Below are 56,423 nucleotides of genomic sequence, written 5' to 3'. Positions count from 1 at the left end.
TCGCGACTCCCACGCGCAGCGACTCGGCACCAAGATCTATGGCGGCCAGGCCATCAAGACTGGCCAGATCATCGTCCGCCAGCGCGGCACCCACATCACCCCCGGCGAGAACGTCGGTCGCGGCAAGGACGACACCCTGTTCGCGCTCGCCGACGGCACCGTCGAGTTCACCAAGGGCGCGAAGCACTACGTGCACGTCCGCACCGCCTAGCACCGCATCCCTCGGGACCCTTCGGGGTCCCTTCTTTGTTTCGGCATTGAAACGGCATCGCAGCCGTGTGTCCCCGCGCGCAAGGGCTGCGATAGGGTTGCATCCAGCAGTCCAGACCAAGCGATGGGAGGAAGCCATGTCCAGCAGCAAGCAGAGCGTCGTTCGCAGGAACTGGTGGTGGCAGGCCCTCGTCTCGTCCGGTCGACTCTGAGTCGCGTCACTGCCGCATAGCAACCGAGCAGGGACCCCCGGGTTGACCGGGGGTCCCTTTTTCCGTTCCAGCAAAGAAGCAAAGTCAGAAGGAGAGAACACCATGTCCACTCAGAACCCCGAGGTCAGGACCGTACGCCCCATCCCCAGTGGGGCTGGTCTCGACATCTCCTCCCTCATGCTTCTCGCCACGCTCCTCGCCGCCGCGTTCATCCTCAACATGACCCTGGGCAACGCCCTTGCAATCGTCGGCATCAAGCCCCAGTTCATCATCGCCGCCTACTGCCTCGCCATCGTCGCTACCAGGCCCAGCCATCCCCAGGCGGTCGTGCTCGGGCTGCTCTCGGCCGTCGTGTGCCAGGTCACGACCTCCATCCCCGGCCTCAACTTCGTGACGGAGTCGATGGGCGCGCTCGCCATGTCCTTGCTCGCGGGCAGCGCGCTTTCCAAGGGCAGGGAGATGCCCCTCATCGCAGCCTTCGTCGCCACGCTCGTCTCGGGACTGCTGTTTGCTACGCTGGGCAACGTGGTCATGGGGGCGAGCATGGCGACCACCCTCGTCAAGCTCCCCATCGTCGTGGGCACCGCCGCCTTCAACGCCGTCGTCGTCCAGCTCCTCGCTCCCGTCGTCACGCGCGCGTCGCACCGCCGGTAGCCGCGCGGAACCAGGCCATCCCAACAAGAGAAAGACTCACGAGACCATGGCAGAGAACAACAACGCACCCCGCACCTTCGTCAGCAGCGCGCAGGACAAGGCCGGCAAGCTCGACGTGGCCTCCCTCGTCCTCCTCGCCATCCTCATGGCGGCGGGCTTCGTGCTCAACATCACCGTGGGCAAGGCGCTCGCGATCACGGGCATCCAGCCGGAGTTCGTCATCTCCGCCTACTGCCTCGCCATCCTCATCCTGAGGCCCAGCCTTCCCCAGTCGGTGCTCATCGGCGTCCTGGCGGCCACCGTCATCCAGCTCACGACGTCCGTCCCCGGCCTCGAGTACCTCTGCGACATCCCTGGCGGTGTCATCATGTTCCTGTTCGCGCAGGCCGTGGCGCGACGTGGGTCCGCGGGCGTCCTTCCCCTCGTGGGTGCCTTCGTGACCACCACGGTCTCCGGCCTCATCTTCGCCACGGTCGCAACCGTCGTCGTGCTGGGTGCGGCGCCCTCGTCCGTCGTCGCCATGCTTCCCGTCGTGTTCGGCACCGCGCTTGCGAACTGCGTCATCGTGCAGGTACTGTATCTCCCGCTCAAGAAGGCGGCCAAGCGCTAGTCGCCCGACCGTCACCATCGCCCGAGCGCCCGCCAGCGCCCGGGCGCAGTCATGCAGGCGAAGCCGGCTCTGGAGGTAGCGTGTCTCAGCAAGGTCCCACAAATCCCCTCGTCAGCCTGGACAGGGTCTCGTTCACCTACGAGGGGGGAGGCTCCCCGGCGGTGGACGACCTCTGCCTGGACATCGTCCCGGGCGACTTCCTGGGCGTCATCGGGCCCTCCGGCGCGGGCAAGACCACCCTCTGCTCGGTCCTCTCCGGTGCCGTTCCGCATCACTTCGCCGGCGAGTTCAGGGGGGTGGCGACGGTCTGCGGGATGGACAGCTGCGAAGTGGGGCTCACCGACGTCTCGCGCAAGGTGGGCTCCGTCCTGCAGGACATCGACGCCCAGATGGTCGCCTCGAGCGTCGAGGACGAGATGCTCTATGGCCTCGAGAACTTCGGCGTGCCCCACGATCAGATTCCCGGCCGCATAGGCGAAGCGCTCGCCACCTGCGGCATCTCCGGGCTCCTCCACCGAGAGGTCGCCACGCTCTCGGGCGGCCAGAAGCAGAAGCTCGCCATCGCAGCCATCCTGGCCATACGTCCCTCGGTGATGGTGCTCGACGAGCCCACCGCGGCCCTTGACCCCGCCTCCTCCCTCATGGTGTTCCAGACCCTGCGCGAGCTCAACCGGCGCGAGGGCATCACCGTCGTGGTCGTCGAGCAGAAGGTGGCCCTGCTCTGCGAGTTCTGTCGTCACGTCGCCGTCCTCAGGGAGGGGAGGCTCGCCCTCCTCGGCTCGCCGCGCGAGGTCTTCTCCCACTCCGAGGAGCTCAGGAGCATGGGGGTCGACAGCCCGCGCGTCACGCGCGTGTCCAACCTCCTGAGGAGCCGCGGACTCGCTCGCGAGGGGGACGTGAGCCTCACGGTGGGCGAGGCGGCGGCGCTCGTCTCGCGCGTGGTGGGGGAGAGGGGCTCCCTGGCGCGGGCGGCCACTCGGCCTCCCCTGCGCCTTGAGGGGGGTCGCAGGCACGGCGAGCCCACGGCCCTCGAGCTCGCGAGCGACCCCATGCTCACGTTCGACCACGTCGGCTTCAGCTACCCGGGTGGGACGGCGTCCGTCGAGGACGTCTCGCTCGAGCTGCGCCCGGGGGAGCTCGTGGCCGTGGTGGGGCAGAACGGCGCCGGCAAGACGACCGTGACCAAGCTCATGAACGGCCTCCTCAAGCCCTCCTCCGGACGCGTCACCATCGCCGGGCTCGACACCTCCCGTGCCCGCACCAGCCAGATCGCGCAGCACGTCTCGACCCTCTTCCAGGACCCCGACCGCCAGATCTGCAAGGAGACGGTGGTCGAGGAGGTCGCCTTCAGCCTCCAGCTCCTCGGGACGTCCGACGCCGAGGCGCTCTCCCGCGCGCGCGACTGCGTCGAGCACTTCGGGCTTCCCGCCGAGGCCGCCCCGTTCTCGCTGGGACGTGGGCAGAGGCAGATCGTCGCCCTGGCCTCCGTCGTGGTCACCAACCCCGAGGTGCTCATCCTGGACGAACCCACGAGCGGGCTCGACTACCGCGAGTGCATGACCGTCATGGAGGCGGTCGAGGTGGCCCGCTCGAGGGGCTGCGCGGTGGCCATGGTCTGCCATGACATGGAGGTCGTCTCCGACTTCGCGACCCGGGTCGTGGTCATGGCGGACGGGCGGGTGCTCGCCGACGGCCTCCCGGGTGAGGTCTTCGCCGACGAGAGCCTGCTCGCGCGCGCGTGCGTCGCGGCCCCGCAGGTGACCCAGCTCGCCCGCAGGCTCTCGGCCGACGTCTCTCGCGGGTACGAGGGCGTCACCGAGGTCCATGACATCGTCGCCGTGACGGAAGGGCTGGTGGGCTAGATGTCGTCCGTGCTGGACTACTCCGAGGGCACGACCCTGCTGCATCGCGCGAACCCCGTGACCAAGGTTGTCCTCGCCGTCTGCGTCTGCGTGGCGACCTTCCTGGCGCAAGGCTACGGCATGCTCCTCGGGGTGCTGCTCTTCCTGGTCGCCCTGGGGGCCTACGCGGGCATCCTGAGGCGCACCCTCGCGCTCCTCGCCGGCTTCCTCTCGCTCGGCGCGCTCATGCTCCTCGTGCAGACCGTGGTGGTGCGCTCCGGCACCCCGCTCTTCCTCTGGGTCACCGACCAGGGCCTCGACCGCGGTGCGCACGTGGCCCTGCGCCTGGTCGCCTTCGCCCTCCCGCTGGTCATGATGCTCTCGCTCACGAGGCTCACCGACCTCGCCAATGCCACCGTCGAGGTTCTGCACGTGCCCTACCGCTATGCCTTCACCATCACCACGGCCCTGCGCTTCGTGCCGATCTTCTCCCAGCAGATGGCCAAGATCGTGGAGGCCCAGACCGCGCGCGGCGTGGACTTCGACACGCCCAACCCCCTCCGCAGGCTCCGCCTCATGCTCCCGCTCGCGGCCCCCCTGCTCATCTCCTCGGTCGCCCGCGCGGACGACACGGCGCTCGCCGCGGAGGAGAGGGGCTTCTACCTCAGGGGCAGGGAGTCCTCCTACAAGCGCTATCCCTTCTCGGCCGTGGACCTCGCCTGCCTGCTTCCCGGCGTGGCGCTCGTGGCGTTGGGTGCGCTCTTCTAGTGTCCCCACGTCCCGATGCTCTACCATGGCATGACCTTACGAAAGAGAGAACCATGCCCACCAACACCTTCACGGACCTCTGCCGCATCAACGTCAAGGGCGGCGACGGCGGTGCCGGCTGCATGTCGTTCCGCCGCGAGGCCTTCGTCCCCAAGGGAGGGCCCGACGGCGGCGACGGCGGCGACGGCGGGAGCGTCGTCCTCGTCACCGACCCGCAGCTCTCCTCGCTCATCGACTATCGCTACAAGCACCACTTCAAGGCCGAGAGGGGCACGCACGGCCAGGGCGCCCGCCGCCACGGCCGCGCGGGCGAGGACCTCGTCCTGCGCGTCCCCCTGGGCACCGTCGTGCGCGAGCTCGACCCCCAGACCATGGAGCCCGCCTACGAGATCGCCGACCTCACCCAGCCCAGCCAGCGCGTGGTCGTCGCTCCCGGCGGCGCGGGCGGCAGGGGCAACATACACTTCGTGACCTCGGTGCGCAGGGCGCCCGCCTTCGCCGAGAAGGGCGAGCCCGCGCTCGACCACTGGATCGAGCTCGAGATGAAGCTCATGGCGGACGCCGCCCTCGTGGGCATGCCGTCGGTGGGCAAGAGCTCCCTCATAGCCCGCCTCTCCGCCGCCCGCCCCAAGATCGCCGACTACCCCTTCACCACGCTGGTTCCCAACCTGGGGGTCGTGAGGGCGAAGACCGGTGCCTCCTTCGTCGTCGCCGACGTGCCGGGGCTCATCGAGGGGGCCTCCGAGGGCCGTGGCCTCGGCCACGAGTTCCTGCGCCACATCGAGCGCACGGCGCTCATCCTGCACGTCGTGGACCTCACGGGCGGCTACGAGGGACGCGACCCCCTCGAGGACTACCGCACCATCAACTCCGAGCTCGCCGCCTATGCGCAGGAGCTCGCGTCCCGGTCGCAGATCGTCCTCGCCAACAAGTGCGACATGCCGGGGACGGAGGACGCCCTCGGGCGCCTGAGGGAGGCGGCGGAGGCCGACGGCCACGCGTTCTTCGCCGTGTCGGCCGTGACGGGCGAGGGACTCGAGGACTTCACCACCGCGTGCGCGGCGGAGGTGGCCGAGCTCAGGAGCAGGATCGAGCCCACGGCCATCCTCCCCGACTTCAACGAGGCCGTGGAACGCGAGCGCCAGCGCCGCGACCGGGCGGTCCAGATTCGCATGGAGTCCCGCGGCATCTGGCGCGTCTCGGGCGGGCTGGTCGAGCGCATGGTGGTCCAAACCGACTGGGACAACGACGAGGCCATCGCATACCTCCAGCACCGCTTCGACCGCATGGGCCTCGACGCCAAGCTCGCGGCGGCGGGCTGCCAGGCCGGGGACGAGGTGCGCATACTGGGCTTCGCCTTCGACTACGAGGGAGAGGGCGCGCAGGACGCGTACGACGAGCTCGAAGAGGAGCTCGCGGCCTCGGACGAGGAGGGCGAGTAGGGGTGGCGGACCTTCCCACGCGCGTCGTCTTCAAGCTGGGCTCGTCTACCCTGGTCGCCGGTGACGGCAGCCCCGACCTGGGGCTCATCGCCTCCGTCTGCGACCAGGTGGCCGAACTCGTCGCGCGCGGCGTAGGGGTGGTCATCGTGTCATCCGGTGCCGTCGCCGCGGGCATGGGGCGACTCGCCGTCAAGGAGCGGCCCCGTGACATCCCCGGGCTCCAGGCCTGCGCCTCGGCCGGCCAGGCGGCACTCACGGAGGCCTACGCCGTCGAGCTCGCGCGCCATGGGGTCGCCTGTGGCCAGGTCCTCCTGACCCGCCGCGACGTGACCGACCGCGACGGCTACCTCAACGCGCGCAACACCCTCCAGCGCCTGCTCGAGCTGGGGGCGGTGCCCGTGGTGAACGAGAACGACACAGTGTCCGTGGCCGAGTTCGCCTTCGGGGACAACGACACCCTTGGCGCCATCGTGGCCACGCTCGTCTCGGCGGACCTCTACGTGATCCTCTCTGACGTGGACGGGCTCTACACCGCGAATCCCCAGGAGGACCCCGACGCGCGGCTGGTCCCCCTGGTGCGCGAGCTCACGCCGGAGATAGCCGCCATGGCGGGCGGCTCCACGAGCTCCGTGGGCACGGGCGGGATGGCCGCCAAGCTCCGGGCCGCCCGGGCCTCCATGGCGGCGGGAATCCCCCTCGTGATCTGCCGCGGACGCGAGGGCGGCGTGCTTCTGCGCGCGGCCTGCGAGGACGGCGTGGGGACGCGCTTCGAACCCGTGGAGGGCAGCCACGAGGGCGCTCGCAAGCTCTGGATCGGGCTTGCCGAGGTCGTGCGCGGGACCCTGGTCCTCGACGACGGCGCACGCAGGGCGGTCGTCGAGTCGGGGGCGTCCGTGCTCCCGGTCGGCGTGCTGAGGGCCGAGGGCGAGTTCGAGGCGGGTGACGTGGTCAACGTCGTCGGCGCGGACGGGGCGCTCGTCGGAAGGGGAGTGACCCGCTACTCGTCGGACGAGATGGCACGCGTGCACGGGCTCCGGCTCGACGTGATAGCCCGCTTCATGCCCGAGAAGGACGGCCAGCCCGCCATCCACCGCGACGAACTCCTCGTGCTCTAGGAGGGAAGCATGACGAAGCCACCCGTTCCCCGCAGCTCCGAGCCCCTCTCCTTCGACTACCTGCAGCCTGGGGAGGTGGAGCACATCGCCGAGGACGTCATCCGCAAGGGGGACCTGCCCATCCTGGGGCAGGACCCGGCGCGGACCTACCGCATCGGCATCATGGGAGGCACCTTCGACCCCATCCACAACGGCCACCTCGTGGCAGCCGAGCAGGCCTTCGACGACCTGGGTCTGGACGTGGTCGTCTTCATGCCCGCCGGTCGCCCCGCCTTCAAGCAGGACCGGTCGGTCACCTCGGGGGAGGACCGATACGCCATGACCCTGCTCGCCACCTCCGACAACCCCCACTTCGTGGCCAGCCGCTTCGAGGTCGACCGCGAAGGGATCACCTACACGGCAGACACCCTCGAGCGCATGCGCGCCATCTACCCGGACAACGTGGAGCTCCACTTCATCACCGGCGCCGACGCCATCGCAGAGATCGTCACCTGGCGTGACGCGGGGAGGATAGCCCACCTCGCCAAGCTCGTGGGCGCCACCCGTCCCGGCTACGACCTGAGCCGCGCCCAGAGCGCGATCGCCGAGTCGGGATTCGACTTCGACGTGACCTACCTCGAGGTCCCCGCGCTCGCCATATCGTCCAGCTACCTGCGCGAACGTGTGCGCGGCGGGCAGAGCCTGCGCTACCTCACCCCCGACCCCGTGACGGGTTACATCCACAAGCACAAGCTCTATGGGGTCAGGCCCACGCGCTACGGCTCCGTGGCGGGAGGCGACGACCTTGGGTACTGAGCCGCTCGGCACCTGCGCGGACTACGACGAGGGACAGGCGTCCTGCCTCGAGCGCCTCGAGGGCGACCTCCGCGCCCGCATGGCCGTGGCAAGGCCCCGCCGCCTGGAGCACTCGCTCTCGGTGGCTCGCTGCGCCGAGTCGCTGGCGCTCTCCTACGGGGTGGACCCCTTCCTGGCGCGCGCCGCGGGGACCCTGCACGACTGGGACAAGGTCCTCACCGACGAGGAGCTCCTCTCCGCGGCGAGGGACCTGGGCATCGACCTTGGGGTCGACCTGCACCTCGTCCTCCCGCTCCTGCACGGGCTCACGGCGGCCCGCGAGCTGCCCGGGCTCTATCCCGAGCTCCCCCCGGAGGTGTTCCGTGCCATAGGGCTCCACACCCTGGGCTCCGCGGAGATGAGCCCGCTCGACATGGTCATCTTCGTCGCGGACGGCATCGAGCCGCTCCGTCCCGCAAGTCCCGGCATACAGGCCACGCGAGACCTGGTCTCGTCTCGCGCCCCGCTTGGGGAGGTCTACTGGAGCGCGTTCGCCGGCGGGGTGGAATACGTCATCAAGACGCGCAGGTACCTGTATCCGGGTACCATCGAGGTATACAACGCACTGGCACTGGCGCACGAGCGCCGGGGCCGATGACCCAGAAGGGAAGGCAACGAATGCCCGCAACCCCGCTCGAGCTCGCCCGCATCGCCGCCACCGCCGCAGACGAGAGGAAGGCCAGCGACATCGTCCTCCTGGACCTCTCGTCCGTGTCCGACGTCTGCGACTACTTCCTCGTGTGCAGCGCGTCAAGCAAGCCCCAGGTCGACGCCGTGGTCGACCACATCGAGGAAAAGCTCCAGGTGAACTGTCACGCCAAGCCCCTCTCGGTCGAGGGAAAGGCCTCCGGCAGCTGGGTGCTCCTCGACTTCGGCTCCCTCGTGGTCCACGTGTTCAGGCCCGAGACCCGCGACTTCTATCGCCTCGAGCGCCTGTGGGGTGACGCGCCCCGCGTCACGCTGGGCCTCGAGGGCGAGGCCGCGACGGAGGGGACGTCCGAGGCGGCCGACGCGGTCGCGCCGTCGGGCGAGTAGGGGAGGGGTCGGCCCCGCTACGCCCCTCCGCCGTTCATAGGCAGCGTGTCCGAATCCCTGCCCTCGAGCCTGAGATCCCTGCCATAGGCGATGGCTGACTTGCCGAAGCGCCTCCTGACCTCGTCCGTGGCAAGCGAAAGGGCCCTCAGGTCGCGCTCGTCGCCCTTCTCGTCCGTGAAGAGCGAGAGCTGCTCCGCGGCCCCCTCGCCGAAGTCGCTCGCGCCGACGCCGACGAGCCTTATCCCGAGTCCCGGGGACCAGAGCCCGGAGAGGAGCCCGCGCGCGCAGGCGGCAAGCCTCCTCTCGTCGTCCGTGGGCCTTGGCAGCGCCCTCTGCGCCGTTCGTGCGTGGAGGTAGTCGAACTTCAGCTTGAGGGTGACCGTCGAGGCGCGGAGCCCCCGCTTGCGCAGCCGCTCTCCCACGAGGGCAGAGACCTGGCCTATGGCGGCATCCACCTCCTCCCTCGTGAGAAGGTCGTGCGAGAAGGTCCGCTCGTTCGAGACGGACTTGGCCTCCTCGGGCCGCGCCGTCTCTCTGACGGGGCTTCCCTCCATCCCCCTCGCCCTTCTCACGAGCTGGGGGCCCACGCTTCCCAGGGCGCGCCGCATCTCTGCCTCGTCGCGCAGGGCGAGGTCGCCGAGCGTCCTCACGTCGAGCTCCTGGAGCCTGCGCTCGGTCGCGGGGCCTATCCCGCTCATGGCCCTCACGGGAAGCGGTGCGAGGAAGGCGGCCTCCGCGCCGGGCGGCACGACGGTGAGCCCGCGCGGCTTCTGGCGCTCGGAGGCGATCTTCGCCACGGTCTTGCTCGTTCCCAGGCCGATCGAACAGGTGATGCCCAGCTTTCGCACGCGCAGCTGGATGCGGCGGCAGATGTCGAGGGGGCTCTCGCGCGACCATCGCCCTGGGGTCACGTCGAAGAACGCCTCGTCGATCGACACCTGCTCCACGAGGGGGGTCTCGTCCTGGACGATTCCCATGACCGCCCGCGAGAGCTCGCGATAGCGGTCGAAGCGGCCCGGGGTCCAGATCGCGCCGGGGCAGAGCCGGCGCGCCTGCCAGGACGGCATGGCCGAGTGGACGCCGAAGCGACGGGCCTCGTAGGATGCCGTCGAGACGACGCCCCTGCGCTCGGGGGAGCCCCCGACGATGACGGGGAGCCCCCTCCAGTCGGGATGGTCGAGCTGCTCCACGGAGGCGAAGAACGCGTCGAGGTCCAGCAGCCCCACGGCAGGCCCCTGCCAGGGGAGGCCCAAGGATCGGTCCTGCTCCCTCCCGCTTCCCTCCGCCATGCGCCGGCCTCCCCTAGAAGGTGACCGTGAAGGTGGTTCCGGACGCCTCGTCGCTCTCGGCGGCTATGCCGCCGCCGCATGCCTCGGCGACCCCCTTCGCGATGGCGAGGCCCAGCCCGAAGCCGCCCTCGTCCCCGTTGGTCCTGCTCCGCGCCCGCTCGCTGCGGTAGAAGCGGTCGAAGATGTGGGGGAGGTCCTCCCTGGCTATGGGGGCTCCCTGGTTGTTCACGCTGAGCTGCACATGCCTTGAGCTGCGTCGCAGTCGCACGCGCACGACGCTCTGGGTACGGGCGTACTTGCAGGCGTTGTCTATCAGGATCTTGGCCAGGCGCTCGAGCCACTCGGGGTCGCCCTTGACCTTGAGGCCCGGCTCTATCGAGGTCTCGATGGAGCAGCCGCGCTCGAAGGCGACGGGGTCGAACTCGAGCGCCGCGGACTCCACGAGGTTCGAGAAGTCCACCTCCTCCGAGGAGAGCGCCGAGCCCAGCCCGTCCGTGCCCTCCTCCGCCTTGGCGAGCTCGAGCAGGTCGTTCACGAGGTTCTTCATGTGCTGCGCCTCGTCGACGGTGCTCTCGACCCACCGCGCGTCGTCCTCGGGGATGCGGTCGTCCCGGGCAAGGATCTGCGAGTTGGCCAGAATGACGGAGAGCGGCGTCTTGAGCTCGTGCGACGCGTCGGCCACGAAGCGCCTCTGTTGCTCCCATGCCCTCGCTATGGGCGAAATGGCCCAGTTCGAGAGGAAGGACGCCACGGCGAAGAGGATAGAGAGGCTTGCCGCCATGACCACGATGGCGTTGAGCAGGAGGCTCGTGAGGGCGCGGTCGGCGATGGTGGTGTCCACGATGGCGATGCGGATGTTCCCCTGGTCGGTGACGGCGCTCTTCCACACGACGTGGAGGTCCCCGATGCGCTCGCTCGTCACACCCTGGGTCAGGGCGTCGTCGATGACGCGGGCGAGGACGGGGCCGCTGATGTATGCCGGCGACTCGCTCGTCTGGAGGATGACGCCCTTCTCGGACACCTCGACCACGACCGTGAGCATGCCGCCCACGCGCGCACCCTCCGAGCCTATGACGGGCAGGGGGCTGAGGCTCCCCTCGAGCCCACGGTTGAGGGACTCCTTCACGAGGTTGGCCTGGGTCGTGAAGGAGGAGTAGTACATGAGACCAAGGACGCTCGCGAGGACGGTCCCCACGAGCGTCATCACGATCACCATGAACTTGCGCTTGAGCCTCTCGAGCACGGCTCCCACCTACTCCCTGGGCAGGTCAAACTCCTCGAGTCGATATCCCAGCATGCGCAGGGTGGTGATTTGGACCTTCGAGTGGATGTGGCCCAGCTTCTTGCGCAGGAACGAGATGTAGGCCTCGACGGAGTTCTCCGACGCCTCGCCGTCGGTGCCCCAGACGCGCACCAGCAGGTCCTGCTTCGAGACGACGCGGGCGGTGGAGCCCATCAGCATCTTCAGGACCTCGAACTCCTTGCCCGAGAGGTGGACGGAGTTGTCGTTACAGCTGAGGTCATGGGTCGCGAGGTCCAGCGTGAGGTCCGCGAAGCTGACCTCGTCGATTACGACGTCGCCCTGGCGACGGGTGAGCGCGCGCAGGCGGGCGAGGAGCTCGGCGTCCTCGAAGGGCTTGGTCATGTAGTCGTCCGCGCCGGCGTCCAGGGCCTCGACCTTGTCGGAGGTCGAGGTGCGGGCGGTGAGCATGAGGACGGGCACGGAGTTCCCCTCGTGGCGCAGCTCGTGGACGATCTGGACCCCGTCCTTGCCAGGGAGCATGACGTCCATGACGACCGCGTCGTACATGCCGCTGAGCGCGGACGAGAGGCCGGCGTTCCCGTCGTACGCGGCCTCGGCGTTGAAGCCGCCGCCCTTCAGGATCTGGACGATGGCGTCGGCTAGGTTGCGCTCGTCTTCCACAACCAGAATGTTCATGGGATTCTCCATCTTTCGGGCACAGAGGCTATTGTTCGTTTTGGGGGACAAATACCATCCGATGGTACGTTAAGGACCTTAAGGGCCACTTAACGCAGGCCCAGAACGAAACACAATCGCCTGGGAGCGGGGTGCAGTTCACAAAAACTGCACCTTGCGCCCCTTGGGCGCTGTCGTATCATATTGCCTGCTTTTGTGTGGCTATGCGGTGCATTCATTCAACTACCACGGCGCCGCTCGTCTGAAGGAGTTCTACTTTGGCAGTCAAGATTCGTCTCACTCGTCACGGTGCCAAGAAGCACCCGTTCTATCGCGTCGTCGTCGCCGACGGCCGCATGCCCCGCGACGGCCGTTACATCGAGCTCGTTGGTCGCTACAACCCTCTGACCTCCCCCAAGACCATCGACCTCGACCTCGAGAAGATCGACGAGTGGGTTGCCAAGGGTGCCCAGCCCACCAACGCCGTCTCCCACCTCATCGACGTCGCCCGCTCCGGCGAGCCTGCGCCCGAGAAGAAGCAGAAGCTCTCCAAGAAGGCCGCCGCCAAGGCTGCCGCCGCAGCCACCGAGGCCGAGTAGGCATCGTGTCCGAGGAAGTCAGCGAAGTCGTCGAGTCCGAGGACGTCCCGGGGCAGGTCGCTTCCGACAGGGTCGCCGACCTCGTCGAGTACATCGTCTGCGGGCTCGTGACCAACGAGGACGCGGTGTCCCTCGACGTGACCGACAGCGAGGGCTCGGCCCTCATCGAGGTCAGCTGCGCCGAGGAGGACGCAGGCCGCATCATCGGCAGGAGGGGACGCACCATCAAGGCCATCCGCACGCTCGCCCGCGCGCTCGGCTCCAGGGTGGGCACCTCCGTCGAGGTCGAGGTTCTGGGATAGGCCTTGCACCCGCGCTACAGGGCCATAGCCCGTGTGGAGAAGACGCACGGCAAGAGGGGGGAGGTCGTGACGGTTTCCGTTCACGGCCTTCCTCCTCTGCTGCGCGAGGGGCTCGAGACCTTCGTCGTGCCTCCGGCGCTCAAGGGCCCGCGCGAGGTCCGCGTGCTCTCCGCCGACGAGGGTCGCCGCGGCCAGCTCGTCTCCCTCGAGGGGGTGGGCGACATCGACTCCGCCTCCAGGCTCGTGGGCAAGCTCCTCCTCGCCCGTGTGGGGGACCTCCCCGAGGGCTATGCCCTCCACGACGCGGACGCGCTCGTCGGGCGGCCCGTCCGCGACGTCAGATGGGGTCGCCTGGGCTCCGTCGTCGAGCTCATGAGGGGGCCGGCCAACGACGTGTGGGTCATCGACGGCGGGCCGCATGGGGAGGTCCTGCTCCCGGTGGTGGATTCCGTCGTCAGCGAGCTCCCGCCCGAGGGGGAGATATTGGTCGACGCGCCCGAAGGCCTGCTGGGGGAGGTGGGGAATTGAGGTTCGAGACGCTCTCGGTCTTCCCGGACCTGTTCGCCCCCTACCTCGAGACCTCCATCATGGGGCGCGCCCAGGCGAGGGGCATCTTCGAGTTCGAGTCGTATGACCTGCGCGATTGGACGCACGACCGCCATCGCACGGTAGACGACGCGCCGTTCGGTGGCGGCCAGGGCATGCTCATGAAGCCTGCCCCGATCTTCGAGGCGGTCCGCGACATCAGCAAGAGGCACCCGGCCCGCCCTCACGTGGTCTTCTTCACCCCCTGCGGCAGGCGCTACGACGAGTCGGTCGCCGAGCGCCTCTCGCACGAGGAGAGGGTGCTTCTGGTCTGCGGGCGCTACGAGGGGATGGACGAGCGGGCCTACGAGCTCGCGGACGAGCGCATCTCTCTGGGCGACTACGTCCTCACCGGCGGCGAGCTCGCGGCGCTCGTCGTGATCGACTCGGTCGTGAGGCTCCTTCCCGGTGCGCTGGGCGACGAGATGAGCGCCCGGGACGAGTCCTTCTCTGACGGACTGCTCGAGTACGCCCAGTACACCCGCCCGTCGGAGTATGAGGGCAGGGGGGTGCCCGAGGTCCTCCTCTCGGGAGACCACGCTGCCGTCGCCGCCTGGAGGCGCAGGAACGCGGTCGAGCGCACGGCCCTCTGGAGGCCCGACCTGCTTGACGGGGCCGAGCTCACCGAAGAGGAGCGCGCCCTCGCCCGCGCCGTCATCGAGTCCTCTGGGGAAGGAGGAGCCAAATGAGCGACGACACGCCGCATCGCATGCCCTTCGCCCTCGAGCTAGTGCTCTGCGTCGTCGTGGGCCTGGGCATCGCGTTCCTCGTCCGCAGCTACGTGGCGGAGTACTACCTGGTGCCCTCGGGCTCCATGCTCGAGACCATCCACGAGGGGGACTGCCTCCTGGGAGAGAAGCTGAGCCTGCGCGCGAGCGCGCCCAAGGCGGGCGACGTCGTCACCTTCGACGACCCCGACGATGCGGGCACGACCCTCATCAAGCGCGTGGTTGCCGTGGGAGGGCAGACGGTCGAGCTTCGCGACGGGGTCGTCTACGTGGACGGCCGCGCCCTCGACGAACCCTACGTGATGGGCAAGCCGAGCTACCCCCTCCAGCAGCACTCGCGGCTGCTGGACGCGGACATCAGCTACCCCTACGTCGTCCCCGAGGGCAGCATATGGGTCATGGGGGACAACCGCACCAATTCGCTCGACTCGCGCTACTTCGGCGCGGTGAGCGTGGAAAGCGTCACCTCGAGGGGCCTCTTCATCTACTGGCCCCTCACGGACGCGCGCTGGCTCTAGGGTCGGCAGCGCACGACATCGATGGGAGAGGCAAAAGGCATGAGCGAGAAGGCGTTGACCTTCCAGGACATGATCCTGGCTCTTGAGCACTACTGGGCGGAGAAGGGCTGCACGGTCATGCAGCCGTACGACAGCGAGGTTGGCGCGGGCACCTTCCACACCGCGACCGCGCTGCGCTCGCTGGGCCCCGGCTCCTGGAGGACCTGCTATCCCCAGCCCTGCCGCCGTCCCGCCGACGGGCGCTACGGCGAGAACCCCAACCGCATGCAGCACTACTACCAGTTCCAGGTGCTCATGAAGCCCTCTCCCGCAGATTCCCAGGAGCTCTACCTGGGGTCGCTGAGCGCGATCGGCCTCGACCCCAGCAGGCATGACGTCCGCTTCGTCGAGGACGACTGGGAGAGCCCGACCCTGGGTGCCTGGGGCCTGGGATGGGAGGTCTGGCTCAATGGCATGGAGGTGACCCAGTTCACCTACTTCCAGCAGGTTGGAGGCATCGAGGTTGATCCCGTCCCGGTCGAGATAACCTATGGCCTCGAGCGCATCGCCATGTACGCCCAGGGCGTCAACTCGGTGTACGACCTGGTGTGGAGCTACCTCCCCGACGGCACCCCCATGACCTACGGCGACGTCTTCCTCGAGAATGAGCGCGAGTTCAGCGCGTACAACTTCGAGGTCGCCAACGTCGAGATGATGCGCCAGAAGTTCGATGACTACGAGGCCGAGTGCCACTCCTGCCTCGAGGCGAGGCTCCCGCTTCCCGCATACGACTGCGTGATGAAGTGCAGCCATGCCTTCAACCTCCTCGACAGCCGTGGCGCGCTCTCGGCCGTCGAGCGCGCAAACTACATCCTGCGCGTCCGCACCGTCGCCAAGGCCTGCTGCGAGGCCTACCTCGAAGAGGTCGCCGGAAAGGACGCAAATGCACAGAAGGGGGAGGTGGCCTAGATGGCACAGACGCGTGACTTCCTGCTCGAGATCGGCTGCGAGGAGATGCCCTCCGCGCCCCTCATCAACGCGACCCGCCAGCTCGGGGTGCTCGTGAGCAAGGGGCTCGACGAGGCGGGGCTCGCCCATGGCGAGGTCCGTCCCTGCTCCACCCCGCGCAGGCTCAGCGTGATCGTCCGCGACGTCGCCGCCCAGACCGAGGAGGTCCACGAGGTCAAGCGCGGTCCGGCGGCCAACATCGCCTTCGACTCCGACGGCGCTCCCACGAAGGCGGCGCAGGGCTTCGCGCGCAAGCTGGGGCTTGCCGCCGAGCAGCTCGCGCGGCGCGTGGACGCGGACGGCCGCGAGTACGTCTTTGCCGAGAAGAGCATCCCCTCCCGCCCCGCGTCGCCCATCCTCTCGGAGCTCTCCGAGCGCGTCATCGGCTCCCTCGAGTGGCCCAACTACCGTAGCCAGCGCTGGGGCAGCGAGCACGCGAGCTTCGTGAGGCCCATCCGTTGGATCTGCTGCCTCTTTGGAGAGGACGTCGTCCCCGTGAGCTACGCCGACGTGACGAGCTCGAACACCACGCGCGGGCACAGGGTCCTGGGTCCCGGCGAGCACGTCGTGCCAAACCCCGCCCAGTACGAGTCCGTCCTCGAGTCTGCCGGCGTCCTCCTCGAGGAGCGCAGGCGCGCGGTCATCATGGAGGGCGTGCGCCGGGTCGAGGAGGAGCGCGGCGGGGCCCACGTCGACACGCCCAGGAAGGTCCTCGACGAGGTCGTCAACCTCTGCGAGTGGCCCACCGTGCTCGTGGGCACCTTCGACGAGGAGTTCCTCCGCGTCCCCCACGAGATCATCTGCGAGTCCATGCTCACGAACCAGCGCTACTTCCCGATCTACGACGTCGCGGGCGAGCTCACCCGCGAGTTCGTCGTCGTCTCCAACACGGCGCCCGAGAACTCCGGGCGCGTCGTGGACGGCAACGAGCGCGTGGTCCGCGCCAGGCTGGACGACGCGAAGTTCTTCTACGAGGAGGACCTGAAGCGCCCGCTCGAGGACTACGTGGAGCGACTCTCCAGCGTCGTCTTCCAGGAGAGGCTGGGAACCGTGCTCCAGAAGGTCGGCCGCATGGAGGCGCTGGCCCCCGAGGTCGCCCGCGAGGCCGGTCTGGACGACAGGCGCGCCGCGCTCGCCGGGCGCGCCGCGCGCCTGGCCAAAGCCGACCTCGTCACGCAGGCCGTGGTCGAGTTCACGAGCCAGCAGGGTGTCATGGGCGGCTACTACGCCCAGGCGGCGGGGGAGGACGCTGAGGTGGCGGACGCCGTCCGCGAGCACTACCGTCCACGCTTCGCCGGGGACGAGCTCCCCTCGGGCGAGGTCGGCAAGGCCGTCGCCGTGGCGGACAAGCTCGACACCATCTGTGGCATCTTCGCCATAGACGAGCCACCCACCGGCTCCTCCGACCCCTTCGCGGTGCGGCGCGCCGCCATCGGCGTCATCGCGCTCCTCCGCACGCTCCCCGAGGTGTCGCTGCGCCGCCTCATCGGTCTCTCCCTTGACGCATACCTGGCGCAGGGGCTCGACTTCGACGCCTCGTCGGTCGCCGGCAAGGTGGCGGACTTCTTCGCAGGTCGCCTTGCCACCATCGCCCGCGACGACGGCGTCTCGGTCGACGTCATCGAGGCCATCTCGTCCGTGGGCGTCATCGACCCCGCCGAGTTCCTCGCCCGTGCGCATGCCCTCGAGGACGCCCGCGCCAAGCAGCCCGAGCTCTTCGACGACCTCGCCACCGCCTACGCCCGCGCCGCCCACCTCGGCGACGCCAGCCTCGGGAGCGAGGTGGACCGCTCCCTCCTCGGGGAGGCGGAGCTGCGCCTCCTCTCTGCCTGCGAGGATGGTGGGCGAAATGTGGAGGAGTGCCTCTCGCGGAAGGACTTCGAGGGCGCCTGCAAGGCTCTCGCCGAGCTAAGGGAGCCAATCGACCGATTCTTTGATGACGTCCTCGTCATGGACGAGGACACTCTGGTAAGAGAGAATAGGCTGCGCCTTCTCAACCGCTTCGCCGGCGTCTTCTCCGACGTGGCCAACGTCGGCGCACTCTCTCGCAGGAAGTAGGCAAGGCCCCGCCCCGGCGGAGGTCGAGGCGGGGTGCTAGAGGGCCCCATAGACAGGGAGGCAGGCCCATGGCCGAAGACAGATTCGACGACCCGCTGGTGTTCGAGGACGTCACGCCCATCGTGTTCGTCATATCGGACGCGCGTGGCAAGACCGCCGCGGGCGTGGTCGAGGCGGCGGCAGACCAGTTTGGTGACGACGCCGTCATCATCAAGACGCTCGGCAACGTGAACTCCGCAGAGATGGTGAGCGACTACCTCAACAGGAACCTCGACGAGGACGTGCCCATCGCGGTGTTCCACACGATCGTGGACCGCAACCTCCGCCGCGACATCCGTCGCGAGCTCGACAAGAGGGGTATCCCCTCCATCGACCTCCTGGGTCCCGCGATCACCGTCATCTCCACCCTGACGGGGGAGGAGCCGCACTATCAGGCGGGCCGTCGTTCCAGGACCGAGGTTCACGAGGCGTAGCAAAAACTGGTCCCTAGTATAGGGCAAAGCATGCTCGTCTAATTGTCCAATCTACGGAAGGCTGATTTGCCCCGATGATTGGACGAGGTGTACCTTGCATGTTTTGGTCGATAAAATAAGTCAGAGTTAGTGAGGGCACCTGCCGTTTGCACGCGCAGGTGTTCTTTTGGAAGGGGCCGGGACCTCTCGCGCCCAAGGAAGACCTTGAAGGAGTGCTATGGCTGAGAAGCATGTGTATCGCTTCGGCACGGACGAGAACGGCAACAACGTCACCGAAGTCGCCGGCAACACCGTCGAAGAGGCGAAGTGGATCACGGGCGGCAAGGGCGCCAACCTCGCCGAGATGGCCAACATCGGCCTGCCCGTCCCTCCGGGATTCTCGATCACCTGCCAGACCTGCGTCGCCTACTCTGAGAACAACGTCTGGCCCGAGGGCGTCCTGGACGAGATTGACGAGTATCGTCGCGACCTCGAGAAGCGCATGGGCAAGAAGCTGGGCGACAAGGAGGACCCGCTGCTGGTCTCCGTCCGCTCCGGCGCGCCCTTCTCCATGCCCGGCATGATGGACACCGTCCTGAACCTGGGCCTCAACGACGACTCCGTCGAGGGCCTCATCAAGCAGACCCAGAACGAGCGCTTCGCGTGGGATTCCTACCGCCGCTTCGTGCAGATGTTCTCCAACGTCGTCATGGGCGTCGACGGCCAGCTCTTCGAGGACGCCATCAGCGCCAAGAAGGCCGAGAAGGGCGTCAAGCTCGACACCGACCTCGACGCGGCCGACCTCAAGGACCTCACCGAGACCTTCAAGGCGATCTTCGCCAAGAACGTAGACTCGCAGGCCCACCCCGAGGTCGCCCCTGACGGCGTCGCCTCCTTCCCCCAGGACCCCTATCTGCAGCTGCGCCTTGCGGAACAGGCCGTCTTCGGCTCCTGGAACACCGAGCGCGCCATCCTCTACCGCAAGCAGAACAAGATCGACGACAGCCTGGGCACCGCGGTCAACGTCCAGGTCATGGTCTTCGGCAACAAGGGCGAGACCTCTGCCACCGGCGTGGCCTTCACCCGCAACCCCGCCGACGGCACCAACGAGCGCTACGGCGACTTCCTGGTCAACGCCCAGGGCGAGGACGTCGTGGCGGGCATCCGCAACACCGAGCCCATCGCCGACCTGGTCAAGATTCCCGCGCTCAAGGAGGCCGGCGAGCAGCTCTTCCACGTGTTCGAGATCCTCGAGGACCACTACGCGGACATGATGGACATCGAGTTCACCATCGAGCAGGGCAAGCTCTGGATGCTCCAGACCCGCGTCGGCAAGCGCACCGCGCTCTCTGCCCTCAAGGTCGCCATGCAGATGGTCGACGAGGGCCGCATCACCAAGGAGCAGGCGCTCCTGCGCGTCGCGCCCGACCAGCTCGACCAGCTCCTGCACCCCCAGTTCGACCCCAAGGCGAAGGTCGACGTCGTCGCCAAGGGCATGAACGCCAGCCCCGGTGCTGCCGTGGGTGCAGTCGTCTTCTCCTCTGACGCCGCCGTCCACTATGCCAACATTGAGAAGCCCTGCATCCTGGTGCGCTGGGAGACCACTCCCGACGACCTCAAGGGCATGGTCGCCGCCGAGGGCATCCTCACCTCGCATGGCGGAAAGACCTCCCACGCGGCCGTCATCGCCCGTGGCATGGGCGCTCCCTGCGTCTGCGGCGCTGAGGCGCTGAAGATCGACGCCAAGGCCAAGGAGGTCGCGATCTCCGGCACCGACATCGTGCTGCACGAGGGCGACATCATCTCCATCAACGGCACCACGGGCGACATCATCGTCGGCGCCGTGCCCCTGACCCGTCCCGAGCTCACTGGCGACCTCGAGACCATCCTCGAGTGGGCCGACGAGGTCCGTCGCGACGCGTCTCGCGGCCGCATCTTCGGCGTGCGCACCAACGCCGACAACCCCGAGGACGCCCAGCTCTCCGTCGACTTCGGCGCCGAGGGCATCGGCCTCGACCGCACCGAGCACATGTTCCTGGGCGATCGCAAGCAGATCATCCAGTCCTTCATCCTCGCTGACACGGACGGCCAGAAGCAGCAGGCCCTCGGCCAGCTCCTCAAGGTCCAGACCGGCGACTTCGAGGGCATGTTCAAGGCCATGGACGGCAAGGCCGTCATCGTCCGTCTGCTCGACCCGCCCCTGCACGAGTTCCTCGACGACCCCCGCGAGCTCGCCGTCGAGATTGCGCACGCCGAGGGCCGCGGCGAGAACGAGGTCCAGCTCAAGGCCATGCGCGCCCGCCTCTCCCGCCTGGACTCCTTCCAGGAGGCCAACCCCATGCTCGGCCTGCGCGGCTGCCGCCTCGGCATCGTGTACCCCGAGCTCAACGACATGCAGGTCCGTGCCATCGCCGGCGCCGCCGCCAAGCTCAAGAAGCAGGGCCTGAACCCCAAGCCCGAGATCATGGTTCCCCTGATCTCCAGCGTCGAGGAGCTCAAGCTCGTCCGCGGCCAGATCGAGTCCGTTGTCAAGGCGGTCTCCGAGGCCGAGGGCGTCGAGCTCAGCATCCCCATCGGCTGCATGATCGAGCTCCCGCGTGCCGCCGTCACCGCCGACGAGATCGGCCAGTACGCCGACTTCTTCAGCTTCGGCACCAACGACCTCACGCAGACCACCTTCGGCTTCTCGCGCGACGACGTCGAGAGCGCCTTCATCCCCCAGTACCTCAACAAGAAGATCCTGCGCTCCAACCCCTTCGAGACCCTCGATACGGGCGTCGCGAAGCTGGTCGAGATGGGCGTCAAGGGTGGCCACAAGGCCAACGAGACCATCATCTGCGGCGTCTGCGGCGAGACCGGCGGCGATCCCGAGTCCATCCAGATGTACTACGACCTCGGCCTCGACTACGTGTCCTGCTCGCCCTACCGCGTGCCCATCGCACGCCTTGCCGGCGCCCAGGCCAAGATCAAGTCGAATGGCGGTCCCGCCAAGCTCGCCTAGGAGCAAGCGTGGCGTCACAGTCCTGACGTGAGGGAGGGGGCCGACGTGCCCCCTCCCTCGTCGTTTGCGGGCGGGCAGAGCAAGGAGGCTTTCCCATGGGAGCTGTCATACGTCGCAGGGACCTGGAGGCTCGCGAGCACGAGTTGCTGAGTCCCCATGCGAGCTTCAGCGACGAGAGCCTCGGCAGGGCACGTCCCGAAGAGGCGGACCCCCTCAGGACCTGCTACCAATGCGACCGCGACAGGGTCCTGCACAGCAAGAGCTTCAGGCGCCTGGCCAACAAGACGCAGGCGTTCCTGGCGCCCGAGGGCGACCACTACCGCACGCGCCTCACGCACACTCTCGAGGTCGCCCAGATAGCGCGCGACATAGCCCGGCCACTCGGATTGAACGAGGACCTCACCGAGGCCATCGCCCTGGGACACGACCTCGGCCACACCCCCTTCGGACACACGGGCGAACGCGCCCTCTCTCGTGCCATGGCACTCCATCGCGGCATCGATCCCGAGAGCGCGGAGGGAAGGGCGCTCTTCGAGCACAACGTGCAGAGCGTTCGAATATTGGAGAGGCTCGAGAAGGGCGGCAGGGGACTCAACCTCTCGAGGGAGGTCCTTGACGGCATCCGCTGCCACAAGGGCGGCCTTCGCGCCGCGACGCTCGAAGGGCGGGTGGTCGCCCGTGCAGACCGCATTGCCTACGTGTGCCATGACATAGACGACGCCGAGCGCGCGGGACTGCTCTCGGAGGACATGCTCCCCGTGCGGTACCGCGACTGCCTGGGACACTGCTCCTCCGAGAGGATCGAGACCATGGTGCGCGACGTCGTGACGACCAGTGCCGGTGCAGACGACATACTCATGTCCGAGCCCGTGTGGCAGGCCATGATGGGCCTTCGCGAGTACCTCTTTGAGAACCTCTACACGCGCGGCGACGCTAAGTACGAGGAACCCAAGGCGAACCGCATGATCGGAGAGCTGTTCGACTACTTCATCGCTCACCTGGACGAGGTGCCCGCCGAGTACAGGGGGCTCGAGCCCGACCGACCGGACGTCGAGGTCGCCGACTTCGTGGCAGGCATGACCGACCGCTATGCCGTCCGCATATACGAGGAGCTCAAGGTTCCTCATGCCTGGAGGGCGCCTGAGCTCCATAGGGACCTGTAAACGGTGGGCGCATGGTACGATGCCCTGGACGCGGAATCTGCGGGGGAGGCGGGCATGGTCCAGGCGAGCGTGGATACATTCGAGACCACCCGTGCGAGGCTCCTTTCGGTCGCGCGGGACGCCTTCCTGCGCAATGGATTCCTGGGCGTCTCCCTGCGTTCCATCGCGGCGCTGGCACAGGTCACGACCGGTGCGATCTATGGCCACTTCTCCAGCAAGGAAGACCTCTTCGACCGCGTGGTGGCACCATCCGGCGACGGCCTCTTCTCCCTCTACCAGGCTCTCATCGACGAGTTTCTCGCGTTTCCTCCCGAGATGCGCTCCTTCGACGCCATGCTCGACTTTGAGCTCGAGGCGCGTACCCGCATCGTCGACTTCATCTACGACTATCCCGAGGACTTCCTCATCATCGCCAGGGGGTCCGCGGGCACGCGCTGGGAGGGCTACCTCGATCGCTTCGTAGAGGCGGAGAAGTCCAGCACCGTGAAGTACGAGGCGGCAGCGGGCGGCCAGCTGGAGGGGATTGACGGGATGCTGCTCGAGGTGCTTGCGCGCTACCTCGTCCAAGGCCTCTTCGAGCCCCTCCTGCGTGGGCTCTGCCGCGAGGACGCACAGGCCTTCGCAAGGAGGTTCGGACTCTTCTTCCATCACGGCTTCCAGGCTCTCATGGAACCTGGCCAGACGGCCTGACCTAGTCCCAATCGGACTTTTTTCGCCTGCTTCCCCCCTTGTCTCCCAATGAAATAACGTTGTTATAACCTAGAGATAGTCTTGGTTAACTTAAGTTGGGAGGAAGCATGGAAGAAAGGGATGCTCGGGACACCGACACCGCCACGGCGATCGCGTCGGCGAACCCCCTGGCTCGTCTCCTCGATTGGGCGGGTCCCGGCGGCAGGGCGCTCTACGCGCTCTCCGTCGTGCTCGCCGTCGTGGGGGTGGCGGGCAGCGTGCTGCCGTACTTCGCGGCAGGCCAGATGGTCGTGGGCGTTCTGGAGGGGGAGCGCGACCTGTCCTTCTACCTGGGCTGGTGCTCTCTCGCCGCGGCAAGCTACGCGGCGTACGTGGTCTTTCACTACGCCTCCACCTCCATATCCCACGTGGCGACCTTCAAGACCATCTCGTCCATCCGCAGGCGCCTCGCGTCGAAGCTCGCGCACGTCCCCATGGGCTACGTCCTGGACACCCCCTCTGGGAAGCTCAAGAACGTCATGGTCGAGAAGGCCGATGGAATAGAGACCACCCTTGCCCATGTCGTGCCCGAGATGACGAGCGACCTGCTCGTCCCAGTGGTGGTAGTGGTCTACCTCTTCACGCTCGACTGGCGTCTCGCCCTCGTCTCCCTCGCGACCATCCCCGTGGGTGCTTTCGTGTACGGCCAGATGATGAGGGACTACGAGCAGTGGTACGGCAACACGGTGGCCACGGGTAACGAGATGTCGTCCGCCGCGGTGGAGTACGTCAACGGCATCGAGGTCATCAAGGCCTTCGGGCGTTCCGCCAGTTCCTACGAGAAGTTCTCGAAGGCCGTGTGGGCCTATGCCCACTCCTTCATAGACTGGATGGCGCACTGCCAGATCTGGTCGGACATGGGTCTGGCCATCATGCCCGCGACCCTCGTCGGCGTGCTGCCCGCAGGCTGCCTCCTCGTTTCGTCGGGACAGGTCAGCACCTCCACGTTCGTGCTGTCCGCCGTCCTCTCCGTGGGCATCTTCCCCCCGCTCTATGCTGCCATGAGCTTCATGGACGCGCTGGCGCAGGTGGGTACCACGGTCTCGCAGATAGCCGAGGTCCTCGACCAGCGCGACCAGCAGAGGGCCACGGCCCCCTGCGCACGGCTCGACGCGAGGGGGGCCGTCGGAATCGAGCTGAGGGGCGTGCGCTTCTCGTACGGCCGCAGCGAGGTGCTCCACGGCGTCGACCTCACGGTCCCTGCGGGCCAGGTCTGCGCGCTCGTGGGACCCAGCGGCTCGGGCAAGTCTACCATCGCCCGCCTCATGGCAGGCTTCTGGGATGCCGACGAGGGACAGGTCAGCCTCGGGGGCGTGCCGCTCGCCGAGCTCTCCGCAGACCAGCTCGCCCATGAGGTCGCCTACGTGTCCCAGGACAACTACCTCTTCGACGCAAGCGTCATGGACAACATCCGCATGGGACGGCCTGACGCCACTGACGACGAGGTCGTCGAGGCCGCGCGCAGCTGCGGCTGCCACGACTTCATCATGGGTCTCGACCAGGGCTACCAGACCATGGTGGGCGGCGGGGGAGGCCACCTGTCGGGTGGCGAGCGCCAGCGCATCTCTATCGCGCGCGCCATGCTGCACGACAGCCCGGTGGTCATCCTGGACGAGGCCACTGCCTACACCGATCCCGAGAGCGAGGCCCAGGTCGAGGAGGCTGTCTCCAGGCTCGTCGCGGGGCGCACGCTCGTCGTCGTCGCGCATCGCCTGTCCACCATCACCGACGCTGACCAGATCGTGGTCGTGAGCGATGGGCGCATCGAGGCGACGGGCACCCACCAGGGGCTCATGGGGTCCTGCGGGCTCTACCGCTCAATGTATCAGGCCCACATCGGAGCCCGTGACATCGCCGTCACCAGCTCGAGGGGGGAGTAGTCCCATGATCTCGACCATTCTCAAGTACTTTCGCTTCGGGGGAAGCCATGCCGGGCGCCTGCGGCGGGGCATGGCGTGGTCTCTCGCCAACTCCGTCTTCGAATCTCTGCAGATATTGGCCCTCGCCCTGGTGCTGTCGGCTGCGGCGACGCAGTCCCTCGGACCGTCTGTCGCCGTCTCGTCCTTCGTCGTCATGCTCGTCTCCATCGCGGGCAGCGCCGTCTGTGCCCATTTCAAGAGCGAGAACTTCTGCGACGGCAACTTCTCGATGTGTGCCGAGAAGCGCGCGGAGATAGGCGACCACATGCGCTACCTGCCCATGGGCTACTTCAACGCCAACAGCCTGGGCGAGATTGCCAGCACGATGACGAACACCCTCGACGACGTGCAGAACGTGGGCGGCCTCGTCTATACCAACGTCATCGCCGGCGTGACCCTCTCCGTCGTCATGGCCCTCATGCTCGCGGTCATGGACCCCCTCTGCGGGCTGGTCGCCATCGCTACCATCCTCGTGGTCCTGGCCGTCAACGCCATCATGCAGCGCGCGTCGCGAGCTGTGTCTGACAGGCGCGTGAGGAGCCAGCGCGCCATCGTGGGCGCGGTCCTCGAGTACGTCCAGGGCATCTCGGTCGTGCGCGCCTTCTCGCTCCTGGACGGGGCCGAGAGCAGGATCGACGGCGCGATAGCCGACTGCGAGCGCGCGAACCTCGCTCTGGAGCTGAGCTTCATCGTCTTCATGGTGCTCGAGACCGTGGCGTGCAAGGCGGCGAGCATCCTTCTGTGTCTCCTCTCCGTGGGCCTCTGGATCTCTGGCGCCATGGAGACGGGGACCTGCCTCACCATGATCGTCGCGTCGTTCATCGTCTTCGCCAAGCTCGAGCTGGCGGGCTCCTATGCCAGCCTCCTGCGCCAGATCGACGTGAGCATGGACAAGGTCACGGGCCTGCTCGCCACTCCGCCGATGGACGAGGGGGCGGGTCTGAGCTCGGGCGACGGCGTTGGCATCGAGCTCGACGACGTATCGTTCTCGTACGGGGAGCGTACCGTCGTCGACCACGTGTCCCTCTCCATACCCGAGGGGACGTCCTGTGCCATCGTGGGCCCAAGCGGCAGCGGCAAGACGACCCTCTCGCAGCTCATGGCCCGCTTCTGGGACGTCGGGTCGGGCAGGGTCCTCGTGGGTGGGCGCGACGTGCGCGACTGGGAGGTCGACGCGCTGCTCTCCAACTTCTCCATGGTCTTCCAGGGCGTCTACCTCTTCGACGACACCATCGAGAACAACATCAAGTTCGGTCGTCCCGAGGCCACGCACGAGGAGGTCGTGGAGGCCGCGCGGCGCGCCTGTTGCGACGACTTCGTCGAGAGGCTCGCGGAGGGCTACGGGACCCGCATAGGGGAGGGCGGCGCGACCCTGTCGGGCGGCGAGCGCCAGCGCCTGTCCATCGCCCGGGCCATCCTGAAGGACGCCCCCATCGTGGTCCTGGACGAGGCCACGGCAAACGTCGATCCCGAGAACGAGCTCGAGCTCCAGCGCGCCATTGCCGAGCTGAAGAGGGGGAAGACCGTCATCATGATCGCGCACCGGCTCAAGACCGTGCGCGACGCCGACCAGATCGTGGTCCTGGATGCCGGACGCGTGGTGCAGCGGGGCACGCACGAGAGCCTCATGCGGGAGGAGGGCATATACCGCGACTTCGTCGGCATGCGCGAGCGTGCCATCGGATGGAAGATAGCACGGGGCTAGACATGCCGGGCGTTGTGGTGAGTTTATGCCCCGGGGGGCGAGGGCCCCGAGACGTCCTTGCCCCCCTGCGAGGCATGGCATATAATCGCACACCGTGTGTAAAGCTATGTGCCGCTGCTAAGGCCACGGCACCTCTAGAGACGAGGAAGAACATGGACTACATCCGCGCAATCGAGCGCCAGCAGATCCGCGAGGACATCCCTCAGGTGCTGGTCGGCGACAACGTCAAGGTGCACTACCGCATCAAGGAGGGCGACCGCGAGCGCGAGCAGGTCTTCCAGGGTGACGTCATCCGCCTGAGCGGCTCTGGCGCACGCGAGACCTTCACCGTTCGCAAGATCAGCTTCGGCATCGGCGTCGAGCGCACCTTCCCCCTCCACAGCCCCAAGATCGCCAAGCTCGAGGTCGTCCGTCACGGCGACGTCCACCGCGCGAAGCTCTACTACCTCCGCGACCGCGTGGGCAAGGCCGCGCGCATCCGCGAGAAGCGCTAGTCCGTCTGGATTTGCCTCTTCGGGCCGTTCCGTTTCCTCGGGGCGGCCCTTTTTCTTAGACCAGGCCTCGACCAGGGGAGACGACCATGCCAGCCTCAAGCCATGCAGCCAGCGCCCGGGAGGTGACGGCGCTCCTGAACGATGCCGACGCCTCGGAGCTCGAGGCCCTTGTCGCGCGCTATGGCGAGGACCCGCGCAAGCAGGTGCGGCACGCGGTCGCCTCGGCCCTCAGGCGCAGGGACGCGGCCCTCAGGGAGCGCGAGCGCGTGGAGGAGATGTACCGCCTCCAGCGCGAGCTGGGGGGCGACGGCATGGTCCTGGGCGTGGACGAGGTGGGCAGGGGCTCCATCGCCGGCCCCCTCACCGTCGCCGCGGTGGCGCTTCCCGCGTCCCCCATGGTCTGGGGCATCAACGACTCGAAGCAGCTCTCTCCCGCGCGCCGGGAGGCGCTTGCCGCGCGCATCGCGGAGGTCGCCCTGGCCATCGGGATCGCCCACGTGGAGCCTGCGTCGATCGACGCCGTAGGGATGTCCGCCGCGCTGCGCATGGCCATGGCGCAGGCCATAGGGGATGCCGGGGTCGGGCCCGACTGCGTGCTCATAGACGGCAACCCGGTCCACGTGCATCCCCGCGAGAAGACCCTCGTCAAGGGGGACGCGCGCGTCGCCTGCATCGCCGCGGCGTCCATCGTCGCCAAGGTCACGCGTGACGGCCTCATGGTCGCCTACGACCGCGTGTATCCCGGATACCACCTTGCCCGGTGCAAGGGCTACGGCTCTGCGGAGCACATCGCGGCCATAAGGGAGAAGGGCCTCTCTCCCATACACCGCGTCTCGTTCTGTGGAAACTTCCTGGAGACGCCCCCTCTCTTCTGACACCGCCTGTCGTTCTGGCGCCCACCTGCCATGCAGGCCTTCCTGCCGCCATCAGCGCACCCAGCCCGCGCTCGTTGACTTTCCTATCTGTCACGCAGCTGCCCGCAAGCTGCCGACGAGCTTCCCGCGAGCCTCCTCGGGGATGCTTGCCCTCCCATTGGACGAGCGGAGGGAGACGCACATGGACGACCAGAGGGGCTTCAGGCAGGTCTTCGGGGCGGGGGTGCCGGACGGCGAGTTCCCCCTGGACGACGAGCTGTGCCCGGGCCTTTCGGATTCCGACGGCTGCCTGGACGAGGCAATCGACCCGCATGACCTGGGAGTGCTGGGCGAGCGCCTGGCGGCGGCCTACCTGCAGAGGCGGGGCTTCGAGCTCCTCGAGGCGAACTACCGCTGCCGCTTCGGCGAGGCGGACCTCATCGCCCAGATCGACGACGAGACCGTGCTCGTCGAGGTCAAGACGAGGCAGGTCCCCGCCGGCATGGAGGAGGGCATTCCCGAGCTCGCGGTGGACTTCCAGAAGCGCCAGCGCTACCGCAACATCGCGCTGAGCTACATGCTCCAGAATGGCGACGTTCGCTACATCCGCTTCGACGTGATCGCCATAAACGTGACGGGCACGCGCTGCGCCCACCTGCGACACCTCGTGGCCGCGTACGCATGGGACGAATGATGGCCGGGGACTCGCTCAAGGTGAGGAGCGCCTGCATCCGCGGCATCGAGGCGCAGCCCGTCACGGTGGAGGTGTCGCTCTCGGGTGGCATCCCGGGCTTCACGATGGTCGGCATGCCCGACTCGGCGGTGCTCGACTCGCGCTCGAGGGTGCGCTGTGCGCTCAGGGCCTGCGACTACAGCATGCCCCGGCTCCACATCACCGTGAACCTCGCCCCGGGGGAGATGAGGAAGACGGGCACGGGCCTCGACCTGCCCATAGCGGTGGCGATCCTCGCGGCTACCCGCCAGATACCCAGTACCGGGCTCGAGGGCTGCCTCTTCGTGGGAGAGCTCGGCCTGGACGGCTGCGTCCGCCCGGTGAGGGGGCTCGCGGCCTACCAGGGGCTCGCCCAGGGGCTCGGGCTGGAGCTCGTCTTCTCCTCCTTGGGGCCCGAGCCCGCCGACCTCAGGGCGGGGATGAGGGGAATTAGGACCCTGGGCGAGTTGAGGTCGGGCGTGGCGCGGCTCTCGCCCGCGCCGACACCGCCTCCCGTGGTGGCGCCCGAGGCGCCGGGCGCGCCCGGGCCGGACTTCGCGGACGTGTACGACCAGGAGGAGGCCAAGCGTGCGATCGTCGTCTCTGCCGCAGGCGGCCACGGCATGCTCATGGTGGGCCCTCCCGGCGCGGGAAAGTCCATGCTCGCCCGTCGCGTCCCGGGGATACTTCCCCGGCTCACGCCCCAGGAGCGCAAGGAGGCGCTCCTCCTCACCTCGGTGGCCGGCCAGGACGTGGAGGGCATCTGCAGGGGAGAGAGGCCCTTCCGCGCACCGCACCACTCCATCTCGCTCGCGGGGCTCGTGGGAGGCGGGAGGCCCGTCATCCCCGGGGAGATCTCGCTCGCCCATCACGGGGTCCTCTTCCTGGACGAGCTCCCCGAGTTCGCCTCCAACGTGCTGCAGTCGCTCCGCCAGCCCATGGAGGAGGGGGTCGTCCGGCTCGTGCGGGTGGACGGCGTCTACAGCTTCCCCTGCGACTTCCTGCTCATGGCGGCGGCGAACCCCTGTCCCTGCGGCCATCTGGGAGACCCCGGCCATGTCTGCAGCTGCCCGCCCGGAAGGGTGGAGCGCTACCAGTCGAAGATAGGTGGCCCCCTCATGGACAGGATCGACCTCCACGTGGACGTGAGGCGCCCGGAGTCACGGAAGCTGATTCGCTGCGCCGAGGGGCTGAGCAGCGAGAGCATGAGGGAGCAGGTCCTGCGCGCCCGCGCCTTCAGGAGGGACCGCGAGGCGAGGATGCCGTCCGGGCCCGGCCAGACGCTCGTGGGCGCGCTCTCGTTCGAGCCGCGCGCCCAGGCCGCCCTCGAGGGCATGGCCTCCAGGCTCAACCTGGGAGGTCGTTCGATTGTCAAGCTGGCTCGGGTCGCGAGGACCATGGCGGACCTGGCCGAGCGCGCCTCCGTCTCGCGCGAGGACGTGCTCGAGGCGAGTGCCTACCGCTGTCACCTTGGATGATGGGAGGACGCATGGAAGAACGCTGGGAGATTGCACGGGACGACGAGGGGTACCCTCCCGCCTTGCTTGACCTGCCAGACCCGCCCCAGAGGCTCTACGGGCTGGGGGACGCCGCCGCGCTGTCCAGGCCGTGCCTGTCGGTGATCGGGGCCAGGCGGGCCACGCCCTACGGCCTCGCCGCCGCTCGCCTGGCCGGCCGCGTCGCGGCGCAGAGCGACGTCGTGGTGGTGTCCGGCGGCGCCATGGGCTGCGACGCCGCGGCGGCGCGCGCCGCCCTCGACGCGGGAGGCCCCACGGTGGTGGTCTCGGGCTGCGGGGCGGACCTCGTCTATCCCAGCAGCTCGTCGGACGTGTTCGCGCGCGCCCCCAGGGAGGGTGGGGCCGTGGTCTCGCTCGAGCCCTGGGGCTCTCCGCCGCGGCGCTACGCCTTCCCCAAGAGGAACCGCGTCATCGCGGGGCTGTCTCGCTGCGTCTTCATCGCGGAGGCGGGGGAGAGGTCGGGGACGCTGGGCACCGCACTCGTGGCCGACCAGATAGGCAGGGACCTCTATGCCGTGCCGGGCAGCATCTTCTCCCCCGAGTCCGCCGGGGCCAACCAGCTCATCTCGGAGGGGGCGGGCATCATATGCTCCGAGCGGGACCTCGAGCTGCGCATATCCATGGACTACGGCGCGCTCAGGCTCGTGGGCGAGGAGCCGTCCCGCATCGAGGGCAGGCTCCTGTCCGCCCTGGTGGGGGAGCCCCTGCGTGCCGACGACCTCGCGCGCCATCTCGGGGAGCCGGTGACGGGCGTGCTCTGTGCCCTGGCGGAATACGAGTCGCGCGGCGTCGTGGAGCGCCTGAGGGACGGACGCTACAGCCTCTCGTCCGAGGCCTACCTCACGCAGGCTAGAATGGACGGATGATCGGGCTGCCGGCGGGTGCCGGCGAGGGGGGGTCGTGCGGTGGCAGACAGGGTCACGGTGGTCGGAGGGGGCCTGGCGGGAAGCGAGTGCGCGCTGCAGCTCGCACGGAGGGGGGTCGAGGTGACCCTCTGCGAGCAGCGTCCGCTCGCGAGCTCGCCGGCGCACCATGGCGACGGCTTCGCCGAGCTCGTCTGCTCCAACTCCCTCAAGTCCCTGCGCCACGACAGCGCCGCGGGCCTCCTCAAGGAGGAGCTCGACTCCATGGGCTCCGTCCTCCTGGGGCTCGCGCGCAGGGCGCAGGTCCCCGCCGGCGGCGCCCTCGCCGTGGACCGAGAGCGCTTCTCCGCCCTCGTGACGGAGGCGATCGAGTCCTCCCCCCTCATCACGGTGAGCAGGGGAGAGGTGCGCGACATCCCCGATGGGCCCTCCGTCATCGCCGCAGGCCCCCTCTGCTCCGACGCGCTCTTCCAGAGGCTCTGCGACGTGTTGGGCGGCGAGCACCTCTCGTTCTACGACGCGGCGGCACCCGTGGTGGACGCCGAGTCGCTCGACCGGGACAAGGTCTTCTCGCAGTCCCGCTACGAGGAGGAGGGGAGGGGCGACTACCTCAACTGCCCCATGGGCCGCGAGGAGTACGAGGCCTTCTGGGAGGAGCTCGTCGCGGCGCGGCGCGTGCTCTCGCACGACTTCGAGCAGAGCGACCTCTTCAACGCCTGCCAGCCGGTCGAGGAGGTGGCGAGGACGGGCAGGGACTCGCTGCGCTTCGGGGCGCTCAAGCCGGTGGGACTCACGGACCCCTCGACGGGCAGGAGGCCCTGGGCCGCGGTGCAGCTCAGGGCGGAGAACGCCGAGGGGACCGCCTACAACCTCGTCGGCTTCCAGACCAACTTGACCTGGGGCGAGCAGAAGAGGGTCTTCCGCATGATCCCCGGGCTCGAGGGGGCGGAGTTCTTCCGCTATGGCGTGATGCACCGCAACTCCTTCGTCGACAGCCCGCGCGTGCTGGACGGCAGCTTTGCCATCCCGGGGACCAGCTGCAGGCTCGCGGGACAGATCACGGGTACCGAGGGCTACACGGAGGCGATCGCCTCGGGGCTCCTCGCCGCGCTCAACAGCTTCGCCGACCTCAGGGGCTACGAACGCGTGGGCCTTCCGCGCACGGGTGCCCTGGGCTCGCTCGTGAGCTACGCCACCGACCCCAAGACGGAGCCCTACCAGCCCATGCACGTCAACTTCGGCCTGGTTCCTCCCCTTGGGGGCGGCCGCATGAAGAAGAGGGAGCGCTACCAGGCATATGCGGACCGCGCCCGGCGCGACCTCGACGCCTACCTCGCGACGAGGCCCGAGCTCTTCGCGGGGGCGCTCTCGTAGTGGGCGGCCCCGTCCCAGCCCGACAGACGGGAGGCGCCCCGCCGCCGCGGGCGGCCGAGGATCCGGCGGCGTCGCGCGACGCCGCCCAGGACCGCTTCGAACGGCTCGTGGGCGACTTCGTGTCGCAGCTGCGAGAGCTTAGGAACCTCTCGCCCCAGACCGCGCGGGGCTACGCGAGCGACCTCGGCTCCTTCGCCTCGTGGTGCCGCAGGGAGGGGGTCGACCCCCTCCGCGTGACCCATCGCGAGCTCCGCTCCTACATGGCCGAGCTCGCCCAGGCGCGCTATGCGGGCAGGACCGTCGCCCGCAGGCTCTCGGCCATCCGCGGCCTCTACCGCTGGCTCCTCAGGGAGGGCGAGGTGGAGCAGGACGTGGCCGCCGCCCTCGCGAGCCCAAGGCTCGCGCGCACGTTGCCCAAGACCATGTCCGACGAGGAGGTCTCACGCCTGCTCGACGTCTGCGAGGACGACGAGCTGGGCATGAGGGACCGTGCGTTCCTCGAGCTCCTCTATGCCACCGGCGCCCGCATATCCGAGGTGTCGGCGCTCGACCTGGGGGACGTGGACCTCGGGCAGGGACAGGCCAGGCTCTTCGGCAAGGGCTCGAAGGAGCGCATCGTCCCCGTCCACCGGCTCGCCGTGTCGCGGCTCGAGGAGTATCTCGAACGCTCCCGTCCGCTGCTTGCGGCAAGGGGGCGGGGGGCGGCGGGAAAGGCGCTCTTCCTCTCGACCCGGGGCAGGCGCATGAGCGCCGACGCCCTGCGCACGACCTTTGAGCGCAGGGTCGCGCAGGCGGGGCTCGACGCCGGCCTCACCCCGCACGCGATGCGCCACAGCTTCGCGACCGAGCTCCTCAACGGCGGCGCGGACCTGAGGAGCGTGCAGGAGCTCCTGGGGCACAGCAGCCTCTCCACGACCCAGATCTACACGCACCTCTCGGCCCAGAGGCTCAAGGATGCCGCGAGGCAGGCCCATCCCAGGGGGGAGTAGCCTCGTCCGGTCCCGCGGGACCCCGGTGGGCATCGTGTGTGCGAGCGCGCATTCCTGCTGGCATCCTCATGCCAGAGCTGGTACTATGACTTGCTGTCGTGTGCTCGCACGACATCCATATCACACGCGTGACGACTCGCAGGCCACGGTGCCCGGGACAACAGCCAAGTCCAGGGTGGCCCCAGCGGGGATGACCTCACGCGGAGGCCAAACCAATGGAGGTTAGACATGGCTGTCAAGATCAACATCCGCACCCTGCTCGAGGCCGGCTGCCACTACGGTCACCAGACGCGCCGCTGGAACCCCAAGATGAAGCCCTACATCTTCGGCGAGCGCAACGGCATCTACATCCTCGACCTCAAGCAGACCGTCATGGACGCCGACAAGGCGTACACCTTCCTCAAGGACACCGCCGCAAAGGGCGGCCGCGTCCTCTTCGTCGGCACCAAGAAGCAGGCCCAGGAGCCCATCGCGGCCCAGGCTGAGCGCTGCGGCATGCCCTTCATCAACCAGCGCTGGCTCGGCGGCATGCTCACCAACTTCGTGACCATGCGCTCCCGCATCGACCGCATGGAGGAGCTCGAGGCCATGGTGGAGGACGGCCGCATGGCCGCCCGCGGCAAGAAGGAGCAGGCCGTCCTGACCAAGGAGCTCGAGAAGCTCCAGCGCAACCTGGGTGGCGTCCGTGACATGAAGGCCCTGCCCCAGGCGCTCTTCGTGGTCGACACCAAGCGCGAGGAGATCGCGATCCGCGAGGCCAACCGCCTGCACATCCCCGTGGTCGGCCTGCTCGACACCAACTCCGACCCCGACGTGATCGACTATGGCATCCCCGCCAACGACGACGCCATCCGCTCCGTCAACCTCATGTGCGAGCTCGTGGCCGACGCCGTCCTGGCCGGCTCCGGCAAGGAGCAGATCTCGGTCGAGGAGATGGCCTCCGGCGAGACCACCCCTGCCGTCGAGGTCGAGGCCCCCGCGGCCGAGTAGCACTTCCCTTTCCGCAGACTCACATCCCCAAAGGAGGGGCACAACATGGCACAGATCACCGCCGCTATGGTCAAGCAGCTGCGCGAGATGACCGACTCCCCCATGATGGAGTGCAAGAAGGCCCTCGTCGAGGCCGATGGCGATATCGAGAAGGCCGTCGACGTCCTGCGCAAGATGGGCGTCGCCAAGGCCGTCAAGCGCGCCGGCCGCGACACCAACGAGGGCACCGTCGCCACCTACATCTCTGAGGACGGCAAGCTCGGCGCCATCCTCGAGCTCACCTGCGAGACCGACTTCGTGGGCACCAACCCCAAGTTCACCGGCTTCGCCGCCGACCTCGCCAAGGTCGTCGCAGAGAACGACCCCGCCGACGTCGAGGCGCTCAAGGCCTGCAAGATGGGTGACGCCACCGTCGCCGACGAGCTGACCGAGATGATCCACGTCATCGGCGAGAACATGAAGGTGGCCCGCTTCAAGCGTGTCTCCGTCGAGTCCGGCGCCCTTGCCAGCTACATCCACCTGGGAGGCAAGCTGGGCGACATCGTCTCCTTCGGCTTCGCCAACGACGCCACCGCCACTGCCGACGAGTTCAAGAGCTTCGCCCACGACGTCGCGATGCAGGTCGCTGCCTCCGCTCCCGTCGCCGCGCGCCGCGAGGACGTCCCTGCAGACGTCGTCGAGCACGAGAAGGCCATCTACATGGCCCAGGCGGCCGAGTCCGGCAAGCCCGAGTTCATCCAGGAGAAGATGGCCGTCGGCAAGCTCGAGAAGTTCTACAAGGAGTGCGTCCTCACCGAGCAGGAGTTCATCAAGGACTCCTCCACGACCATCGCCGAGCTCGCCAAGGGCGTCAGCAAGGCCGTGAGCGACGACGTGCAGATCCTGGGCTTCGAGCGCTTCGCCTTCGGCGAGGAGTAGGCCGGGAGACCTCCTGCCAGGACAGACGCGAACCTTGGGACCCGTGCCTCGGCGCGGGTCCCTTTTCTCATAAAGGTTCCCGCCGTTTCGCCGTCCCCGGCAGCCTGCGCCGCAGGTAGGGTCTTCCCCTCTGTTAGAATCAGTGGGGTCAGACGTCCGTCGGGCCCTAGCGATTGCCTGTCTCTGGAGGTCACATCTTGGATAACTACAAGTACAAGCGCGTGCTTCTCAAGCTCTCGGGCGAGGCGCTCATGGGCTCCAAGGACTTCGGCATCGACCCCGAGGTCCCACGGCTCATCGCCAAGGCGATCAAGCCGGCCTATGACGCCGGCGTCCAGATCGCCATCGTCGTCGGTGGCGGCAACATCTTCCGCGGGCTCTCGGGTGCGGCGGCGGGCATGGACCGAGCCCAGGGCGACAACATGGGCATGCTCGCCACCGTCATCAACTCCCTCGCGCTCCAGGACACCTTCGAGCACAGCGGCATGATGTGCCGCGTCATGAGCGCCATCGAGATGCACCAGGTCTCCGAGACCTACATCCGCCGCCGTGCGATCCGCCACCTCGAGAAGGGGCGCATCACCATCTTCGCCGCCGGCACCGGCAACCCCTACTTCACCACCGACACCGCCGCGGCGCTGCGCGCCTGCGAGATCGGCGCCGAGGTCCTCATGAAGGCGACCAAGGTGGACGGCATCTACGACAGCGATCCCGTCAAGAACCCCGACGCGAAGCGCTTCGAGAGCATCAGCTACATGGAGGTCCTCAACCGCGGCCTGCAGGTCATGGACGCCACGGCAACCGCCCTCTGTCATGACAACCACATGCCTATCATGGTCTTCGACCTGCTGGGAGACGACGTGTTCGACCGCGCGCTCCGCGGCGAGAGCGTCGGTACGACCGTAGTAGACGAATAGGAGAGCCACACATGAGCGAGTACACCGACTTTGCCAGGAAGAACATGGACAAGTGCCTCGACGTCCTGAGGGGCAACTTCGCCAAGGTGCGCACCGGACGCGCGAACGCGCACGTCCTCGACGGTATCAAGGTCGACTACTACGGCCAGGCGACCCCCATCACGCAGCTCGCCGGCGTCAAGGTCCCCGAGGCCTCCATGCTCGTGGTCGAGCCCTGGGACAAGACCGCCCTCAAGTCCATCGAGAAGGCCATCGAGGCCTCCGACCTCGGCATCACCCCCTCCAACGACGGCATCTCCATCCGCCTGCCCTTCCCCAAGCCCACCGAGGAGCGCCGCCGCGAGCTCGTGAAGGACTGCAACAAGTACGCGGAGGAGGCAAAGATCGCCATCCGCAACGTGCGTCGCGACGCAAACACCCGCGCGGAGAGGGACGAGGAGCTCTCGGAGGACGACGTCGCGCGCGAGAAGAAGTCCATCCAGAAGGTGACTGACGGCTTCGTGGAGAAGGTCGAGGAGATGCTCAAGTCCAAGACCGCCGAGGTCATGGAGATCTAGCTTGAACATAGACCAGCAGAAGCTCGAGGAATACTACGCGGAGTCCCCGGAGGATGTCTCGCTGAGGGACGTCGACCTCTCGAGGGTGCCGCGCCACGTCTCAATCATCATGGACGGCAACGGCCGCTGGGCCCAGGCGCGCGGCCTCAGCCGCCCCGAGGGGCACGTGGCCGGCGTCGACTCCCTGCGCGAGGCCGTCACCACGAGCGTGAGGCTCGGCGTCGACGTGCTCTCGTGCTATGCCTTCTCCACGGAGAACTGGAAGAGGCCGCAGAGCGAGGTCGACCTCCTCATGCACCTCTTCGCGACGACGCTCGTCAGGGAGCTGCCGCTCTTCCACCAAGAGAACGTGCGCCTGCGCTTCTTCGGCGACCTCTCCCCCCTGCCCAAGGAGACCTTCGACGTCTTCCAACAGGGCCTCGATGAGACTGCGGACCACACGGGCATGACCTTCGCCCTGGCCGTCAACTACGGCTCGCGCGCCGAGATCGCCCGCGCCGCGCGAGAGGTCGCCCAGGAGGTGGAGCGGGGGAGCCTGCGCGCCGACGACGTGGACGAGGGGCTTCTCGCCTCGAGGCTCTACACCGAGGGCCTGCCCGACCCCGACCTCCTGATCAGGACCTCCGGCGAGCTCAGGCTCTCAAACTACCTGCTCTGGCAGCTCGCCTACACCGAGTTCTACGTGACCGACCTCTACTGGCCCGACTTCGACCGCTGGGAGTACCTCCGTGCCGTCAGGGCCTTCCAGTCGCGCAAGCGTCGCTTCGGGGGTGTGGAGGCCAAGTGAGCGGGGAAGAGGAACGGCGTCCCTCCTCGGATTCCCCCCAGGAGACGGCGCCTGGCACGACCGGCATAGAGCGGGCGATCAGCTGGCTCGAGCGCAAGCGTCGCTCGAAGGAGGACGCGCGCGTCGCCGGCGAGCTGAGGGGGCAGCTGGCCAGGGGGTGGACCGAGAAGGCCCTGACCCGCACCACCACCGGTGCCATCTACTTCGTCGTGATCGTGGCCGTCCTCTTCTGGGGGCGCGTCCCCACGACGGCGCTGGTCGCCTCGATGGCCTGGCTCTGCTGCTCGGAGTTCTTCCGCATGGCGCGCATGGGCGGGCGCATGCCCAACGAGGTCTTTGGCCTCACGGCGTCCGTGCTCTTCCCGCCCGCGGCGCTCCTGCTCGGCACCGAGGGGCTCTTCCTGGTCCTGGTCCTGCTCCTCGTCGCCTGCGCCTTCTGGTACGTCGCGACGCCGCGCGCCAACATATCCGACGTGGCTCTCACAGCCTTCGGGCCGGTCTATACCTCGCTCACGTTCTCCTGCGTCGTGCTCATCCGCAGCACGGACCCCGGCTCCTCGGGGGGCCTCCTCACCTTCGGCGTCATGGGCTCCGTCTGGCTCAACGACGCCATGGCGTACTTCGTGGGGACGCGCTTTGGCAGGCACAAGCTAGCGCCGAGGATCTCCCCGCACAAGAGCTTCGAGGGCTTCTGGGGCGGCCTCGCCTCGAGCGTCCTCGTCTGGTGCCTCCTCGCTCTGCTCGGCGTGAGGGGCGTGACCTACCCCTTCGCCCTTGCCGGCGGCCTCCTGGTCGGCACCATCGCCGTAGTGGGAGACCTCTTCGAGTCGCGCATCAAGCGAGGCGTGGGCGTCAAGGACTCGGGCGACTTCATGCCCGGGCACGGCGGCCTCCTCGACCGCTCTGACTCCATGCTCTTCGGCTGCGTGACGGCCTACCTCGTCCTTCGTATGGGAGGAATCCTGTGAACATATTCGAGGACACGGCCCCGAGCTCCCCTCGGCGCTGGCCTCTGCGCGTCGCCGTCATGGGCGCCTCGGGATCCATCGGGACCCAGACCCTCGACGTGTGCCGCAAGCATCCCGACAAGCTGCGCGTGACCGCGCTCTCAGTCCACTCGTCCTGCGACCTGGCCGTCCGCGCCGCCCGCGAGTTCGGTGTCTCGCACGTGTACGTGAGCGACGAGGGCCACGCCCATGACGCGTCGCTCGAGGGCCTGCCCCGGGGCTGCGAGCTCCGCGTGGGCGGCCGCTCCCTCGAGGAGGTCGCCTGGCTCGACGACGTGGACGTGGTGGTGAACGCCCTCGTGGGCTTCGCCGGCATCCGCCTGGGGCACGAGTCGCTCAGGGCGCACAAGATCCTGACCTACGCGAACAAGGAGTCCCTCGTCGTGGGGGGCGACCTCCTCATGCCGCTCGCCCAGCCCGGCCGTCTCCTTCCCATAGACTCCGAGCACAGCGCCATCTACCAGTGCCTCGTGGGGGAGCACAGGTGCGACGTCCACAAGGTCTGGCTCACCTGCTCGGGCGGCCCCTTCTTCGGCATGGGCCGCGACGAGCTGGCCAAGGTCATGGCGGCGGACGCCCTCAGGCACCCCACCTGGTCCATGGGGCCCAAGATCACCATCGACTCGGCCACTCTGATGAACAAGGGCCTCGAGGTCCTGGAGGCCCACCACCTCTTCGACGTCGACGTGGACGACGTCAACGTCCTGGTCCACCGCCAGAGCACGATCCATTCCATGGTCGAGTTCTCGGATGGCGTCGTGAAGGCCCAGCTCGGCCCCTCCGACATGCGCATTCCCATACAGTACGCCCTCAGCTACCCCGAGCGCTGGGAGACGCCCTCGGACCGCGTGGAGTACCGCGACCTTCCCGACCTCAGCTTCTCCCGTCCCGACGAGGGGGCCTTCGGCTGCCTGGGCCTCGCCCGTCGCGCGGGACGCGCGGGAGGCACGCTCCCCTGCGTCATGAACGCGGCCAACGAGGTCGCCAACCTCGCCTTCCGCAGGGACGAGTGCGGCTTCCTCGACATCGAGCGCGTGGTCCGCGAGGTCATGGACGCTGGCAGCGTCCAGCCCGTCCAGAGCGTCGAGCAGCTCGAGGAGGTCGACCGCGCGTCCCGCGCGTCCGCGCACCGCGTCCTGGAGGGCTTGCGATGAGCGCCGTCGTCGGGATCCTCTCGTCCGCGTTTTGGGGCGTCCTCGTGCTCTCGCTCCTCGTGTTCGTCCACGAGGGGGGGCACTTCTTCGCCGCGCGCGCCTGCGGCATGCGCGTGACGGAGTTCTTCCTCGGCATGCCCAGCCGCTGGAGGCTCTCGTGGCGTTCGCCTCGCATCGGCTGCGAGTTCGGCGTGACCCCGCTCCTGCTGGGCGGCTACACGAGGATCTGCGGCATGGAGCCCCTGGAAGACGAGCTCCTGGCCCCCTGCCTCTCCCTGGTGCAGCGGCGGGGCAGGGTCAGCGCGAGGGAGGTGGCGGAGGAGCTGGCCATCGAGGAGGACCGCGCCTACGCCCTCCTGGGATCGCTCGCGGACCTCGCCGCCATCGCCCCCCTCTATGACCCGGAGCTGGGCGAGAGGCCCGGCCAGGCGGACTGGCCGCAGAGCTTCCAGACCCAGCGCCGCGACGCCATGCTCCTCACCCAGTTCGACCGCGGGCACGACTTCGAGGCGGTGGGCACGACGGGTGAGGGAGAGGCGCGTCCCGTCGACGACGCGGAGGCCTTCCTCGCAAGCGAGCTCTCCCGCACCTATCACGGCAAGGGGCTTCTCGCCCGCCTGGCCACGCTCGTCGCAGGCCCCCTCGTCAACCTTCTGCTGGCCTTCCTCGTCATCACCGTCGCCCTCTCGCTCGTGGGGGTCGAGGGCGTGGTGGACTCCAACCAGATCGCAGGGGTCACCGCGGGCTCCGCCGCCGAGGCCGTGGGCCTCAGGGGAGGCGACGCGATCGTGGACGTGGCGGGGACTCCCGTGAGCGACTGGAAGTCCCTCTCCGCCGCCTTGGACGCCGCCTTGGGAGTGAAGGAGGACTTCAGCCTGAGCTACCTGCGCGACGGGAGGACCTCCACCGTCAGGGTCGAGGTCGGGGAGGGGCTGGGCAGCCTCGGTGTCCTCGCCCAGACCCAGCGCGTCAGGCTCGGGGTGGGCCAGTCCGCCCTGGCGGCCCTCTCGTACGGGCGCGCGGTCGCCCGCTTCGCGCTCGACCTCATCACGCCCGCCCGGACGATGCAGACCCTGCAGGGCACCTCCTCGGTGGTGGGCATATCGGCCATGGCGTCCCAGGCGGCCTCCTCGGGGGCCTATGACCTCGCCCTCTTCGTGGCCATGATCTCCATGTCGCTGGGCTTCATGAACCTCCTGCCCATCCCGCCGCTCGACGGGGGGAAGGTGCTCGTCGAGCTGGTGCAGGCCGCGCTCGGGCGCGAGCTCTCGTCCCGCGCGCAGACGGTCGTGGGCTACCTGGGCATCGCGGTGTTCCTCGTCATCTTCGTCTTCGCGCTCAAGAACGACATCACCCGCCTCGTCATAGGATAGGTGGCAAGCCATGGAAGAGAGAGTCACGGAAGGGCCGGCCGACACCACGGAAGGACGGGCTGGCGCCAAGCCGCGCGCCGCCCGCGAGCTCACGCGCCGGGTCATGGTGGGAGGGGTCCCCGTGGGAGGGGGTGCCTCCGTCTCGGTGCAGTCGATGTGCACCACGAAGACCTCGGACCCCGCCGCCACGCTGTCACAGATAAGGGGCCTCGCCGCCGAGGGCTGCGAGATCATCCGCGTGGCCATCCCCAACGCCGGCGCGCTCGACGGCTTCGGCGAGGTCTGCGCGATGAGCCCCCTCCCCGTCGTGGCGGACATCCACTTCGACCACAGGCTCGCCATCGAGGCCTGCAGGAGGGGTGCCGCGGCACTGCGCATCAACCCGGGAAACATCGGCTCCTTCGAGCGCGTGGACGCGGTGATCGAAGAGGCGGGTTCGGCGAGCATCCCCATCCGCATCGGCGTCAACGCGGGCTCTCTCGACCGCGAGGTCGACCAGAGGCGCGACCTCAGCCTGCCCCAGAAGCTCGTCGCCTCGGCGGAGGCCTTCGTGCGCCACTTCGAGGAGCGCGGCTTCAGGGACGTGGTCCTCTCCGCCAAGGCGCACTCCGTCCCCACGACGCTCGCCACCTACCGCGAGCTCTCGCGCAGGCTGCCCCACGTGCCGCTCCACGTGGGCGTGACCGAGGCCGGCACGCTCCGGCAGGGCACGGTCAAGAACTGCGCCGGCGTGGGAATCCTGCTCGAGCAGGGCATCGGCGACACGCTCAGGCTCTCGCTCACCGCGGACCCCGTCGAGGAGGTGCGCGTCGCCTGGGACCTGCTCTCGGCCCTTGGCATGCGCAGGCTCCACCCCGAGCTCGTGTCCTGCCCCACCTGCGGCCGCTGCCAGGTGGACCTCATCGGCATGGCCGAGCGGGTCTCGGAGCGGCTCCAGGGGGTCGAGGCCCCCATCTCGGTCGCCGTCATGGGCTGCGTCGTGAACGGCCCCGGCGAGGCGCGCGACGCCGACCTGGGCGTCGCCTGCGGCAGGGGCCAGGGGCTCCTCTTCCAGAACGGCGAGCCCATCCGCAAGGTGCCCGAGGGCCAGATCGTCGACGAGCTCTTCCGAGAGATCGAGGAGCGCTACGGCAGCAAGGCCTAGGGACGTTGCCCCTCGTGGGGCGTATCATGTTCTGGTCGACTCGTCCGGACGCGTCCGGAGCAAGGGCAAGCAAGGAAGGAACGCAGGTTGAGAAGCTACGAGAAGATGTCGAGGCTGTACGCGCCCACCCTGAAGGAGGACCCGGCGGACGCCGAGCTGGCCAGCCATCGCCTACTCCTGCGCGCGGGCATGATACGCAAGGGTGCGGCGGGGCTCTACAGCTACCTCCCCCTGGCATGGAGGTCCCTCCGCAAGATCGAGGCCATCATCCGCGACGAGATGGAGGCCATCGGCGCACAGGAGATGCAGGTGCCCATCCTCACCGACGGCGAGCTCTGGCGCCAGTCCGGCCGCTGGGCCGCCTACGGCCCCGAGCTCATGCGCATCACCGACCGCCACGACCGCGGCTTTGCCCTGGGTCCCACCCACGAGGAGACCTTCACCGACCTCGTCCGCGACGAGCTGCGCTCCTACAAGCAGCTCCCCGTCACCCTGTACCAGATCCAGGACAAGTTCCGCGACGAGCTTCGGCCCCGCTTCGGCCTCATGCGCGGTCGCGAGTTCATCATGAAGGACGCCTACTCCTTCAGCGCGACCCAGGAGTCGCTGCAGGAGTGCTATGACCAGGAGAAGGCCGCCTACGCCAACGTCTGCGAGCGCTGCGGGCTGCGCGCCCTCCCCGTCGTAGCCGACTCCGGCCAGATCGGCGGGGACACCTCCGTCGAGTTCATGGCCCTGGCGGACGCCGGCGAGGCCGAGCTCGTGTACTGCGACGCCTGCGGCTTCGCCGCGGACACCGAGGCGGCCACGGCGCAGGTCCGCGTCCTCGAGGGTCCGGGGGACGGCGGGCTCCAGAAGGTCGCCACGCCCATCGAGGGCAACATCTCGGCCCTCGCGGCCTTCCTCGGCGTCGAGGAGGCGGCCTGCCGCAAGTCCGTCGCCCTCCAGGCGGAGGACGGGAGCCTGGTCCTGGCCGTCCTCCCCGGAGACCACGAGCTCAACGAGGTCAAGGCCGAGCACGCCTTCGGCCACTACCACATGATGGAGCCGGGGGACCTCGCCCGTGCGGGCCTGGTGGTGGGCTTCATGGGCCCCGTCGGCGTGGCCGAGGGCGTCCGCGTGGTGGCCGACGTCGCCCTGCACGACTCCACAAGCTGGGTCGTCGGCGCCAACGAGGAGGGCCAGCACCTCCTGGGCGCGCGTCCCGGCCGCGACTTCGAAGTGGACGAGTGGCTCGACCTCGCGAGCGCCCAGGAGGGCGACGCCTGCCCGCGCTGCGGCGCGGCGCTCAAGTCTGCCCGCGGTATCGAGGTGAGCCAGGTCTTCCAGCTGGGCACCAAGTACTCCGAGGCGATGGGCGCCACCTTCGCGGACGAGGACGGCAGGGAGAGGCCCTTCCTCATGGGCTGCTATGGCATCGGCGTGTCGCGCACCCTGGCTGCCGTCGTCGAGCAGCACCACGACGAGCACGGCATCTGCTGGCCCGTCTCCGTCGCCCCCTACGAGGTCGAGGTCATCCCCCTGGACGTGCACGACGGGCTGGTCTGGCCCGTCGCAGACCGCCTTGCCGGCGAGCTCGTCGCCCGCGGGGTCGAGGTCGTGGTGGACGACCGCAAGGAGCGCCCCGGCGTCAAGTTCAACGACGCCGACCTGATGGGCTTCCCCTTCCAGGTGGTCTGCGGCAAGAAGGCCATCAAGAACGGCAACGTCGAGCTCAAGGTCCGCGAGACGGGCGAGCGCAGCGAGGTTCCCATCGAGGAGCTCGCCTCCGTCCTCGCGGGCATGGTCGAGGGGCGGAGGGCCTAGGGGAGAGCCGGTTCTGGGGGAGAGGGACATGGGCTACAGGGAGCTTGCCGCCGCCGCGCGCGGCCACATGGGACCGGTCTGCAAGGCCTGCCCGACCTGCAACGGCAGGGCCTGCGGAGGCGGCGTGCCGGGCCCCGGCGCCAAGGGTTCGGGAACCGTCGCCATCCGCAACTTCGAGGCGTGGGAGCGCTGGCGGCTCGTGATGGACACCCTCTATGCCAGCGACGGCAGCGACCCCGACCCATCCTGCGACTTCCTGGGCAGGCGCCTCTCGCTCCCCCTCATGGTGGCCCCGTTGGGAGACGTGCACCGCCACTACGGTGACGAGCTGGACGACCTGGACTACAACGGCATGGTCCTGCGTGCCGCCAAGGCCGAGGGGACTGTCGCCTGGACGGGCGACGGCCTCAGGCCCGAGGTGCACGAGCGCGCCTGCGGCCTCATAGCCGGCCTCGGCGGCGCGGGCATCCCCACCATCAAGCCCTGGTCGATGGGCGCGGTCCTCAAGAAACTCGAGCCCGCCCTCGCGGCGCACCCCGCGGCGGTCGCCATGGACGTGGACGGCGCGGGGCTGCCCTTCCTCAGGGGTCAGCAGCCTCCCGCGGGTCCCAAGGACGTGGCCCAGCTCCGCGAGCTCGCGGACGCCTGCCACGGGGCGGGCGTCCCCTTCGTCGCGAAGGGCATCCTGGGCCCGCGCGGGGCGCTCAAGGCGGGCGTCGACGCCATCGTGGTCTCGAACCACGGTGGTCGCGTCCTGGACGGGGTGCCCGCCACGGCGGAGATGCTCCCGTCGGTCGTGGACGTCGTGGGAGGGGAGCTCTGCGTGCTGGTGGACGGCGGCATCAGAAGCGGCGTCGACCTCTTTCGCGCGCTCGCGCTGGGCGCGGACGCGGCGCTGGTCTGCCGCCCCGTGGCCGTCGCCGCCTTTGGAGGAGGGGAGGAGGGCGTGCGCGCGTACCTCGCCCAGCTCAGGGCGGAGCTCGTGGACGCCATGGCGATGTGCGGGGCGCGAGGCGTGGCGGAGGTCACGCGCGACATGCTCCTCGAGGCGTAGGGCCAGGGACCGCGTACCGCCCGCCAAGCCCCGGGCATGCGACTGCCCCCGTAGCCTTAGGGCCACGGGGGCAGTTCTGTGGGATGACGCCCTTCGGTCGAGGTGGGACGTCCCTCTCGCCCGACGATGCCCCTTTCCTAGCCCAGGGCCACGTCCAGGGTCATCATGACGGTGAAGCCGAGGGCGAACATGAGCACGCCCACGTTGGAGTGCTCCCCCTCGCTCATCTCGGGGATGAGCTCCTCCACCACGACGTACATCATGGCTCCCGCGGCGAAGCTCAGGAGGTAGGGGAGGAGGGGCACGACCTGGCGCGCGGCCATGATGGTGAGGACGGCGCCGATGGACTCGACCACGCCCGAGAGGAATCCTCCCAGGAAGGCGCGGCCCTTGCTGGCGCCCTCGGCGCGCAGCGGCAGCGAGATGATGGCGCCCTCGGGGAAGTTCTGGATGGCGATGCCCAGCGAGAGCGCGAGCGCGCCGGCGAGCGTTATGCCGGAGTTGCCGGTGAGCCAGCCCGCGTACACGACGCCGACGGCCATGCCCTCGGGGATGTTGTGGATAGTGACGGCGAGCACCATGAGGGTGGTGCGCTGCAGGCGGGTCCTGATGCCCTCCGGCTCGTCGTCCTTCGCTCCAAGGTGCAGGTGGGGGAGGATGCTGTCGAGCAGCAGCAGGAAGAGGGTCCCCGCCCAGAAGCCCACGAGGGCGGGCATGAAGGCGAAGCTGCCCAGGCTGGCGGAGTCGTCGATGGCGGGGATGATGAGGCTCCAGATGGAGGCCGCCACCATGACGCCGGCGGCGAAGCCGGTGAGCGCCCTCTGCACCTCCCGTCCCATCTGCCTGCGGGCGAAGAAGACCATGGCGGCGCCCAGCGTTGTTCCGGCGAAGGGGATGGCGAGCCCCTGTGCTACCTCTGGCATGTGAGTGCTCCTGACGGATGGCGCGTGCAAGACGAGCGGGGCCCGACGGACCCCGCTACAGGCTACCCCTCTGGAGTGGGCGCTATGCCTCGAATTGCGACTAATCTACTGCTATTTTGCCTTCTTCTTCCTGCTGCCGATGCGCTCGAGCGCCGCGGTGTCGCGGCCGGTGGAATAGAGCACGAGCGCTGCCGTCATGACGAGCATGATGAGCAGCAGGTGCAGGGGGAGGCGCGGCGCCTTCTGGGGCGGGACCACCACGACGAAGGAGCAGAAGAGGCTCACAAGCAGCGAGATGGAGGCCGCGTCGCGCACGCGCTGCCCCACAGCGACGCCGCCCAGCATCGTGAGGCAGTGGATGCCCAGCACGATGGAGCTGGCGGACCCCACCGCAAACGCCCATCGGGCCGCGAGCAGCGGCGTCTGGGTGAGCGAGAGGACGGCCAGGAAGAGACCCATGGCGCCCAGTGCGATGGCGGCGATGGCGACGTACTTGATCTTGTTGAGGTTTGCGCTCATGTGACCTCCGGGGCGGTCGGGAAATACGGACTCGAGCTGCAAGTGTACTAGCCGAGGGGAAGGCTGGGGTCCGAGCTGGGGCCCCAAACGGGCGGACGGTAGCAGGAGGGGCCGCGCAGCCCATTCCTGTTTTGCGCGGCCCCTCGACACGAGCAGGCCTTTCGCGGAATCGTGCGCAGGCCTCCCTTGGTTTGCGCGCGAGCGCTAGGGGGGCTAGTCCCTCTGGGTCTCCTTGTCGTAGGTCGGGAGGTCGGGGTCCATCGCGGCGGCGACGGCCTCGTCGTGGTTGTTCCTCTCCTCGCCGGTCGTGGCGTCGGTGTAGCTCACGTAGGCCACGCCCTCGTCCATGAGGAGCCTCACGTCCTTGGCGTTTGCGAGGTCAACGCCCCTGACGAGGAAGTAGCTGTCGGGACCGACGCCGAGTCTGAGGTCGTAGCTGCCGGCCCTCTGGACCGATTCGTAGGCGAGGGTCTTGGTGTCGCCGTCCGCGAGGTCGACCCCGTCGAAGCTGTTCGTCGCGTCGAAGTCCTGGGCGGCGGCGTCCTTGACGGCGACGGAGCTGATGTCGAAGCCGAGGGAGTTGGTGAGAGACACGAGCGTGTCTCCCTTGCCCATGTCTGCCGTGACGGTGGCTTGGGTGTCCTTGCCCTCGTCGCCGGCAGCCGAGCCGTCTTTTCCGTCCGTCGCTTTGGAGTCCTTGGATTCCGTCTGCTGGGCGTCACTTTCGGCGGGCGTCGCAGGCTGCTGCTGGTCGCAGCCTGCGAGTGTCAGGGGGCTCAGGGCCAACAGTCCCGCCAGGGCGATGCTGGCGGCGCGGGGCGCGAGCACGTTCCTTCTCATCCGTGTCCTCCTTGGGCGTTCGGTTTGGGCTGGTCGATCAGAAGCCGGCCTGCGCGGCCTCGTAAAGGCCCTTGGCGAGGGCGCGTGCGACCTTGTCCCGGTTTGCCATGTACTGGCGCATGTCGTAGGGGTTCGTGACGAAGCAGATCTCGAGCAGGGTCGCGGGAAGGCCGTCGTTGCGACCGCTCACCACGGCCAAGTCTGCGCTCCGTGCGCCCCTGTTGCGCAGGCCCGTGGAGGCGAGCTGCGCGTGCATGATGGACTGGAGTCGGGCGGAACGCGGGTTGGGCACGCTCTCGTGGCGGTAGCTCTCGTAGCCAGAGGCGCCTGAGCCATCGCTGGCGTTGAAGTGGATGGAAATCAGCGAGGTGCAGCCGCGGCTCTTGGCGTCTGCCTGGCGTCCGGAGTAGTCAACGAGTGACGGACCGGCATCCCCATTGTTGTAGACGCGTAGGCCATAGAGTTCGCGGGCGTACTTTGCGACCCTCGCGGTGAGGTCGTGGGTCAGGTCTGCCTCGTCGTATCCGTTGCCCTGTGCGCCTGGGTCCCACTTGGTCGGCCTGTTGCTCTGCCAACCGTGCCCGGCATCCAGATAGATGTAGCTCGTCTCCTTGGGGTCGATGGCGTAGCCGGCCGCCAGTGCGTACCAGCCGATGCCCTCGGCGTGCCAGCCCAGCCTGACCAGGCTGTCGTTCTCTTCCTTGCTGGTCGTGAAGTTGTGAGCGCCCGCCTTGGCGTTGGGGTTGTACTGGCGCAGCAGCGCGACGGTCTCGCCGGAGTCCGAGTACCAGCCTATGCCCTCGTCGTGCCATCCCAGCCTGACGAGGTCGTCGCGCTCTTCGGCGCTGGTGGTGTAGTGGTGGTCGCCCGCGTTGGGGTTGTAGAGGCGATAGACCGGGACGTTTGAGGTCTCTGGCGCGACCCAGCCGACGGATTCGAGCCTCCATCCCAGGGAGCGCAGGTTCGCCACCTCCTCCGCGTTGCTGGTGTAGAAGTGCTCGCCCGAGTTGGGGTTGTAGAGGCGCATCATCTCGATTGACTTGACGGATGCGGTCTTGGCGAGCTTGCGAAGCTGCAGGGGCGCCTCGTCGCGCACGACCTGCGCCTTGCTCGCCACGAGCTCGTCCACGTTCGTGGTCTTGGAGAGCTCCTCGAGCTCGGCCATGGTCGAGCCGCTGCCGTCATCAGCGCCATCGCCGGAGGCGGGCGTCTGCTCGGCGGCTTTGGTGGCGGGCTCCGCTTTGGTCGCCTCCTGCTGGTCGGTCTTCGTCCCGTCGCCTGCGGGCGCGGAGCCTACCTCGGCGTCCGTTGCCTGTGCCTCGTTCTCGTCGGCAGGGGCGGGCGACTTGGCTTCCTCGGGGAGAGGCGCCTCCTGGGCGGGAAGCGCAAGCTCCTGCGGAGCCGCAGCCTCACCCGCGTCCTCCGCATCCAGCATGGGCGCGGACGTCTCCGCCTGCTCGGCCGTGGTCTCCCCAGCTACCACGTTCTGTCCCTCCGTGGGCGTGACGCCCGCCCAGGCGGGCGTCACGCCCATGCCCAGCACGGCCGTGAGTGCCAGGGCGAGGAGGGCCCTTCTTCTCTTCTTGCTCAGTTCCATCTAACCATCCGTTTCGTCGTCGGCGCCGGCAGTCCTGGCGTCGAGCTGCTAAGCCTTGTAGTTGGCGAGCTCGTTCATGAGCGAGGCGATGTCCGTGCCATAGGTCTTGGAAACCGCCCACCTTCCGCCCAGGTCATACACGGTGGGCGCCACGCCGCGGCTCACCAGGCCAAAGCGCGGGTCGACCTGCGCGTTGACGAGGGGTTCTGTCGAGGCATAGGCCTTGAGGTGCTGTACCTGGGCTCTGACGCCAGTTCGAACATCACGGAAACGATTGCCCGGTTTGCCCTTGCCCGTGGCACCTAACCCCGCATAGTTGAACTGATCGGGGCTGACGTCACCGCCATATTGGAGCCAGCCAGTCTCGTGCATGGCTTGACAGAAGACCACTTCGGCACGAATGCCCTCGGTGTTCGCCTCCTCATAGACGATTTGGGTGAAGGTCTCGATGGTGGCTGCTCCACCCTTTGACTCAACCTCTGAGGGGTAGCTAAAGCCGTTCTTCTTGCCCATGGCGCGGTAATACGCAGCCATTCCCGCAGGCGTCGTGGTGCTCACCCCCATGATGGCCCCGTCGACGGCGGGCTTCCCCTCGGCCACGGCGTACCAGGCCACGCCCTCGGCTTTCCAGCCGGCATTGACCAGGTTGTCGTTCTCGGCGCTGCTGGTCGTGAAGTTGTGTGCGCCCGCCTTTGCGTTGGGGTTGTACTGGCGCAGGACGGCGACGGACTTGTTGTCGCTGGAGTACCAGCCCACTCCCTCGTAGTTCCAGCCCTTCTCGACCAGGACGTCCCTCTCCTCGACGCTTGTCGTGTAGTGATGGTCGCCCGCGTTGGGGTTGTAGAGGCGATAGACCGGCGTCGAAGACTTCTGGGGCGCCACCCAGCCGGAGCCCTCGTGGCGCCATCCCAGGCTGACGAGCCCGCTGGCCTCGGAGGTGTCTGCGGTGTAGAAGTGCTCGCCCGAGTTGGGGTTGTAGAGGCGCTGCATGTCGATGGAGGCGCCGGAGTTCTGCGCGAGGGCGGGGGAGGCCGCTGCCATCCCGATTGCGAGCGCGAGGCAGGCGGATGCCGCCGCAAGCGCGACGCTTGTGCCGGGGGCATGCTTCATGGCGATGTCCTTTCGATAGGCTTAGGCTGAACATTCTAGCAGCGGCATGGTCGAATGCCCTTGACCTGCGCTTTTGTGCGTAAGAGCCACACGTATTTTTCAGTTGTGTGGATATGCCGATTGTGTACGACTCCGCATGGCACGGGGCGGGGTCGCACATCGCATATGTCACGCACAAGCTGCTCGTGGTCTGCGCGCCAATTCCCAACGACCTGGTGTTATGCGTCTTTCCCGCGCAAGCCACATGCCATTTGTGCGAGAGGCTGCCGCAACGGGCCGTGCGGGCGCGTACCAACGCGCGACCCGAACTAGCCTCCCACGTCGCGGCGCGTCCGTCCTGGCAGGCCCCTAGCTGGTCTTTGAATTGCTGTTTTCACCAACATATTGTGTGTGGCACAAAATAAGCAACGAGATGTTGCATGCGCTCGCATGTCCTGGGGCCAAGATATGCTATTGTCACTGGGTCAATTAATCGCGCACGCCCCATCTGCGCCGCAACAACGGGAGCAACGATGCAGATAGTCAAGAGAAACGGCTCGACGGAGGAATACGACCCCTCCAAGGTCGGCCGCGCCATCCAAAAGGCCTTCGCCGCCACGTCGGCCCAGCTCGCCGGGGACGAGCTCGAGGCCCTCGTCACCGCGGTCGAAGCCCGCATGGCCGAGGAGGGCGCCACCACGGTCGAGCAGGTCCAGGACCTCGTCGAGGAGGCGCTCATGCGCGAGGGGCACTTCGCGCAGGCCAAGGCCTACATCCTGTACCGCTCCCGCCGCAGCGAGCTTCGCCAGCAGCGCCGGGAGATCGTGCGGCTCGTGGGTGACGAGGGCCTCTCGCCCGTGATCGCCCGCATCCAGCACGACTTCCTGGACGAGGAGTACGCCACGGCGTCGCTCCTCGGCCGCTTCCGCGGCTTTCTCACCGACGAGCTCGATGCCGACGGCCGCCTTGACGCCCTGGTGCGCGCCGCGGTGGAGCTCACCAGCAAGGACGCTCCCAAGTGGAGCTACGTCGCCGCACGCATCCTCGCCTACGGACACCACCGCAGGGTCGCGGCCCTCATGGCGGGTCGCTCCGTGGGCTCCTTCTATGACAAGCTGCGCCTTCTCACCGACCTCGGGCTCTATGGCGAGTACATCCTCGAGGGCTACACCAGGGCGGAGGTCGACCAGGCCCAGGGGCTGATCGACGACTCGCGCGACGACCTCTTCGACTACGCGGGCATGGACCTGGTCCTGCGCCGCTACGTCATCCGCTCCTTCGAGGGTGAGGCGCTGGAGACCCCGCAGGAGATGTTCCTGGGCATCGCCCTCCACCTCGCCCTGCGCGAGGACCCGACGCGCCGCCTCGAGTGGGTCGCCCGCTTCTATGACATGCTGAGCCAGCTCAAGGTGACCATGGCCACGCCCACGCTCTCCAACGCGCGCAGGCCCCAGCACCAGCTCTCGAGCTGCTTCATCGACACGGTGCCAGACTCCCTCGAAGGCATCTACCGCTCGGTCGACAACTTCGCGCAGGTCTCGAAGTACGGTGGCGGCATGGGCATGTACCTGGGCAAAGTGCGCGCGGCGGGCGGCTTGATCCGCGGCTACAAGGGCGCCGCGGGCGGTGTCGTACGCTGGATCCGCGTGATCAACGACACCGCCGTGGCGGTGGACCAGCTGGGCGTGCGCTCGGGCGCCGTCGCGGTCTACCTTGATGCCTGGCACCGCGACCTGCCGGAGTTCCTGCAGTTGCGCACCAACAACGGCGACGAACGCATGAAGGCCCACGACGTCTTCCCCGCGGTCTGCTATCCCGACCTCTTCTGGAGGATGGCCAAGGAGGACATGTCGCAGGAGTGGCACCTCATGGACCCGCATGACGTCCTGACCGTCAAGGGCTATGCCATCGAGGACTACTTCGGCGACGAGTGGGAGAGGCGCTACCTCGACTGCGTGGCGGACCCCCGCATCCCCAAGCGCAGCATGCCCATCCGCGAGGTCGTGCGCCTGATCCTGCGCTCCGCGGTGGAGACGGGCACGCCCTTCGCCTTCATGCGCGACACGGTGAACCGGGCCAACCCCAACCCGCACGCGGGCATGATCTACTGCTCCAACCTCTGCTGCGAGATCGCCCAGAACACCTCCGCCATGGAGTCCGTCTCGCGCGAGGTCGTCACCTCGGACGGTGACACCATGGTGGTGAGCACCACGCGCCCGGGGGACTTCGTGGTCTGCAACCTCGCGTCCCTCTCGCTCGGCCGCATCGACGTGGAGGACGACGCCGAGCTCAGGCAGACCGTGCGCTCCGTGGTGCGCGCGCTCGACAACGTGATCGACCTCAACTTCTACGCGCTGCCCTATGCGAGGATCACCAACCACCGCTACCGCTCCATCGGCTTGGGCGTGAGCGGATACCACCACATGCTGGCCAAGTGCCACGTCAAGTGGGAGAGCGAGGAGCATCTGGAGTTCGTGGACGACGTCTTCGAGCGCATCAACCGCCACGCCATCGAGGCCTCGAGCGACCTCGCCGCGGAGAAGGGCGCCTACGAGCTCTTCGAGGGCTCCGACTGGCAGACCGGCGCCTACTTCGACAAGCGCGGCTACGTCGGAGGCGAGTGGGACGCGCTGCGCGCCCGCGTGGCCGGGCAGGGCATGCGCAACGCCTACCTCCTGGCCGTCGCCCCCACCAGCTCGACCTCGATCCTCTCGGGAACCACGGCGGGCCTCGACCCCATCATGAGGCGCTTCTTCCTCGAGGAGAAGAAGGGCATGATGCTGCCGCGCATCGCCCCCGAGCTCAGCGTGGGCACCTACTGGTACTACAAGCCCGCCCACCTCATCGACCAGAGCTGGTCGGTGCGCGCGGCGGGCGTGAGGCAGCGCCACATCGACCAGGCGCAGTCCATGAACCTCTACATCACCAACGAGTTCACCATGAGGCAGGTGCTCGCCCTCTACGTCGAGGCCTGGGAGCGCGGCGTCAAGACCGTCTACTACGTGCGCTCCAAGTCCCTCGAGGTGGAGGAGTGCGAGAGCTGCTCGTCGTAGTGGGCGCGCCCCGTCAGACTCACGGGTCGCCCGGGGCGTATATTCTTGCCGTGCCGCTTCGCTACGCCAGCATCGCTTCATCACGCCAAACAGAAAGGCAGGCCATGGCCATAGAGAAGTCCAGCGCCCTCGTGCGCAAGGCGCTCTTCAATCCCCAGGGAGACATCGAGGTCCGCGACCGCCGCATGATCGGCGGCAACACCACCAACCTCAACGACTTCAACAACATGCGCTACGGCTGGGTGAGCGACTGGTACCGCCAGGCCATGAACAACTTCTGGGTCCCGGAGGAGATCAACCTGGCCCAGGACGTGAAGGACTACCCGCGCCTCAGCGAGGCAGAGCGCAGCGCCTACGACAAGATACTGAGCTTCCTGGTGTTCCTGGACTCCCTCCAGAGCGCCAACCTCCCCAACGTGAGCGCGTACGTCACGGCAAACGAGGTCAACCTCTGCCTGGGCATCCAGACCTTCCAGGAGTGCGTGCACTCCCAGAGCTACTCCTACATGCTCGACACGATCTGCTCGCCCGAGAAGCGCAACCAGATCCTCTACCAGTGGCGCGACGACGAGCACTTGCTGAGGCGCAACACCTTCATCGGCGACAACTACAACGAGTTCGTCGAGCACCAGGACGCGCGTGCCTTCCTGCACGTGGTCATGGCCAACTACATCCTCGAGGGCGTGTACTTCTACTCGGGCTTCATGTTCTTCTACAACCTGGCCCGCAACGGCAAGATGCCCGGCAGCGCCCAGGAGATCCGCTACATCAACCGCGACGAGAACACCCACCTCTGGCTCTTCCGCAACATCATTGGCGAGCTCCAGAAGGAGGAGCCGCAGCTCTTCGACGAGCGGATTGTCGCGGAGCTGCGCGCCATGCTCGAGGAGGGCGTGCGCCAGGAGGTCGCCTGGGGCCGCTACGTCATCGGCGACCAGATTCCCGGCCTCACGGGCGACATGGTGGAAGGCTACGTGCGCTACCTGGGCAACCTCCGCTGGAACGCCCTGGGCTACGGCTACCTCTTCGAGGATGCGCGCCACGAGCCGGAGGACATGGCCTGGGTCAGGCAGTACTCCAACGCCAACATGGTGAAGACGGACTTCTTCGAGGCCCGCTCCACGGCCTACGCCAAGTCCACGGCCCTGGTCGACGACCTGTAGGGGATGTCGTTGCTCTCGCTAGAGTCACAAGGGGGGAAGGGCGGTCTTCGGGTCGAGCTGCCGTCACAAGGGGGGAAGGGCGGTCCTCGAGTCGAGCTGCCCCTCCTCATAAACGACCAGGAGGTTCTCGCGAGTTATGCGCGCGAGGACGTGGAGGGTCTCTTCCTGCCCTTCCTGCGCGAGCTGACCTCGCTTCGCGACGAGGCGCGGGCAGGCGGCAAGCGGGTCGTGGCCTTCCTGGCAGCGCCTCCCGGCGCGGGCAAGTCCACGCTCGCGAGCTTCCTCCAGGAGCTTTCTTCCGGGCGAGAGGGACTGGCTCCCCTGCAGGCGCTTGGGATGGACGGGTTCCACCGTCCCAACGCCTGGCTGGACGCGCGCCATGTGGGCGACGACCCCGCAGCCCCGACCCTGAGGAGCGTCAAGGGGGCGCCGCAGACCTTCGACGTCGAGGCACTGGCCGCAGCGCTCGCACGCCTACGTGCGGGTGAGGCCCTGCGCTGGCCCAGCTACAGCCGCAGGACCCACGACGTCAGCGCAGACGGACCTTTGGTGGAGAGCGACGTCGTGCTGGTCGAGGGCAACTACCTGCTCCTGGACGAGCCGGGCTGGCGTGGGCTCCGCGCGCTCTGCGACGTCTCCGTCATGCTCGAGGGGGACGCGGAGGTCCTACACCGCCGGCTCGTGGCGCGCAAGGTAGCGGGCGGGTCGACGTCCGAGGAGGCAGAGGCGCACTACCGGCGGAGCGACCGCAGGAACGTCGAGCTGGTGCTCGGGCACAGCCTCCCCGCCGACCACGTCTGGCATCTGGGCTGACCCCTCGCTCGACCCCGGCGCCGCTCTTCTCGACGCGCCCCCCAGCCCCACTCCATCCCTCGGCTCCATGCCGCTCACCGTCATCCCGTCCAACCCCGCCCCCCAGCTCCTGCTTCCGCACCCAGCTCCTGCTCCCAGTTCCGTTCTCTATGCCTTTCTCTGAAATTGCCCTAACAAAAGGCCAGTTGACGCCTCGACGAAGTCAGAGAGTTGCATAGAGAACGGGGGAGAGGCGCGTCAGAGTCAGGAAGTTGCATAGAGAACGGGGAGAAGGGCGGCAATTCTCCCTTGAAACAACTAGTTAGGTATAAATTGCCGCGTTCGGGGGAGAAGGACACCAGTCGACAAGAGAAGAACACCGGTCGACAAGAGAAGGACACCAGCCAACGGAATCCGGCCAGTCCGAAGGGAGCGTGACCATCCATGCCAAGCGCCGACGACTACCTCTTCGCTGCCCTGAGCAGGGCCCGCAACCGCATCTTTCGCGAGAGCGCGGCGGAGGTCCGTCCCTCCGGCCTCACACTCACCCAGTTCGAGGTGCTCGAGGCGCTGGACGCGCACGGTCCCCTCTCCATGGGCGGGATCCAGGCGGCCATCTTCGGCACCCAGGGCAACGTGCCCCTCGTGGCACGCAACCTCGAGCGCGACGGACTGGTGAGCCTGGGCCGTTCCGACACGGACGCACGCGTGCACATGGTGAGCCTCACCGAGGCGGGCCGCACCCTCGTGCGCGCGACCTACCCACGGGTGATGGGGGCCATCGGCAGGCGGTTCTCTGCATTGGACGAAGGCGAGAAGCGCCAGCTCTGGCTGCTTCTGAGCAAGGTGGCCCGTGACGACGGTCGCGGGCAGAGGGAGGAATCATGACAGCACGAAACGAGGCCACGCCCAACGGTGCGGCGGAGGCCACGCCCAACGCGGCCACGACCGAGCCCGCTGCGTACACCGGACGCAGAAGGATGCCCGCCATCTTCGTGGGCCACGGCGACCCCATGATCGCCCTGCGTCACGACGAGCTCACGGAGGGCATGTCACAGCTGGGCCGGAGGGTGGTCGAGGAGTTTGGCACGCCCAGGGCCATCCTCATGGCGTCCGCGCACTGGTACACGCATGGAAGCTGGGTCCAAAGCGTCGAGAGGCCCCGCCAGATCTATGACATGTACGGCTTCCCTGACGAGCTCTATGCCCTCAAGTACGAGCCCTCGGGCCATCGCGCGCTCACCGACGCCGTCCTTGCCACCA

The 56,423-nt window shown here is 68.1% G+C and carries 54 protein-coding genes (2 of these 54 cut by a window edge); 46 read left to right on the top strand and 8 right to left on the bottom strand.

Annotation, left to right across the window (positions count from 1 at the left end; translation table 11 throughout):
• The 10 genes from rpmA to rsfS form a co-directional block, all read left to right on the top strand.
• Window positions 1-211, top strand: the 3' portion of a protein-coding gene (gene rpmA / locus ACMPH2_RS03150; RefSeq protein WP_009279161.1) for a 50S ribosomal protein L27. Its footprint begins 38 nt before the window's first position; the window shows 211 of its 249 coding nt (coding positions 39-249); its start codon lies off the left edge, out of view; it ends in the stop codon at window positions 209-211.
• Between the two features lie 313 nt (window positions 212-524).
• Window positions 525-1,076, top strand: coding sequence for a hypothetical protein (locus tag ACMPH2_RS03145; protein WP_417118598.1), 552 nt, complete (start codon window positions 525-527; stop codon window positions 1,074-1,076).
• A 46-nt stretch (window positions 1,077-1,122) separates the two neighbouring features.
• On the top strand, window positions 1,123-1,686 hold the full coding sequence (locus ACMPH2_RS03140) for a hypothetical protein (RefSeq protein ID WP_417118597.1): 564 nt from the start codon (window positions 1,123-1,125) through the stop codon (window positions 1,684-1,686).
• An 80-nt stretch (window positions 1,687-1,766) separates the two neighbouring features.
• The gene (locus tag ACMPH2_RS03135; RefSeq protein WP_417118596.1) at window positions 1,767-3,548 is read left to right on the top strand and encodes an ABC transporter ATP-binding protein; all 1,782 of its coding nucleotides are present in this window, start codon (window positions 1,767-1,769) and stop codon (window positions 3,546-3,548) included.
• Entirely contained in the window at window positions 3,549-4,295 is a 747-nt protein-coding gene (locus ACMPH2_RS03130) for an energy-coupling factor transporter transmembrane component T family protein (protein WP_417118595.1), read from the top strand.
• 53 nt (window positions 4,296-4,348) lie between these two features.
• Window positions 4,349-5,737, top strand: a complete 1,389-nt coding sequence (gene obgE / locus ACMPH2_RS03125; RefSeq protein WP_417118594.1) for a GTPase ObgE — start codon at window positions 4,349-4,351, stop codon at window positions 5,735-5,737.
• Between the two features lie 2 nt (window positions 5,738-5,739).
• On the top strand, window positions 5,740-6,852 hold the full coding sequence (gene proB / locus ACMPH2_RS03120; RefSeq protein WP_417118593.1) for a glutamate 5-kinase: 1,113 nt from the start codon (window positions 5,740-5,742) through the stop codon (window positions 6,850-6,852).
• 9 nt (window positions 6,853-6,861) lie between these two features.
• On the top strand, window positions 6,862-7,647 hold the full coding sequence (gene nadD / locus ACMPH2_RS03115) for a nicotinate-nucleotide adenylyltransferase (RefSeq protein WP_417118592.1): 786 nt from the start codon (window positions 6,862-6,864) through the stop codon (window positions 7,645-7,647).
• The gene (gene yqeK / locus ACMPH2_RS03110; RefSeq protein ID WP_072499566.1) at window positions 7,637-8,284 is read left to right on the top strand and encodes a bis(5'-nucleosyl)-tetraphosphatase (symmetrical) YqeK; all 648 of its coding nucleotides are present in this window, start codon (window positions 7,637-7,639) and stop codon (window positions 8,282-8,284) included. Before nadD ends, yqeK begins: the two co-directional genes overlap by 11 nt.
• Before the next feature lie 20 nt (window positions 8,285-8,304).
• On the top strand, window positions 8,305-8,721 hold the full coding sequence (gene rsfS, locus ACMPH2_RS03105; RefSeq protein WP_062531201.1) for a ribosome silencing factor: 417 nt from the start codon (window positions 8,305-8,307) through the stop codon (window positions 8,719-8,721).
• Window positions 8,722-8,738: 17 nt separating this feature from the next.
• Here the strand turns inward: rsfS and dinB are convergent, their stop codons facing one another.
• Genes dinB through ACMPH2_RS03090 form a run of 3 tightly spaced genes read right to left on the bottom strand, consistent with a single transcriptional unit; the run spans window position 8,739 to window position 11,949 of the window.
• Window positions 8,739-10,010: a DNA polymerase IV gene (dinB, locus tag ACMPH2_RS03100; protein WP_417118591.1), complete on the bottom strand. Its 1,272-nt coding sequence runs from the start codon at window positions 10,008-10,010 to the stop codon at window positions 8,739-8,741.
• 13 nt (window positions 10,011-10,023) lie between these two features.
• Window positions 10,024-11,253 (bottom strand): sensor histidine kinase, encoded by a 1,230-nt coding sequence (locus tag ACMPH2_RS03095; RefSeq protein ID WP_062531430.1) that lies wholly within the window; start codon window positions 11,251-11,253, stop codon window positions 10,024-10,026.
• A gap of 9 nt (window positions 11,254-11,262) precedes the next feature.
• Entirely contained in the window at window positions 11,263-11,949 is a 687-nt protein-coding gene (locus ACMPH2_RS03090) for a response regulator transcription factor (RefSeq protein ID WP_062531197.1), read from the bottom strand.
• 257 nt (window positions 11,950-12,206) lie between these two features.
• Here ACMPH2_RS03090 and rpsP point away from each other — a divergent pair, with 257 nt between their 5' ends.
• From rpsP to ACMPH2_RS02935, 31 genes are all read left to right on the top strand, one after another.
• A complete protein-coding gene (gene rpsP / locus ACMPH2_RS03085; protein WP_417118590.1) occupies window positions 12,207-12,527 on the top strand; it encodes a 30S ribosomal protein S16 in 321 nt (106 codons plus the stop codon).
• 5 nt (window positions 12,528-12,532) lie between these two features.
• Window positions 12,533-12,829, top strand: a complete 297-nt coding sequence (locus tag ACMPH2_RS03080) for a KH domain-containing protein (protein WP_009279175.1) — start codon at window positions 12,533-12,535, stop codon at window positions 12,827-12,829.
• 33 nt (window positions 12,830-12,862) lie between these two features.
• Complete coding sequence (locus ACMPH2_RS03075) at window positions 12,863-13,357, top strand: ribosome maturation factor RimM (RefSeq protein ID WP_255353947.1); 495 nt, start codon at window positions 12,863-12,865, stop codon at window positions 13,355-13,357.
• Window positions 13,354-14,103: a tRNA (guanosine(37)-N1)-methyltransferase TrmD gene (gene trmD / locus ACMPH2_RS03070; RefSeq protein ID WP_009279177.1), complete on the top strand. Its 750-nt coding sequence runs from the start codon at window positions 13,354-13,356 to the stop codon at window positions 14,101-14,103. Before ACMPH2_RS03075 ends, trmD begins: the two co-directional genes overlap by 4 nt.
• Window positions 14,100-14,660, top strand: a complete 561-nt coding sequence (gene lepB, locus ACMPH2_RS03065; RefSeq protein WP_062531194.1) for a signal peptidase I — start codon at window positions 14,100-14,102, stop codon at window positions 14,658-14,660. Before trmD ends, lepB begins: the two co-directional genes overlap by 4 nt.
• A gap of 39 nt (window positions 14,661-14,699) precedes the next feature.
• A complete protein-coding gene (locus ACMPH2_RS03060; RefSeq protein WP_314638433.1) occupies window positions 14,700-15,608 on the top strand; it encodes a glycine--tRNA ligase subunit alpha in 909 nt (302 codons plus the stop codon).
• Window positions 15,609-17,705: a glycine--tRNA ligase subunit beta gene (glyS, locus tag ACMPH2_RS03055; protein ID WP_072499570.1), complete on the top strand. Its 2,097-nt coding sequence runs from the start codon at window positions 15,609-15,611 to the stop codon at window positions 17,703-17,705. It begins immediately after the preceding gene.
• A 68-nt stretch (window positions 17,706-17,773) separates the two neighbouring features.
• On the top strand, window positions 17,774-18,178 hold the full coding sequence (locus ACMPH2_RS03050) for a kinase/pyrophosphorylase (RefSeq protein WP_009279181.1): 405 nt from the start codon (window positions 17,774-17,776) through the stop codon (window positions 18,176-18,178).
• Between the two features lie 217 nt (window positions 18,179-18,395).
• Entirely contained in the window at window positions 18,396-21,158 is a 2,763-nt protein-coding gene (ppdK, locus tag ACMPH2_RS03045) for a pyruvate, phosphate dikinase (RefSeq protein ID WP_062531188.1), read from the top strand.
• 95 nt (window positions 21,159-21,253) lie between these two features.
• Window positions 21,254-22,321, top strand: coding sequence for a deoxyguanosinetriphosphate triphosphohydrolase (locus ACMPH2_RS03040; protein ID WP_314638431.1), 1,068 nt, complete (start codon window positions 21,254-21,256; stop codon window positions 22,319-22,321).
• Between the two features lie 54 nt (window positions 22,322-22,375).
• A complete protein-coding gene (locus tag ACMPH2_RS03035; protein ID WP_417118589.1) occupies window positions 22,376-23,011 on the top strand; it encodes a TetR/AcrR family transcriptional regulator in 636 nt (211 codons plus the stop codon).
• A gap of 107 nt (window positions 23,012-23,118) precedes the next feature.
• On the top strand, window positions 23,119-24,930 hold the full coding sequence (locus tag ACMPH2_RS03030; protein WP_072499573.1) for an ABC transporter ATP-binding protein: 1,812 nt from the start codon (window positions 23,119-23,121) through the stop codon (window positions 24,928-24,930).
• A gap of 4 nt (window positions 24,931-24,934) precedes the next feature.
• The gene (locus ACMPH2_RS03025) at window positions 24,935-26,674 is read left to right on the top strand and encodes an ABC transporter ATP-binding protein (protein WP_417118588.1); all 1,740 of its coding nucleotides are present in this window, start codon (window positions 24,935-24,937) and stop codon (window positions 26,672-26,674) included.
• 152 nt (window positions 26,675-26,826) lie between these two features.
• Window positions 26,827-27,168: a 50S ribosomal protein L19 gene (gene rplS / locus ACMPH2_RS03020; protein WP_009279187.1), complete on the top strand. Its 342-nt coding sequence runs from the start codon at window positions 26,827-26,829 to the stop codon at window positions 27,166-27,168.
• A gap of 86 nt (window positions 27,169-27,254) precedes the next feature.
• Window positions 27,255-28,043 carry a ribonuclease HII gene (locus tag ACMPH2_RS03015; RefSeq protein WP_072499575.1) on the top strand — a complete coding sequence of 263 codons (789 nt, stop codon included), beginning with the start codon at window positions 27,255-27,257 and terminating at the stop codon, window positions 28,041-28,043.
• 181 nt (window positions 28,044-28,224) lie between these two features.
• Window positions 28,225-28,716, top strand: coding sequence for a YraN family protein (locus tag ACMPH2_RS03010; protein WP_009279189.1), 492 nt, complete (start codon window positions 28,225-28,227; stop codon window positions 28,714-28,716).
• Entirely contained in the window at window positions 28,713-30,212 is a 1,500-nt protein-coding gene (locus ACMPH2_RS03005; protein WP_417118618.1) for a YifB family Mg chelatase-like AAA ATPase, read from the top strand. The genes ACMPH2_RS03010 and ACMPH2_RS03005 overlap by 4 nt, the downstream gene beginning before the upstream one ends.
• An 11-nt stretch (window positions 30,213-30,223) precedes the next feature.
• Window positions 30,224-31,117 carry a DNA-processing protein DprA gene (dprA, locus tag ACMPH2_RS03000; protein ID WP_417118587.1) on the top strand — a complete coding sequence of 298 codons (894 nt, stop codon included), beginning with the start codon at window positions 30,224-30,226 and terminating at the stop codon, window positions 31,115-31,117.
• Between the two features lie 39 nt (window positions 31,118-31,156).
• Window positions 31,157-32,488, top strand: a complete 1,332-nt coding sequence (gene trmFO / locus ACMPH2_RS02995) for a methylenetetrahydrofolate--tRNA-(uracil(54)-C(5))-methyltransferase (FADH(2)-oxidizing) TrmFO (RefSeq protein WP_009279192.1) — start codon at window positions 31,157-31,159, stop codon at window positions 32,486-32,488.
• Complete coding sequence (locus ACMPH2_RS02990; RefSeq protein WP_417118586.1) at window positions 32,488-33,477, top strand: tyrosine recombinase XerC; 990 nt, start codon at window positions 32,488-32,490, stop codon at window positions 33,475-33,477. Before trmFO ends, ACMPH2_RS02990 begins: the two co-directional genes overlap by 1 nt.
• Window positions 33,478-33,705: 228 nt before the next feature.
• On the top strand, window positions 33,706-34,467 hold the full coding sequence (gene rpsB / locus ACMPH2_RS02985) for a 30S ribosomal protein S2 (RefSeq protein WP_009279194.1): 762 nt from the start codon (window positions 33,706-33,708) through the stop codon (window positions 34,465-34,467).
• A gap of 45 nt (window positions 34,468-34,512) precedes the next feature.
• On the top strand, window positions 34,513-35,385 hold the full coding sequence (gene tsf, locus ACMPH2_RS02980) for a translation elongation factor Ts (RefSeq protein ID WP_009279195.1): 873 nt from the start codon (window positions 34,513-34,515) through the stop codon (window positions 35,383-35,385).
• A gap of 197 nt (window positions 35,386-35,582) precedes the next feature.
• Complete coding sequence (pyrH, locus tag ACMPH2_RS02975) at window positions 35,583-36,302, top strand: UMP kinase (protein ID WP_072499578.1); 720 nt, start codon at window positions 35,583-35,585, stop codon at window positions 36,300-36,302.
• Window positions 36,303-36,313: 11 nt separating this feature from the next.
• On the top strand, window positions 36,314-36,859 hold the full coding sequence (frr, locus tag ACMPH2_RS02970) for a ribosome recycling factor (protein WP_062531165.1): 546 nt from the start codon (window positions 36,314-36,316) through the stop codon (window positions 36,857-36,859).
• Window position 36,860: 1 nt separating this feature from the next.
• Entirely contained in the window at window positions 36,861-37,646 is a 786-nt protein-coding gene (locus tag ACMPH2_RS02965) for an isoprenyl transferase (RefSeq protein ID WP_417118585.1), read from the top strand.
• Complete coding sequence (locus ACMPH2_RS02960; protein WP_417118584.1) at window positions 37,643-38,614, top strand: phosphatidate cytidylyltransferase; 972 nt, start codon at window positions 37,643-37,645, stop codon at window positions 38,612-38,614. Before ACMPH2_RS02965 ends, ACMPH2_RS02960 begins: the two co-directional genes overlap by 4 nt.
• Window positions 38,611-39,807 (top strand): 1-deoxy-D-xylulose-5-phosphate reductoisomerase, encoded by a 1,197-nt coding sequence (gene dxr / locus ACMPH2_RS02955; protein WP_417118583.1) that lies wholly within the window; start codon window positions 38,611-38,613, stop codon window positions 39,805-39,807. The genes ACMPH2_RS02960 and dxr overlap by 4 nt, the downstream gene beginning before the upstream one ends.
• Window positions 39,804-41,180, top strand: a complete 1,377-nt coding sequence (locus ACMPH2_RS02950) for a site-2 protease family protein (protein ID WP_417118582.1) — start codon at window positions 39,804-39,806, stop codon at window positions 41,178-41,180. Before dxr ends, ACMPH2_RS02950 begins: the two co-directional genes overlap by 4 nt.
• Before the next feature lie 10 nt (window positions 41,181-41,190).
• Window positions 41,191-42,324, top strand: coding sequence for a flavodoxin-dependent (E)-4-hydroxy-3-methylbut-2-enyl-diphosphate synthase (ispG, locus tag ACMPH2_RS02945; protein ID WP_417118581.1), 1,134 nt, complete (start codon window positions 41,191-41,193; stop codon window positions 42,322-42,324).
• A gap of 87 nt (window positions 42,325-42,411) precedes the next feature.
• Window positions 42,412-44,130, top strand: a complete 1,719-nt coding sequence (locus ACMPH2_RS02940) for a proline--tRNA ligase (protein ID WP_417118580.1) — start codon at window positions 42,412-42,414, stop codon at window positions 44,128-44,130.
• Window positions 44,131-44,158: 28 nt separating this feature from the next.
• Window positions 44,159-45,184 carry an alpha-hydroxy-acid oxidizing protein gene (locus tag ACMPH2_RS02935; protein ID WP_417118579.1) on the top strand — a complete coding sequence of 342 codons (1,026 nt, stop codon included), beginning with the start codon at window positions 44,159-44,161 and terminating at the stop codon, window positions 45,182-45,184.
• 137 nt (window positions 45,185-45,321) lie between these two features.
• Here the strand turns inward: ACMPH2_RS02935 and ACMPH2_RS02930 are convergent, their stop codons facing one another.
• The 5 genes from ACMPH2_RS02930 to ACMPH2_RS02910 all read right to left on the bottom strand — a co-directional run bounded on the left by ACMPH2_RS02930 (window position 45,322) and on the right by ACMPH2_RS02910 (window position 50,173).
• The gene (locus ACMPH2_RS02930) at window positions 45,322-46,107 is read right to left on the bottom strand and encodes a ZIP family metal transporter (RefSeq protein WP_417118578.1); all 786 of its coding nucleotides are present in this window, start codon (window positions 46,105-46,107) and stop codon (window positions 45,322-45,324) included.
• Between the two features lie 111 nt (window positions 46,108-46,218).
• Window positions 46,219-46,626, bottom strand: a complete 408-nt coding sequence (locus ACMPH2_RS02925) for a hypothetical protein (protein WP_062531149.1) — start codon at window positions 46,624-46,626, stop codon at window positions 46,219-46,221.
• Between the two features lie 213 nt (window positions 46,627-46,839).
• On the bottom strand, window positions 46,840-47,466 hold the full coding sequence (locus tag ACMPH2_RS02920; protein WP_417118577.1) for a hypothetical protein: 627 nt from the start codon (window positions 47,464-47,466) through the stop codon (window positions 46,840-46,842).
• A gap of 37 nt (window positions 47,467-47,503) precedes the next feature.
• Window positions 47,504-49,063 (bottom strand): N-acetylmuramoyl-L-alanine amidase, encoded by a 1,560-nt coding sequence (locus ACMPH2_RS02915; protein WP_417118576.1) that lies wholly within the window; start codon window positions 49,061-49,063, stop codon window positions 47,504-47,506.
• A gap of 48 nt (window positions 49,064-49,111) precedes the next feature.
• Window positions 49,112-50,173 carry a glucosaminidase domain-containing protein gene (locus ACMPH2_RS02910; protein ID WP_417118575.1) on the bottom strand — a complete coding sequence of 354 codons (1,062 nt, stop codon included), beginning with the start codon at window positions 50,171-50,173 and terminating at the stop codon, window positions 49,112-49,114.
• A gap of 512 nt (window positions 50,174-50,685) precedes the next feature.
• On the opposite strand from ACMPH2_RS02910, the gene ACMPH2_RS02905 reads away from it, so the two are divergent.
• The 5 genes from ACMPH2_RS02905 to ACMPH2_RS02885 form a co-directional block, all read left to right on the top strand.
• Window positions 50,686-53,205 (top strand): ribonucleoside-diphosphate reductase subunit alpha, encoded by a 2,520-nt coding sequence (locus ACMPH2_RS02905; RefSeq protein WP_417118574.1) that lies wholly within the window; start codon window positions 50,686-50,688, stop codon window positions 53,203-53,205.
• Window positions 53,206-53,309: 104 nt separating this feature from the next.
• Window positions 53,310-54,368 (top strand): ribonucleotide-diphosphate reductase subunit beta, encoded by a 1,059-nt coding sequence (locus tag ACMPH2_RS02900; RefSeq protein WP_062531142.1) that lies wholly within the window; start codon window positions 53,310-53,312, stop codon window positions 54,366-54,368.
• A 3-nt stretch (window positions 54,369-54,371) separates the two neighbouring features.
• Complete coding sequence (locus ACMPH2_RS02895) at window positions 54,372-55,181, top strand: nucleoside/nucleotide kinase family protein (protein ID WP_417118573.1); 810 nt, start codon at window positions 54,372-54,374, stop codon at window positions 55,179-55,181.
• A 423-nt stretch (window positions 55,182-55,604) separates the two neighbouring features.
• Window positions 55,605-56,048 carry a MarR family winged helix-turn-helix transcriptional regulator gene (locus ACMPH2_RS02890; protein WP_009279213.1) on the top strand — a complete coding sequence of 148 codons (444 nt, stop codon included), beginning with the start codon at window positions 55,605-55,607 and terminating at the stop codon, window positions 56,046-56,048.
• Window positions 56,045-56,423 carry the 5' portion of a dioxygenase family protein gene (locus tag ACMPH2_RS02885; RefSeq protein ID WP_083558159.1) on the top strand. 497 nt of this gene lie beyond the right edge of the window, so only the first 379 of its 876 coding nucleotides appear in the window; it begins with the start codon at window positions 56,045-56,047; its stop codon lies off the right edge, out of view. The genes ACMPH2_RS02890 and ACMPH2_RS02885 overlap by 4 nt, the downstream gene beginning before the upstream one ends.

The sequence above is a fragment of the Olsenella phocaeensis genome (genome assembly GCF_048189965.1).
In the GTDB taxonomy this organism is placed as follows: domain Bacteria; phylum Actinomycetota; class Coriobacteriia; order Coriobacteriales; family Atopobiaceae; genus Olsenella_I; species Olsenella_I phocaeensis.
This window is presented reverse-complemented; position numbering and strand designations above follow the sequence as displayed.

What these genes read in the sequence shown, in the direction of transcription:
- ACMPH2_RS03145 (WP_417118598.1), top strand. Translation starts at nt 525, where the DNA reads ATGTCCACTCAGAACCCCGAGGTCAGGACCGTACGCCCCATCCCCAGT.
- ACMPH2_RS03140 (WP_417118597.1), top strand. Translation starts at nt 1,123, where the DNA reads ATGGCAGAGAACAACAACGCACCCCGCACCTTCGTCAGCAGCGCGCAG.
- ACMPH2_RS03130 (WP_417118595.1), top strand. Translation starts at nt 3,549, where the DNA reads ATGTCGTCCGTGCTGGACTACTCCGAGGGCACGACCCTGCTGCATCGC.
- obgE (WP_417118594.1), top strand. Translation starts at nt 4,349, where the DNA reads ATGCCCACCAACACCTTCACGGACCTCTGCCGCATCAACGTCAAGGGC.
- nadD (WP_417118592.1), top strand. Translation starts at nt 6,862, where the DNA reads ATGACGAAGCCACCCGTTCCCCGCAGCTCCGAGCCCCTCTCCTTCGAC.
- rsfS (WP_062531201.1), top strand. Translation starts at nt 8,305, where the DNA reads ATGCCCGCAACCCCGCTCGAGCTCGCCCGCATCGCCGCCACCGCCGCA.
- dinB (WP_417118591.1), bottom strand. Translation starts at nt 10,010, where the DNA reads ATGGCGGAGGGAAGCGGGAGGGAGCAGGACCGATCCTTGGGCCTCCCC.
- ACMPH2_RS03090 (WP_062531197.1), bottom strand. Translation starts at nt 11,949, where the DNA reads ATGAACATTCTGGTTGTGGAAGACGAGCGCAACCTAGCCGACGCCATC.
- lepB (WP_062531194.1), top strand. Translation starts at nt 14,100, where the DNA reads ATGAGCGACGACACGCCGCATCGCATGCCCTTCGCCCTCGAGCTAGTG.
- ACMPH2_RS03060 (WP_314638433.1), top strand. Translation starts at nt 14,700, where the DNA reads ATGAGCGAGAAGGCGTTGACCTTCCAGGACATGATCCTGGCTCTTGAG.
- glyS (WP_072499570.1), top strand. Translation starts at nt 15,609, where the DNA reads ATGGCACAGACGCGTGACTTCCTGCTCGAGATCGGCTGCGAGGAGATG.
- ACMPH2_RS03050 (WP_009279181.1), top strand. Translation starts at nt 17,774, where the DNA reads ATGGCCGAAGACAGATTCGACGACCCGCTGGTGTTCGAGGACGTCACG.
- ppdK (WP_062531188.1), top strand. Translation starts at nt 18,396, where the DNA reads ATGGCTGAGAAGCATGTGTATCGCTTCGGCACGGACGAGAACGGCAAC.
- ACMPH2_RS03040 (WP_314638431.1), top strand. Translation starts at nt 21,254, where the DNA reads ATGGGAGCTGTCATACGTCGCAGGGACCTGGAGGCTCGCGAGCACGAG.
- ACMPH2_RS03035 (WP_417118589.1), top strand. Translation starts at nt 22,376, where the DNA reads ATGGTCCAGGCGAGCGTGGATACATTCGAGACCACCCGTGCGAGGCTC.
- ACMPH2_RS03030 (WP_072499573.1), top strand. Translation starts at nt 23,119, where the DNA reads ATGGAAGAAAGGGATGCTCGGGACACCGACACCGCCACGGCGATCGCG.
- ACMPH2_RS03025 (WP_417118588.1), top strand. Translation starts at nt 24,935, where the DNA reads ATGATCTCGACCATTCTCAAGTACTTTCGCTTCGGGGGAAGCCATGCC.
- rplS (WP_009279187.1), top strand. Translation starts at nt 26,827, where the DNA reads ATGGACTACATCCGCGCAATCGAGCGCCAGCAGATCCGCGAGGACATC.
- ACMPH2_RS03015 (WP_072499575.1), top strand. Translation starts at nt 27,255, where the DNA reads ATGCCAGCCTCAAGCCATGCAGCCAGCGCCCGGGAGGTGACGGCGCTC.
- ACMPH2_RS03010 (WP_009279189.1), top strand. Translation starts at nt 28,225, where the DNA reads ATGGACGACCAGAGGGGCTTCAGGCAGGTCTTCGGGGCGGGGGTGCCG.
- ACMPH2_RS03005 (WP_417118618.1), top strand. Translation starts at nt 28,713, where the DNA reads ATGATGGCCGGGGACTCGCTCAAGGTGAGGAGCGCCTGCATCCGCGGC.
- dprA (WP_417118587.1), top strand. Translation starts at nt 30,224, where the DNA reads ATGGAAGAACGCTGGGAGATTGCACGGGACGACGAGGGGTACCCTCCC.
- rpsB (WP_009279194.1), top strand. Translation starts at nt 33,706, where the DNA reads ATGGCTGTCAAGATCAACATCCGCACCCTGCTCGAGGCCGGCTGCCAC.
- tsf (WP_009279195.1), top strand. Translation starts at nt 34,513, where the DNA reads ATGGCACAGATCACCGCCGCTATGGTCAAGCAGCTGCGCGAGATGACC.
- frr (WP_062531165.1), top strand. Translation starts at nt 36,314, where the DNA reads ATGAGCGAGTACACCGACTTTGCCAGGAAGAACATGGACAAGTGCCTC.
- ACMPH2_RS02950 (WP_417118582.1), top strand. Translation starts at nt 39,804, where the DNA reads ATGAGCGCCGTCGTCGGGATCCTCTCGTCCGCGTTTTGGGGCGTCCTC.
- ispG (WP_417118581.1), top strand. Translation starts at nt 41,191, where the DNA reads ATGGAAGAGAGAGTCACGGAAGGGCCGGCCGACACCACGGAAGGACGG.
- ACMPH2_RS02935 (WP_417118579.1), top strand. Translation starts at nt 44,159, where the DNA reads ATGGGCTACAGGGAGCTTGCCGCCGCCGCGCGCGGCCACATGGGACCG.
- ACMPH2_RS02930 (WP_417118578.1), bottom strand. Translation starts at nt 46,107, where the DNA reads ATGCCAGAGGTAGCACAGGGGCTCGCCATCCCCTTCGCCGGAACAACG.
- ACMPH2_RS02925 (WP_062531149.1), bottom strand. Translation starts at nt 46,626, where the DNA reads ATGAGCGCAAACCTCAACAAGATCAAGTACGTCGCCATCGCCGCCATC.
- ACMPH2_RS02920 (WP_417118577.1), bottom strand. Translation starts at nt 47,466, where the DNA reads ATGAGAAGGAACGTGCTCGCGCCCCGCGCCGCCAGCATCGCCCTGGCG.
- ACMPH2_RS02915 (WP_417118576.1), bottom strand. Translation starts at nt 49,063, where the DNA reads ATGGAACTGAGCAAGAAGAGAAGAAGGGCCCTCCTCGCCCTGGCACTC.
- ACMPH2_RS02910 (WP_417118575.1), bottom strand. Translation starts at nt 50,173, where the DNA reads ATGAAGCATGCCCCCGGCACAAGCGTCGCGCTTGCGGCGGCATCCGCC.
- ACMPH2_RS02905 (WP_417118574.1), top strand. Translation starts at nt 50,686, where the DNA reads ATGCAGATAGTCAAGAGAAACGGCTCGACGGAGGAATACGACCCCTCC.
- ACMPH2_RS02900 (WP_062531142.1), top strand. Translation starts at nt 53,310, where the DNA reads ATGGCCATAGAGAAGTCCAGCGCCCTCGTGCGCAAGGCGCTCTTCAAT.
- ACMPH2_RS02895 (WP_417118573.1), top strand. Translation starts at nt 54,372, where the DNA reads ATGTCGTTGCTCTCGCTAGAGTCACAAGGGGGGAAGGGCGGTCTTCGG.
- ACMPH2_RS02890 (WP_009279213.1), top strand. Translation starts at nt 55,605, where the DNA reads ATGCCAAGCGCCGACGACTACCTCTTCGCTGCCCTGAGCAGGGCCCGC.